Annotated in this window: 47 protein-coding genes (1 of these 47 running past the window's edge); 25 read left to right on the top strand and 22 right to left on the bottom strand. The window is 67.7% G+C overall.

The features are described from left to right. The 5 genes from ACYYG1_RS10615 to ACYYG1_RS10595 all read left to right on the top strand — a co-directional run. A protein-coding gene (locus ACYYG1_RS10615) for an NAD(P) transhydrogenase subunit alpha part 2 (protein WP_461210283.1) crosses the window boundary here: on the top strand, window positions 1–60 show its end. It extends 231 nt beyond the left edge of the window; the window shows 60 of its 291 coding nt (coding positions 232–291); its start codon lies beyond the left edge, outside the window; it ends in the stop codon at window positions 58–60. Beyond that, window positions 57–1457: an NAD(P)(+) transhydrogenase (Re/Si-specific) subunit beta gene (locus tag ACYYG1_RS10610; protein WP_461210282.1), complete on the top strand. Its 1401-nt coding sequence runs from the start codon at window positions 57–59 to the stop codon at window positions 1455–1457. Before ACYYG1_RS10615 ends, ACYYG1_RS10610 begins: the two co-directional genes overlap by 4 nt. A gap of 664 nt (window positions 1458–2121) precedes the next feature. Continuing rightward, window positions 2122–3312: a quaternary amine ABC transporter ATP-binding protein gene (locus ACYYG1_RS10605; protein ID WP_461210281.1), complete on the top strand. Its 1191-nt coding sequence runs from the start codon at window positions 2122–2124 to the stop codon at window positions 3310–3312. A gap of 3 nt (window positions 3313–3315) precedes the next feature. Beyond that, complete coding sequence (locus ACYYG1_RS10600; RefSeq protein WP_461210280.1) at window positions 3316–4149, top strand: ABC transporter permease; 834 nt, start codon at window positions 3316–3318, stop codon at window positions 4147–4149. 43 nt (window positions 4150–4192) lie between these two features. Further along, complete coding sequence (locus tag ACYYG1_RS10595) at window positions 4193–5044, top strand: glycine betaine ABC transporter substrate-binding protein (RefSeq protein WP_461210279.1); 852 nt, start codon at window positions 4193–4195, stop codon at window positions 5042–5044. Between the two features lie 75 nt (window positions 5045–5119). Here ACYYG1_RS10595 and ACYYG1_RS10590 read toward each other — a convergent pair whose 3' ends face one another. From ACYYG1_RS10590 to ACYYG1_RS10530, 13 genes are all read right to left on the bottom strand, one after another. Continuing rightward, a complete protein-coding gene (locus ACYYG1_RS10590) occupies window positions 5120–6928 on the bottom strand; it encodes a DAK2 domain-containing protein (protein WP_461210278.1) in 1809 nt (602 codons plus the stop codon). A gap of 180 nt (window positions 6929–7108) precedes the next feature. Next, the gene (locus tag ACYYG1_RS10585; RefSeq protein WP_461210277.1) at window positions 7109–9328 is read right to left on the bottom strand and encodes a diguanylate cyclase domain-containing protein; all 2220 of its coding nucleotides are present in this window, start codon (window positions 9326–9328) and stop codon (window positions 7109–7111) included. A 175-nt stretch (window positions 9329–9503) separates the two neighbouring features. Beyond that, window positions 9504–10679, bottom strand: coding sequence for a DNA polymerase IV (locus ACYYG1_RS10580; RefSeq protein WP_461210276.1), 1176 nt, complete (start codon window positions 10677–10679; stop codon window positions 9504–9506). Between the two features lie 59 nt (window positions 10680–10738). Then, complete coding sequence (locus ACYYG1_RS10575) at window positions 10739–11362, bottom strand: TetR/AcrR family transcriptional regulator (RefSeq protein ID WP_461210275.1); 624 nt, start codon at window positions 11360–11362, stop codon at window positions 10739–10741. After that, a complete protein-coding gene (locus ACYYG1_RS10570) occupies window positions 11359–11958 on the bottom strand; it encodes a class I SAM-dependent methyltransferase (protein ID WP_461210274.1) in 600 nt (199 codons plus the stop codon). Before ACYYG1_RS10570 ends, ACYYG1_RS10575 begins: the two co-directional genes overlap by 4 nt. Before the next feature lie 166 nt (window positions 11959–12124). Next, window positions 12125–12670, bottom strand: a complete 546-nt coding sequence (locus ACYYG1_RS10565; RefSeq protein WP_461210273.1) for an OmpH family outer membrane protein — start codon at window positions 12668–12670, stop codon at window positions 12125–12127. Window positions 12671–12764: 94 nt separating this feature from the next. Then, window positions 12765–14753, bottom strand: coding sequence for a TRAP transporter permease (locus tag ACYYG1_RS10560; protein ID WP_461210272.1), 1989 nt, complete (start codon window positions 14751–14753; stop codon window positions 12765–12767). 70 nt (window positions 14754–14823) lie between these two features. Next, window positions 14824–15813, bottom strand: coding sequence for a TAXI family TRAP transporter solute-binding subunit (locus ACYYG1_RS10555; protein ID WP_461210271.1), 990 nt, complete (start codon window positions 15811–15813; stop codon window positions 14824–14826). 423 nt (window positions 15814–16236) lie between these two features. Next, window positions 16237–17901: a gamma-glutamyltransferase family protein gene (locus ACYYG1_RS10550; protein WP_461210270.1), complete on the bottom strand. Its 1665-nt coding sequence runs from the start codon at window positions 17899–17901 to the stop codon at window positions 16237–16239. Window positions 17902–18247: 346 nt separating this feature from the next. After that, a complete protein-coding gene (locus ACYYG1_RS10545; RefSeq protein WP_461210269.1) occupies window positions 18248–18577 on the bottom strand; it encodes a TraR/DksA family transcriptional regulator in 330 nt (109 codons plus the stop codon). A gap of 105 nt (window positions 18578–18682) precedes the next feature. Beyond that, window positions 18683–21313 (bottom strand): [protein-PII] uridylyltransferase, encoded by a 2631-nt coding sequence (glnD, locus tag ACYYG1_RS10540; RefSeq protein WP_461210268.1) that lies wholly within the window; start codon window positions 21311–21313, stop codon window positions 18683–18685. A 101-nt stretch (window positions 21314–21414) separates the two neighbouring features. After that, window positions 21415–21753, bottom strand: coding sequence for a P-II family nitrogen regulator (locus tag ACYYG1_RS10535; RefSeq protein ID WP_461210267.1), 339 nt, complete (start codon window positions 21751–21753; stop codon window positions 21415–21417). 69 nt (window positions 21754–21822) lie between these two features. Further along, the gene (locus ACYYG1_RS10530) at window positions 21823–23031 is read right to left on the bottom strand and encodes an ammonium transporter (protein ID WP_461210266.1); all 1209 of its coding nucleotides are present in this window, start codon (window positions 23029–23031) and stop codon (window positions 21823–21825) included. Between the two features lie 289 nt (window positions 23032–23320). Between ACYYG1_RS10530 and gpt the strand changes: the two genes are divergently transcribed. The 8 genes from gpt to ACYYG1_RS10490 all read left to right on the top strand — a co-directional run bounded on the left by gpt (window position 23321) and on the right by ACYYG1_RS10490 (window position 31172). After that, window positions 23321–23821 (top strand): xanthine phosphoribosyltransferase, encoded by a 501-nt coding sequence (gpt, locus tag ACYYG1_RS10525; protein WP_461210265.1) that lies wholly within the window; start codon window positions 23321–23323, stop codon window positions 23819–23821. A 94-nt stretch (window positions 23822–23915) separates the two neighbouring features. After that, entirely contained in the window at window positions 23916–25076 is a 1161-nt protein-coding gene (locus ACYYG1_RS10520) for a BMP family ABC transporter substrate-binding protein (protein ID WP_461210264.1), read from the top strand. 12 nt (window positions 25077–25088) lie between these two features. Then, a complete protein-coding gene (locus ACYYG1_RS10515) occupies window positions 25089–26150 on the top strand; it encodes an ABC transporter permease (RefSeq protein WP_461210263.1) in 1062 nt (353 codons plus the stop codon). A 4-nt stretch (window positions 26151–26154) separates the two neighbouring features. Beyond that, a complete protein-coding gene (locus ACYYG1_RS10510) occupies window positions 26155–27084 on the top strand; it encodes an ABC transporter permease (RefSeq protein ID WP_461210262.1) in 930 nt (309 codons plus the stop codon). Between the two features lie 2 nt (window positions 27085–27086). After that, window positions 27087–28619: an ABC transporter ATP-binding protein gene (locus tag ACYYG1_RS10505; protein WP_461210261.1), complete on the top strand. Its 1533-nt coding sequence runs from the start codon at window positions 27087–27089 to the stop codon at window positions 28617–28619. A 175-nt stretch (window positions 28620–28794) separates the two neighbouring features. Further along, window positions 28795–29535, top strand: coding sequence for a basic amino acid ABC transporter substrate-binding protein (locus ACYYG1_RS10500; protein ID WP_461210260.1), 741 nt, complete (start codon window positions 28795–28797; stop codon window positions 29533–29535). Between the two features lie 73 nt (window positions 29536–29608). After that, window positions 29609–30445, top strand: coding sequence for an amino acid ABC transporter permease (locus ACYYG1_RS10495; protein ID WP_461210259.1), 837 nt, complete (start codon window positions 29609–29611; stop codon window positions 30443–30445). After that, complete coding sequence (locus ACYYG1_RS10490) at window positions 30432–31172, top strand: amino acid ABC transporter ATP-binding protein (RefSeq protein WP_461210258.1); 741 nt, start codon at window positions 30432–30434, stop codon at window positions 31170–31172. Before ACYYG1_RS10495 ends, ACYYG1_RS10490 begins: the two co-directional genes overlap by 14 nt. A gap of 1013 nt (window positions 31173–32185) precedes the next feature. On the opposite strand, the gene ACYYG1_RS10485 is transcribed toward ACYYG1_RS10490, so the two are convergent. Next, entirely contained in the window at window positions 32186–33829 is a 1644-nt protein-coding gene (locus ACYYG1_RS10485; protein ID WP_461210257.1) for a PAS domain-containing protein, read from the bottom strand. Between the two features lie 176 nt (window positions 33830–34005). Between ACYYG1_RS10485 and ACYYG1_RS10480 the strand changes: the two genes are divergently transcribed. Next, entirely contained in the window at window positions 34006–35349 is a 1344-nt protein-coding gene (locus tag ACYYG1_RS10480; protein WP_461210256.1) for an OmpP1/FadL family transporter, read from the top strand. 77 nt (window positions 35350–35426) lie between these two features. Here the strand turns inward: ACYYG1_RS10480 and ACYYG1_RS10475 are convergent, their stop codons facing one another. The 7 genes from ACYYG1_RS10475 to ACYYG1_RS10445 all read right to left on the bottom strand — a co-directional run bounded on the left by ACYYG1_RS10475 (window position 35427) and on the right by ACYYG1_RS10445 (window position 45378). Beyond that, window positions 35427–36665 (bottom strand): glycosyltransferase, encoded by a 1239-nt coding sequence (locus ACYYG1_RS10475; protein WP_461210255.1) that lies wholly within the window; start codon window positions 36663–36665, stop codon window positions 35427–35429. A 2-nt stretch (window positions 36666–36667) separates the two neighbouring features. After that, a complete protein-coding gene (locus tag ACYYG1_RS10470; RefSeq protein ID WP_461210254.1) occupies window positions 36668–38026 on the bottom strand; it encodes an HlyD family type I secretion periplasmic adaptor subunit in 1359 nt (452 codons plus the stop codon). Then, the gene (locus ACYYG1_RS10465) at window positions 38019–39707 is read right to left on the bottom strand and encodes an ATP-binding cassette domain-containing protein (RefSeq protein WP_461210253.1); all 1689 of its coding nucleotides are present in this window, start codon (window positions 39705–39707) and stop codon (window positions 38019–38021) included. The genes ACYYG1_RS10470 and ACYYG1_RS10465 overlap by 8 nt, the downstream gene beginning before the upstream one ends. Then, on the bottom strand, window positions 39704–41362 hold the full coding sequence (locus ACYYG1_RS10460; RefSeq protein ID WP_461210252.1) for an ATP-binding cassette domain-containing protein: 1659 nt from the start codon (window positions 41360–41362) through the stop codon (window positions 39704–39706). The genes ACYYG1_RS10465 and ACYYG1_RS10460 overlap by 4 nt, the downstream gene beginning before the upstream one ends. Window positions 41363–41611: 249 nt before the next feature. After that, window positions 41612–42910: a TolC family protein gene (locus ACYYG1_RS10455; RefSeq protein WP_461210251.1), complete on the bottom strand. Its 1299-nt coding sequence runs from the start codon at window positions 42908–42910 to the stop codon at window positions 41612–41614. A 136-nt stretch (window positions 42911–43046) separates the two neighbouring features. Next, window positions 43047–44009 (bottom strand): glucokinase, encoded by a 963-nt coding sequence (locus ACYYG1_RS10450; protein WP_461210250.1) that lies wholly within the window; start codon window positions 44007–44009, stop codon window positions 43047–43049. Window positions 44010–44226: 217 nt separating this feature from the next. Further along, window positions 44227–45378: a transporter substrate-binding domain-containing protein gene (locus ACYYG1_RS10445; protein WP_461210249.1), complete on the bottom strand. Its 1152-nt coding sequence runs from the start codon at window positions 45376–45378 to the stop codon at window positions 44227–44229. A gap of 225 nt (window positions 45379–45603) precedes the next feature. Between ACYYG1_RS10445 and ACYYG1_RS10440 the strand changes: the two genes are divergently transcribed. From ACYYG1_RS10440 to ACYYG1_RS10395, 10 genes are all read left to right on the top strand, one after another. Further along, window positions 45604–46584, top strand: coding sequence for a Smr/MutS family protein (locus tag ACYYG1_RS10440; protein WP_461210248.1), 981 nt, complete (start codon window positions 45604–45606; stop codon window positions 46582–46584). A gap of 30 nt (window positions 46585–46614) precedes the next feature. After that, window positions 46615–47358, top strand: a complete 744-nt coding sequence (locus ACYYG1_RS10435; RefSeq protein WP_461210247.1) for a sulfite exporter TauE/SafE family protein — start codon at window positions 46615–46617, stop codon at window positions 47356–47358. After that, window positions 47355–47582 (top strand): DUF2905 domain-containing protein, encoded by a 228-nt coding sequence (locus ACYYG1_RS10430; RefSeq protein ID WP_461210246.1) that lies wholly within the window; start codon window positions 47355–47357, stop codon window positions 47580–47582. Before ACYYG1_RS10435 ends, ACYYG1_RS10430 begins: the two co-directional genes overlap by 4 nt. A gap of 107 nt (window positions 47583–47689) precedes the next feature. Next, on the top strand, window positions 47690–48223 hold the full coding sequence (locus ACYYG1_RS10425) for a bacterioferritin (protein WP_461210245.1): 534 nt from the start codon (window positions 47690–47692) through the stop codon (window positions 48221–48223). Between the two features lie 271 nt (window positions 48224–48494). After that, window positions 48495–49265, top strand: coding sequence for an SAM-dependent methyltransferase (locus tag ACYYG1_RS10420; protein WP_461210244.1), 771 nt, complete (start codon window positions 48495–48497; stop codon window positions 49263–49265). 501 nt (window positions 49266–49766) lie between these two features. Then, complete coding sequence (locus ACYYG1_RS10415) at window positions 49767–50753, top strand: TRAP transporter substrate-binding protein (protein WP_461210243.1); 987 nt, start codon at window positions 49767–49769, stop codon at window positions 50751–50753. Between the two features lie 108 nt (window positions 50754–50861). After that, complete coding sequence (locus ACYYG1_RS10410; RefSeq protein ID WP_461210242.1) at window positions 50862–51938, top strand: isocitrate/isopropylmalate dehydrogenase family protein; 1077 nt, start codon at window positions 50862–50864, stop codon at window positions 51936–51938. A gap of 48 nt (window positions 51939–51986) precedes the next feature. Next, the gene (locus tag ACYYG1_RS10405; protein ID WP_461210241.1) at window positions 51987–52454 is read left to right on the top strand and encodes a TRAP transporter small permease; all 468 of its coding nucleotides are present in this window, start codon (window positions 51987–51989) and stop codon (window positions 52452–52454) included. Between the two features lie 33 nt (window positions 52455–52487). Next, on the top strand, window positions 52488–53750 hold the full coding sequence (locus tag ACYYG1_RS10400) for a TRAP transporter large permease (RefSeq protein WP_461210240.1): 1263 nt from the start codon (window positions 52488–52490) through the stop codon (window positions 53748–53750). A gap of 29 nt (window positions 53751–53779) precedes the next feature. Further along, a complete protein-coding gene (locus tag ACYYG1_RS10395) occupies window positions 53780–54769 on the top strand; it encodes an asparaginase (protein WP_461210239.1) in 990 nt (329 codons plus the stop codon). A 141-nt stretch (window positions 54770–54910) separates the two neighbouring features. On the opposite strand, the gene ACYYG1_RS10390 is transcribed toward ACYYG1_RS10395, so the two are convergent. Beyond that, entirely contained in the window at window positions 54911–55633 is a 723-nt protein-coding gene (locus ACYYG1_RS10390) for a FadR/GntR family transcriptional regulator (RefSeq protein WP_461210238.1), read from the bottom strand. A gap of 328 nt (window positions 55634–55961) precedes the next feature. Between ACYYG1_RS10390 and ACYYG1_RS10385 the strand changes: the two genes are divergently transcribed. Continuing rightward, on the top strand, window positions 55962–56927 hold the full coding sequence (locus tag ACYYG1_RS10385; protein WP_461210237.1) for a DMT family transporter: 966 nt from the start codon (window positions 55962–55964) through the stop codon (window positions 56925–56927). Window positions 56928–57239 lie beyond the last annotated feature (312 nt).

The raw sequence follows: 57239 nt of genomic DNA, 5'->3' as shown, positions 1-57239 counted from the left end.
GGCTTCATGGTCACCCACCGCATGCTGCACATGTTCAGGAAAAAGGACCAACGCTCATGAACGTGAATTTCATCAACCTCGCCTATCTGGTGGCCTCGGTCCTGTTCATCATGGGCATCAAGGGCCTGACCAGCCCGCGCACGGCCGTGCGCGGCAACCTGCTCTCGGCCCTGGCCATGCTCGTGGCCGTGGCCGCGACCCTGGTGGACAGGCACGTGCTGACCTTCGAATACATCATCGCGGGCGTGGCCGTGGGCTCCATCATCGGCGCGATCCTGGCCGCCAAGATCGAGATGACGGCCATGCCGCAGCTGGTGGCCGTGTTCAACGGCTTCGGCGGCGGCGCGTCCGTGCTGGTGGCCGGCGCGGCCTACCTGGAGGCCATGGGCGCGGGCCCGGCGCAGGCCGGGGGCGACTACCAGATGCTCATCGCCACGGCGGCCTCGGGCATCATCGGCAGCGTGACCTTCTTCGGCAGCTTCATCGCCTTCGCCAAGCTCCAGCGCCTGTTCCTGGAAGGGGCCTGCTCGTTTTCCGGGCAGCGGGCGGTGAACCTGCTCGTGGCCCTGGGCACCCTGGCCCTGGGCGCGGCCATGGTGATCATGCCCGAGCGCACGGACCTCTACTGGTGGATGACGGCCGCCTCCGCCGTGCTCGGGTTGCTCCTGACCATGGCCATCGGCGGCGCGGACATGCCCGTGGTCATCGCGCTCCTCAACTCCTATTCCGGCATCGCGGCCTCGGCCACGGGATTCGTGCTCGGCAACAACGTGCTGATCATCTCCGGCTCCCTGGTGGGGGCCTCGGGCGTGATCCTGACCAAGATCATGTGCAAGGCCATGAACCGCTCCCTGGCCAACGTGCTCTTCGGCGGGGCCATGGGGCCCAGCGAGGCCACGGCCAGCGCCGACGACGTGTACGCGGGCAAGGTCAAGGCCACCTCGGGCGAGGAAGTGGCCATGCTCCTGGACGGGGCGCGGCGCGTGGTGGTGGTGCCCGGCTACGGCATGGCCGTGGCCCAGGCCCAGCACGCCGTGCGCGACCTGATGAACCTGCTGGAGAAGCGCGGCTCCCAGGTGGAATTCGCCATCCACCCCGTGGCCGGGCGCATGCCCGGGCACATGAACGTGCTCCTGGCCGAGGCCGAAGTGCCCTACGAGAAGCTCCGGGAGATGGACTCCATCAACCCGGAGATGGGGCAGGTGGACCTGGCCCTGGTGCTGGGCGCCAACGACGTGGTCAACCCTCTGGCCAAGACCGACCCCAGCAGCCCCATCGCGGGCATGCCCATCATTGATGTGGACAAATGCCGCACCGTGGTGGTCATCAAGCGCAGCCTGTCCCCGGGCTTCGCCAAGATCCCCAACCCCCTGTTCGCGGCGGACAACACGCTGATGTACTTCGAGGACGGCAAAAAGGCCGTGCAGGAGATCGCCGAGGCGGTCAAGGAACTCTAGAAACCCTCGCCATCCGCGCTCAAGCCCCCGCCCGCCGCGCCGGACGGGGGCTTTTTCGTGCCGCGGGCCGGGGCGGCGGCGGCGCATGCGGCAGCATGATGAAGCATGAGGGACCTTGATCGACCTTGATCGAGTATCGGACCGCTGAGGACACATGACTCCTGCTTGCTCTGTCTATCCACATCTAATCTGCATTAAACAAGCATTTTCCAACCTCTTGACACAGACAGCTATCCATACTAACAATACCGATTGACCGAAAAGGCGGATTGAACCACAGCCGCCGACAATGGGCACATCCTGGCCTGCCAATCAAAAGAAAGCTGCATCACTTCGCACATTCTTGATCAGCAGTACAACAGTCTGACAGTTGTTACATATACGCTAATAGAGCTTTTCATTACATAATTTTACAGCGACAAATACAGTATTGCTTCGCAACAAGAACACACACATGTCCGACCATGCCTCCGGCGCACGTACGCCGGACCGCTTATACCGATCCTCCGGCCCGCGCCTGCCGCGCGGCCTGAGGGGCAGGTATCCCCTGCCCCGTTTCGCCTAGGCCGCCCCGCAGCAGCCGTCATTTCCCTTTGCCCTGTTTGTTCCCGACGGCCGCTCGCAGAGCGGACCGTATTCATCCTACCGACTCCGTGGAGACGCAATGCCGAAAATAGTTGTCGAAAACCTGTACAAGATATTCGGGACGGCCCCGAAAAAAGCCCTGGCCCTGCTCGAGCAGGGAACCAGCAAGGAAGAGATCCTCAAGAAGACCGGCCAGAGCGTGGGCGTGAACAACGCCAGCTTCGACGTCGGGGAAGGCGAGATCGTCGTGGTCATGGGCCTGTCCGGCAGCGGCAAGTCCACCCTGGTGCGCTGCATCAACCGCCTCATCGAGCCCACGGCCGGACGCGTGGTGGTGGACGGGGTGGACGTTCGCGAGCTGGACATCCAGGAACTGCGCCAGCTGCGCCAGGAAAAACTGGGCATGGTCTTCCAGAACTTCGCCCTCTTCCCCCACCGCACGGTGCTGAGGAACACGGAATACGGCCTGGAGATCCAGGGCGTGGACCAGGACCAGCGCCGCGAAAAGGCCATGAACGCCCTGGAGCTGGTGGGGCTCAAGGGCTGGGAGGAGGCCCACCCCCGCCAACTCTCCGGCGGCATGCAGCAGCGCGTGGGCCTGGCCCGGGCCCTGGCCCTGGACCCGGACATCCTGCTCATGGACGAGGCCTTCTCGGCCCTGGACCCGCTGATTCGCCGCGACATGCAGGACGAGCTCATCAACCTCCAGGACGAGATGAAGAAGACCATTCTGTTCATCAGCCACGACCTGGACGAGGCCCTGAAGCTCGGCGGGCGCATCGTGCTCATGAAGGACGGGGAAATCGTCCAGGTGGGCACGCCCGAGGAGATCCTGACCAACCCGGCCGACGACTACGTGGCCCGCTTCGTGGAGGACGTGGACATCACCAAGGTGCTCACCGCGGAGATGGTCATGAAGAAATCCGAGGCCGTGGCCTATCTGGGGGCGGACGGCCCGCGCTCGGCCCTGCGCAAGATGCGCAGCAACGCCATCGGCTCCCTGTACGTGCTGGACAACCACGGCAAGCTGCAGGGGCTGGTCACGGTGGAGGACTGCGCGGACCTCATCAAGCGCGGCTCCACGGACCTGGAAAGCGTCATGACCCGCCAGACCGACGCCGTGGCCCCGGACACCCCGGCCGCGGAACTCATCCAACTCATACACGACCGGTCCATCCCCCTGCCCGTGGTCACGGAAACGGGCAAGCTCAAGGGCGTGGTGGTTCGCGGCTCGCTTCTCGGCGCCATCGCGGAAAGAGGAGGCAACTAGACCATGACCATACCGCAATTCCCCCTGGGAGAAATCATCGAGGCCTCCATCGACTTCCTGGTGGAGCACTTTTCCTTCGCCACCAAGGCCTTCTCCGCGGTCCTGGGCCACGCCCTGGACGTCCTGGAAACGGGCCTGATGCTGCTGCCGCCCTGGGCCTTCATCCTCATCGCGGCGGCCCTGGCCTGGAAGCTGACCCGCAAGAGCCGGGGCGTGACCATCCTCACGCTCTTCGGCCTGGGCCTGATCTGGAACCTGGGCCTGTGGCAGGCCACGGTGAGCACCATCGCCCTGGTCATCGTCTCGACCCTCACGGCCATCATCCTGGGCGTTCCCGTGGGCATCCTCTCGGCCATGAGCCGAGGCGTGTACCGCGTGGTCATGCCCGTCCTGGACGTGATGCAGACCATGCCCGCCTTCGTCTACCTGATCCCGGCCATCCCCTTCTTCGGCCTGGGCAAGGTGGCGGCCATCTTCTCCACGGTGATCTTCGCCATGCCCCCGGCCATCCGCCTGACCTGCCTGGGCATCCGCCAGGTGCCTCTGGAGCTGGTGGAATGCGCCGAATCCTTCGGCTCCAACCGCTGGCAGCGCCTCGTCAAGCTGGAGCTGCCCCTGGCCGCGCCCACCATCATGGCCGGGGTCAACCAGACCGTGATGCTGGCCCTGTCCATGGTGGTCATCGCCGCCATGATCGGGGCCAAGGGCCTGGGCGGCGAGGTCTGGAAGGCCATCCAGCGCCTGCAGATGGGCAACGGCTTCGAGGCGGGCATCGGCATCGTCATCGTGGCCGTGATTCTGGACCGGGTGCTGCAGAAGGTGGGCAACCGCAACTAGCCGACAAAAGTACTGAAGATAACAGAAACGCACTGGAGGAAACATGCACAAGAAGATTCTGACCGCGCTGTTGGCCGCCCTGATGGTGGCCGCGTTCTGCGTCCCCGCCTTCGCGGGCAAGGGCAAGGTCCGTCTGGCCTACGTGGAATGGTCCTGCGCCACGGCCAGCACCAACCTGGCCCAGGCCGTACTGCAGGAGAAACTGGGCTACGAAGTGGAGATCCTCCCCGTGGCCGCCGCCGCCATGTGGCAGGCCGTGGGCACCGGCGACGTGGACGGCATGGTCACCGCCTGGCTGCCCGTGACCCACGCGGACTATTTCGCCAAGTTCAAGGACAAGGTGGAGAACCTCGGCCCCATCACCGGCGGCGCAAAGCTGGGCTGGGCCGTGCCCGCCTACGTCAAGGCCGAGTCCATCGCCGACCTGAACAAGTACGCCGACAAGTTCGACGGCAGGATCATCGGCATCGACCCGGGCTCCGGGCTGATGCGCCTGTCCGAGAAGGCCGTGAAGGCCTACGGCCTGAAGCTGGAGCTCATGGAGGGCAGCGGCGCAACCATGACCGCCGCCCTGGCCAACGCCGAGAAGAACAACGAGTGGGTGGTGGTCACGGCCTGGTCGCCGCACTGGATGTTCGGCAAGTGGGACCTCAAATACCTGAAGGACCCCAAGGGCACCCTGGGCGGCGAGGAGCACATCGACACCATCGTGCGCAAGGACCTCCAGAAGGACCTGCCCGAGGTCTACAACTTCCTGGACAAGTTCCACTACGAGAGCGTGAAGCAGTTCCAGACGCTCATGGCCTGGAACCAGGAAAAGAACGCCGATCCCTACGAGAACGCCAAGCGCTTCATCAAGGAGAACCCGCAACTGGTGGACTCCTGGCTGAAGTAGCCCCGATTTCGAACAAATGAAAAGGCCCCCGCCGGAAGCGTCCGGCGGGGGCCTTTGTCGTGTCGGACAATGGGGCTAGTCGCCCAGGACCGCGATGGCCGCCGCGCCCAGGCCGGAATAGCAGCCGAGCACGGGCGAGGCCTCCAGCACGAACTTGGGCTCCGCGCCGAACTCGTCCCAGATGAGCTTGCGGTAGCGCTGGGCCGTTTCCTCGGCGGCCACGTGGGCCACGGCGAAGCGCAGGTTCTGGTGCTCGCGCGCGTAGGCCCGGACCTCGTGCATCAGCTTGCGCTCGGCCAGGCGGCTGCCCAGGGCCTTGCCCACCACCCGGGCCTTGCCCTGGCGGTCGAAGGTCAAAACGGGCTTCACGCACAGGGCCTTGGCGATGAGGCCCTCCTTGCGGCTCACGCGCCCGCCGCGCACGGCGAAATCCAGGGTGTCCAGGCTGACGAAGATGCGCACCCGCTCGATGGCCTCGCGGGCCACCTCGGCCACCTCCTCGGCGCTCATGCCCAGACCGGCGGCCAGGGCGGCTTCGCGCACCACCAGTCCCTGGGCCACGGTGAGGGTGCTGCTGTCCAGCACGGTGACGCGCTCGTCGTCCACCTGACGGCCGATGTTGGCCGCGGCCTGGTACGTGCCGCTGGAGCCGCCCGTCAGATGGATGGAAACCACGGAATCGAACTGCCCGAGCATCTCGTCGTAGAGGCTCTTGAAATGCATGGGCGCGGGCTGGGAGGTCTTGGCGCTCCCGCACACGCGCAGGCGGTCGTTGAACTCCGCCGGACTGATGTCCACCTTGTCCAGGTATTCCTCGCCGTCCAGGGTCAGGGTCAGGGGCGCCACGCGGATGCCGTGCTGGGCCAGGAACTCCTCGGGCAGGTCGCAGCAGGAGTCCGTGACGATGCCCACCTTCTGGCGGGCCTGGGCCACGATGTCCCGGTGCTGCTTGAGCATGTCGTCCACCTTGCGGCGGGAGACCTCGCCGTGGGCCCCGGCGATGCGGAAGACCCCCTCGGGCTCGTTGGTGTGCACGTGCACCCGGGCCACGGTGTCCGTGCCCGCCACGATGAGGCTGTCGCCCATGCTCTCCAACTCGGCGCGCAGGGCGTCGCGGTCGATGGCCGCGCCGTGGAGCAGGCATTCGGTGCAAAAACGGAAGGTCAGTTCCTCCACGGCCACCCGCTCCTGGATCCTGCCCGAGGGGCCCTTGCGGCCGATCATGCGCTTCTCGGCCTTGCGGTCCAGGCGGCCGCGCTCCACGAAGTCCACGATGCCGTCCAGCAGGAACACGAAGCCCTGGGCTCCGGCGTCCACCACGCCAGCGGCCTTGAGGGAGGCCAGCTTGTCCGTGGTCTCCTTCAGGGACTGCCTGGCGCGGCCCAGGGAGTCATGCAGCAGTTCGGGGAAGTCGCGGTACTTTTCGCAGTTGTCGCCCAGGTGCTGGGCCCAATCGGTGATCACCGTGAGGATGGTGCCCTCTTTGGGGCTGGACATGGCCTCCAGGGCCCGCTGGGAGGCGCGGGTCATGGCCTCGGCGAACTGCCTGGGCGTGACGCGGACCATGTCCTTCACGCCCTCGGCGAAGCCGCAGAAGAACTGGGCCAGGATCACGCCGGAGTTGCCCCGCGCGCCGAGGAGCGCGGCCTCGGCGATGACCCGGCTCATGGAATCGATGGACGAATCCAGGGCCTCGGCGGAGCCGTCCACGATGGAGCGCATGGTCCCGGCCATGTTGCTGCCGGTGTCGCCGTCGGGAACGGGAAAGACGTTGATCTCGTCCAAGTATTCGTAATTGTCGATGAGCCGCTGGGCGGCGGCGAACAGGATGCGCTTGTAACGTATCCCATCGATATATTGGATTCTATTGGATTCTGGCGCCATGGGTTCACTCCATGTCCGGCGGGTGGATTACTGGCGCGAGGCAGGCCGGTGGTGGTGCATACCCCATTTTGAAGGCCCTGGCAAACACCGACACGCCGCTGTAACACGACGGACAATTTCAGGCCTAAGAAAGGAGAATGGAGGGGGGGGCGACGCCCCCCGGCGGGCCGGGCGGACGCCCTACCCCTCGTAGAGCACGAACTGCCTGTCCCGGTCGCCCTTGCCCCGGTACATGGCCGCGTCGGCGCTGACCAGCACGGTTTCCGCGTCGTCCCCGTGGTCCGGGTACACGCCGACCCCGATGCTCACGCCCACCTCGGCGGTCTCGCCGCCGAACACGAAGGGCTCGGCCATGGCCTGCTGAATCTTGTCCGCCACCACGGCGATCTCGTCCAGGCCGCCGAACTCCGGCACCACGGCCACGAACTCGTCGCCCCCGATGCGCGCCAGGGTGTCGGAGCGGCGCATGCAGGACTTGAGCCGCCTGGCCACCTCCGCCAGCACCAGGTCACCGTAGGCGTGGCCCCGGGTGTCGTTGACCATCTTGAAGTCGTTGAGGTCCAGGTAGAGCACCGCGCATTTAGTCCCGGTCCTGTCGGCCCGGGCGATGGCCTGGTCCAGGCGGTCGCGGAATAGGCGACGGTTGGGCAGCTCCGTCAGGGGATCGTGCAGGGCCAGGCGGCGGTGCTCCTGCTCGCTGACGCGGCGCTCGGTGATGTCGGCCATGGAGATGGCGAAGGACCCCCGCTCCCAGCTGAACCCGCGCACCAGGAGCCACTGCTTGCGCGGGAGGTAATACATCTCCCTGCTCCGGGTGCGGCCGGTGCGGGCCACGGTGCCGAAGTAGTCTATCCACTTCAGCATCTGGTCCTTGTACTCGGCGAAGAGGTCCATGGCCGTCCTGCCCACCACGGCGTCGCGCGACAGGCCCAGGAGCTTTTCGGCCGCGGGGTTCATGTCCAGGACCTGGAAATCCTCGGGACGGCCCCTGTCGCCGGACGTGATGCGGCAGTAGACCACCCCCTCCTGCATGGACACGAACAGGGAGCGGTAGCGGCGCTCGGACACCTGGATGCGGTCCTCCTGGAAACGCCTGACGCGCAGGGTGGAAAAGAACCCGAGCAGAAACACCGAGGCCAGAAGAGACATGCGCAGGGGCTCCATGCGGGCCCCCTGCACCATGCGCAGCCAGTCCCGGGCCCGCACGTCCAGGGTCAGGGCCGCGCGCACGGGCCTCGAAACCCCGTCCCCCAACAGCGGCACATGCACCGTGGCCCCGCTGCCGTATGGACCCCGGTACGGCCCGGTCATCATGGGTTTGCCCGTGTTGCGGAAGATGTCCAGGTCCAGCCGCCCCAGGGAGCCGGAGAACACGGACCCCGGGGGCTGCCAGCGCGGGGAGTCGGGTTCGGCGGCCACCACCCCGGTCACGGCGCCCCGTTCGGTAATGCCGTAGATGGCGGCGTGGGCCAGCCCCGTGTCCAGGCGCATGACCGCGCGCAGGCTGCGGCCCAGGGCCTGGAACGCGGGATCGGCCTGGTCCCGCGCCTCGAAACGCAGATGCTGGAGAAGCTCCCTGTCCAGGGCGGCGGCCACCAAGGAGGCGCGGCGCGTAAGCTCCCGCCACTGCCTGGCGTCCTCCTGGCTTCCGGCCCGCCCGGCCAACAGGCCACCGACGACGAGCACCAGGGCCAACAGAGACGGCAGCCAAAGCACGGACACGGCGCGGTTCACGCGGGAGGCCGGCAGCCCGGAGGTGAACAGCGCCCAGCACAGCAGGGCCAGGACCCCGGCCAGGACCGCGCGCGCCAGGGCCAGACCGTGCGCCCCGGTCGCGACGCCCACAAGGGGCAGAGCCGACAGCACCTGCGCGGGCAGAGCCGACGCGGCCCAGACCGCGCCGGAAACGCCCAGGCAGAGGGCCGCCCCCATGCGCAGGACCCGCCGGTCGCCCAGGAACCCGCCCCGGCCGAACAGGGCCCGGGCGGCCAGCAGGCAGGAGAACAGGGAGAACAGGGCCACGGTCCAGCGCTCGGGTTCACGGGGATGCAGGCCCAGGACCAGGACGTGCAGGGTTCCGAGAAACAGGAAGGTCGCGACCTCCCGCTGCGCGGGCCCCTTGCCCGGGGCCGAGCGCGCCCAGAACTCCGTCAGGCACAGTGCGGCCAGCAGATAGGACAGGATTTGCAGGGCGCCGGGGGCCATGCCGTCGGGCAGGATCAACGGACGCGGCCCCAGGCCGCAGGCCAGCCCGGCCAGCAGCCCGAACCAGCCCAGCCACGACGTGGGCAGCCTGTCGGCCACAGGTCCGGAAGCCGTGAACCCGATGGCCGCGAGCCAAAAAAACATCACCGCGCCCACGCAGGAGGCGCAGTCGATGAACCCTGCTGATACCGGCATGTCCAAACCCGGGGTTTGGCCGCTTGTCACGCGGCGTAATAGCTTTCCCTCAATTCGGGTAATACTGTTTTTTCGTAAAAAAGCAACCACTTGATTAGCGTTTAGCACCAGGGGGTTCAAGCCGTTGAAAACAAGGGGGATAGCCACGGCGGTCAGGGACCGGGGCTGCGCCGCGTCATTTTTTCCGCTTCAGGCCGAAGACCATGCCGCGCTCCACGGCCCGGCCGCCGAACTTGTCGCGGATGGCGTCCAGGGCCGCGTCCAGGCGTTCCCGGCCCGGCCCGGAGTAGTCCTCCGGCTCCTGGAGCAGGGACATCTGGCGCTGCGCGGCCCCGAACTGGGACACGCCCACGCCGATGAGCCGCACCCGGCGCTCCAGGCGCAGGGCATCCAGGAGGTCCCGGGCGGTCTCGAAGACCACCTGCGTGGAGTCCGTGGGATCCTCCAGGCTGTGGCTGCGCGTGATGCCCTTGAAGTCCTCGTACTTGATCTTCAGGGTCACGGTGCGGCCCTTGAGGCCGCTCCCGCGCAGGTCGCGGCCTACCCGCTCGGCCTGGGCCATGAGCCAGCGCGTGAGTTCGGCCTTGTCCGCCGTGTCCGTGTCCAGGGTGACCTCGGCGCTGCTGCTCTTGGGCGCGCCGTGGGGTTCCACGGGCCTGGGGTCCAGCCCGGCGGCCCGGTCGTAGAGCACGCCCCCGCGCTCGCCCAGGCGGCGCTCCCAGAAATCCCGGGGCCGCGAGAGCATATCCCCGGCCGCGCGCACCCCAAGGCGGCGCAGGGTTTCGGCGGCCTTGGGCCCCACCCCGGGGATGCCGCCCACGGGCAACTGGTCCAGGAAGGCCCGCACCTCGTGGGGCCTGATGATGGCCACGCCGTCGGGCTTGTTCAGATCCGAGGCTATCTTGGCCAGGAACTTCAAGGGCGCGAGCCCCACGGAGCAGGTCAGCCCCGTGGCCTCGCGCACGCCAGCGCGGACCCTCTCGGCGGCTTCCAGGGGCGAGCCCAGGATGCGCCCGGTGCCGGTGAGGTCCACGTAGGCCTCGTCCACGCTGGTCTGCTCCACCTGGGGCGAGACGGAGCGGATGACCGCCATGACCCGGGCCGAGACCTCCTGGTAGCGGGCCATGCGCACGGGCACCAGCACCAGGTCCGGACACAGCCTGCGGGCCCGGGTGAGCGGCATGGCCGAGCGCACGCCAAAGGCCCGGGCCTCGTAGGACGCGGCCGAGACCACGCCCCGCTGCCCGCCGCCCACGGCCACGGGGCGGCCCCTGAGGTCCGGGTCGTCCATCTGCTCCACGGACGCGTAGAAGGCGTCCATGTCCACGTGCATGATCCAGCGCTCGGCCATGACCGAGCAATGACACCGCGCACGCGCCGGGTCAACGGCGCTGGACAAACCAGGAGCGGCTAGTCGGCGGGCCCCAGCAGATACGTCCCGAGCATGTCCGTGCAGGCTGCGGTGAGCCGTTCCTCGCCCAGGGGATGCTCGTGGACCACGGCCAGGTGGGCGACCTCCTCGATGACCATGTGGATCAAGGCCACGGCCGCGTCAAAATCTCGGACCCTGAATTCACTGCTCACGGGGGCGAGGAACTCCCTGAGCCTGGCAGTGACCTTTTCCTCCCGCCGCCTGCCCACCTCGGCCACATCGGGGTCCGTGAGCTGCATGGCCAGGACCTCGCGGTGGAAGCGGCGCTGCCCCTGGTGGGCGCGCACCGCGAAGGCCACCATGCTCTCCAGCATCTGGCGCGCGGGCAGTCCCTCGCGGCGCATGTCCTCTCCCAGGCCGAAGATGGCGGCCATCATCTCCTCTTCCATGTGCAGGCACACGGCCATGAACGCGGCCTTCTTGTCCCGGAAATAGCGGTAGAAGGAGCCCGTGGCCGCGCCCGCCCGGCTCGCGATGTCCTTGGCCGTGGTCTTGTGGAAGCCCTGTTCGCTGAACAATTCCCTGGCGGCCAGGAGCAGGCGGCGTTGTTTCTCGTCCCCGCGCTTCTGGCGGGGCTCGTAGACCCCGTTGCGCCAGATCACGCGCCCTCCCCGGCAGCGGCCAGGATCGCCTGCCGCCTGCGCATGGCCGAGGGCGTGGCGGAACGCAGGACAAAGCCCTGGGCCTGGGCGCGGTCCAACTCGGCCTGAAAACGCGCCGCGCGCACATGCCCGGCCGGCTCGATGACGTACAGCAGACCTCCGGGGGCCAGGATCCGATGCAGCTCGGCCAACACCGTATCCATGTCCGGCATCTCGTGCAGCACGTTGCCGAGCACGGCCAGATCCGCCCGGAAATCCCCGGGCAGGGCCAGGCTGCTCCCGTCCGGGCACAGGTGTGTCTCGATCCTCCCGCCCAGCCCGGCCTTGGCCGCGCGGGACAGGGTCTTCTCCAGCATGCGCTGTCCCACGTCCACGGCCAGCACGCGCCCGCCCTCGCCCACCAGCCGGGCCAGGGCCAGGGTGTAATGGCCGAATCCGCAGCCCACGTCCAGGGCGGTCATGCCCGGCCGCACCAGGGGCGCGAGATGCTTGTCCGCAGGCTCCAAAAACCTGCGCAGGGGGTTGTCGATGAGGTGGCAGACCCACGCGGGGCAGGTCTTCCCATGGGTGGGCTTCAAGGGGGTCTCATTGTTCATGGTTCACTCCTTGCCCGGTTTTCGGCCAGCCAGCCAAAACATGAACTAAAGCTCACCTTTCAGTCAATAAAAAAGTGAACTCAAGTTCACTTTTAATAACTCCTTGAAATACAAAGCGCCCGCGCGGCGAACCGCACGGGCGCTGTCCGTACTCGGCGAATCGAGGCTATTCGGCCTTCTTGTCCCCGGCCGGAGCGGCTTCCTCGGCCTTGGGGGCCTCGGCCGGAGCGGCCTCGGGGGCCTTGACCTCGGGCAGGGCCAGGTCGATGGCGGCGGTGTCCATGGCCTTGATCACCGCGGCGGTGATGTCCGCGGAGTCGTCCATGGAGAGCACGTCCTCCCTGGACAGGACCAGGGACACGCCGTTCTTCTCGCGGTACTCCTTGACCACCTTGGTGAAGGCGTCGTTGAGCAGCCCGGCGATGCGGGTCTGCTCGCCCATGAGATCGTTCTGCATGACCGTATAGCGCTCCTGGAACTTAGCGGAGGCTTCCTTGTCCTCGCCGCCCTTGGCCGCGGCCTGCAGGGCCGTGAGTTCGGCGCGCATGGCCTCGCTCTTGGCCTTGAGGTATTCCCCGCCCTTCTTGCACACCTCGCAGGCCTTGAAGACCTCGGAGGGATCGATGACGGCGATCTTGGCCCCGCCCTGCTGCTGGCAGGCGGCCAGGAGCAGCGTTGCAGCCAGGGCCGCAAGGATCAGTCTGAATTTCATTGCTCATAGCTCCAACGTTGATGGTGATGATTCCGGCGTCCGCAAGGGACGCGCGCGCCCACTCATACCCCGGGCGAAGGCGCAACGCAAGAAGCTAGCGGTGCGGCCCGGCCTCTCCGGAAACCGAGAGCGTCGCGAAGTCCACTCGGCACTCGCCCTCCCCGGCCTCGGGCTCGGGCAGGGCGCGCGCCGCGCGCCGCCCCAGGACGGTGAGCCCCGCCAGCCCGGCCGCGCCCAGGCCGTGTGTGGCGAACTCCGGCCACATGAGCAGCGCGGCGCAGCCGAAATAGGCCAGGCGCAGGGGCCAGGAGAGCAGGCGGTGGCAGAAGCCCTCGAAGAACGCGGCGAAGCAGAACAGGGCCGCCGTGCCCGTGAGGGCGGACTCGGCCACGTGCCACAGGGGCCCCTCGAAGAGGATGGGCGTGTAGCAGAACAGCAGGGGGATGAGATACAGGCCCTTGGCAAGCTTCCAGGACTGCAGGCCCGTCTCCAGGGACCCGGCCCCGGATATGCCCGCCGCGCTGTAGGCCGCCAGGCACACGGGCGGGGTCACGTTGGCGTCCTGGGAGTACCAGAAGATGAGCATGTGCGCCGACAGGAGGCTGACCCCGAGCATCTGCATGGCCGGGGCGGCCAAGACGGCCAGCACGATGTAGGAGGCGGTCACGGGCAGGCCCATGCCCAGCACCAGGGAGGCCAGGGCCACGAGCACGATGGTGGCCAACAGGCTGCCCCCGGAGATGTCCGTGATGAGCATGGAGAACTTGATGCCCATGCCCACCATGAGCACCACGCCGATGACGATGCCCGAGCAGAGCAGGATGACCCCGGTGGTGACCATGTTGCGGCCGCCGAGCGACAGGGCGTCCAGGATGTCCCTCCCGCTCATGCGCGTCCTGGGGTTCAGCCAGCTGGCGGCCACGATGGCCACGATGCCGCCGCAGGCCGCAAAGGTCGGGGTGTAGCCCAGCATGAGCAGGCCCACCAGCGCGGCCACGGGGATGAAGAAGTTCCAGCCCTCCTTGAGCACCTGGCCCAGGCGCGGGATGTCCTCGGCGCGCATGGGTTTGAGGCCCCGCCTGCGCGCGCGCAGGTGGATGAAGAAGGCCACGGACAGGAAATACATGATGGCCGGGATGAAGGCCACGCCCACGATCTTGAGGTACGAGATCTGGGTCCACTGGCTCATGATGAACGCGCCCGCGCCCATGATGGGCGGCATGAGCTGGCCGCCCGTGGAGGCGGCGGCCTCCACGCCCCCGGCGAAGCGCGGGGAGAAGCCGATGCACTTCATCATGGGGATGGTGATGGAGCCCGTGCCCACGGTGTTGGCCACGGCGCTGCCCGACACCGAGCCCATGATGCCGCTGGCGAACACGGCCATCTTGGCCGGGCCGCCCACGCTGCGGCCCATGAGGGCCAGGGCCAGGCGGATGATGAACTCCCCGGCCCCGGACTTGAGCAGGAAGGCCGCGAAGAGCACGAACAGGAACACGAAGGTGGAGCTGATGGTGGCGATGGTGCCGAAGATGCCGTCGGGCGCGAAGTACATGCGGTAGAGCATGCGCTCCGGGGTCACGCCCGGGAAATGCCACAGCCCGCCGAGCAGCCGCCCCCCGCCCAGGCCGTAGGCCAGGAAGATCACGGCCAGCACCGGGATGAGCAGGCCCGTGGTGCGGCGGGTGATCTCCAGCATGAGCACGATGGCCAGGCCCGCCGCCACCAGGTCCATGAACACGGGCACCTCGTTGCGCGCGTGCAGGGCGTCCTCGAAGAGCACCAGATACAGGGCCACGGCCATGGCCAGGGCGGCGAGGCCCCAGTCCACGGGCATGGTGGCCCGGGGGTGCCTGCGCGACAGGGGGTAGATCACGAAGCCGAGCAGCAGCATGAACCCGAAATGCAGGGCGTTGCGCTGGATCTCGGGCATCACGCCCACGGTGTTCACCCAGAGGTGGAACAGGGAGCAGGCCACCCCGGCCCAGTATACGAAGGCCGCGGGCCCGCCCGCGAGGGTGCGCTTCACGGCCAGGGTCTCCCCGGCCAAGTCCTTGGTCACCGCGCAGTCGGTCTGGGTCTGCATCCCTGTTTCGCCTCTGGTCTTGGGGTTGTGCCGGCGGGGGCGCGCGGGGCGCCCCCGCTCCCGCGGATCGCTACTTGATGATGCCGGCCTCGCGGTAGAACCTCGCCGCGCCCGGGTGCAGGGGCGCGGGCAGGCCCATGGTGGCCCGCGTGAGGCTCATGGCCTTGGTGGCCTTATGGATGTTGTGCAGGAACGGCAGGTTCCCGTAGATGGTCTTGGTGATCTTGTAGACCGTCTCCTCGGGCAGGTCCGCCCGGCAGGCCAGGAAGTTGGGCTGGGAGATGGTGTTGATGTCCTTGGTCTGGCCCGGGTAGACGCCCGCGGGGATGACCCGGCGGTTCCAGATGGGATATTTCTTCTGGATGGCGGCCAGCTGCTCGTCCGTGAAGTCCAGGACCACGGCCTTGTCCTGGCCGAGCTGGGCGTAGAGCATGGTGATGGCCGCGGCCGGGGGCCCGGCCGGGATGTTGGCGCCCACGATGCGGTTGTCCATCATGGCCTGGGCCGAGGGCGTGTAGGCCAGGTATTCGAGGGTCATCTCCTTTTCCGGGTCCATGCCCAGGGCCGCGAAGATGGTCCTGCCCGAGCCTTCGGTGCCCGAGCCGCGCTTGCCGATGGAGAATTTCTCGCCCAGGTTGTGCAGGTCGGAGACGTCGCCCTTTTTCACGTACTTGGTGAGCAGGGCGAAGTGCTCGACGTTCTCCCAGAGCATGGTCACGGAGCAGAAGTCCTTGAAGGCCTTGCCCTCGTAGGGGCCCTCGCCGTTGTAGGCGTTCTGGCCGAAGAGCGCCTGGAGGATGGCCAGGTCGCACTCCTTGTTCTTGAGCATCTGGACGTTCTCGCCGGAGCCGGCGGAGTTGATGGCCGTGGCCGTGATCTTGTCGTCCTTGGCCAGCTTGATGCTGAGGAGCGTGCCGATGGCGACGCCCACCGGATAGTAGGTCCCGCCCGTGGTGGCGGTGGCGATGATCAGGTTCTGATCATCGGCCCTGGACTCCACAGAGCCAAACGTCACGCACAGCGTGCACACCATGAACACGATCAGCAGTCGCTTCAGCATTGCCTCCTCCGGCGTTGAGGGTAAAGCAAGTAACAGGCGCACTTCACCCAGGCACTTCACAAAAAAGTGCAAGCAAAGCCGCAACACTTTAGACAATAATGAGAAGCCGATCCATACCGCATCCCACCCGTGTCGGCAACACTTATGCGCGGAAAGAAGGCGAAACACCCGCAAAGAAAACGGGACAGCGGGGATTAGGCAAAGCGATAGCCCGGGGGCAAAACGGCGCAACGGATTCGCGCCCGACGGATCACTCCGAAGTGCGCTCGCGCCCCTGCGGACGCCGCATACCCGGCAAACTGTTCCGGGGCGTGCGGATGCAAGGCGCAAGAGCAATGCGAGGCCGACGCGTATCCAGATACGCGAGGGTTCGCATCGCTCGCAGCAACGCGGCAGACGCGCGTTCCGGGACGGTTTGCCGCGCTAGAAACCATGGGGGTAGGCGTCACCACGCGGGTCACCCCCCCCCATGAGCCAGCCCGTGTCCGGATCGCGCAGGATGATCTGGCCCCTGCCGAACAGGAAGCGCTCCCAGCCGCGCACGGCGGCCGTCCTGTGGCCCATGGCCCCCAGGGCCTTGACCAGGGCCGGGTCGAACCCCCCCTCCAGGGCCACGGGGTCGTCGGGGCTCCCGGCGGGCAGGCAGAAGCGCAGCCGGTCCAGGGCGGCCTGGGGATTCAGGCCGTCGTCGGCCAGGGCGCAGAGCACCTGCACGTGGCCCTGGGGCTGCATGAACCCGCCCATGACCCCGAAGGGGCCGTACAGGGAGCCGTCCGCGCGCAGGGCCAGGCCCGGGATGATGGTGTGGTAGGAACGCTTGCCCGGCCCCAGGGCGTTGGGGTGGGCGGGGTCCATGGAGAAGTTGTCCGCGCGGTTCTGCAGGGAGAAGCCCAGGCCCCGGGGCGTGATGCCCGTGCCGAAGCTCTTGTACACGCTGTTGACCATGGAGCAGGCGTTGCCCATGGGGTCCACCACGCAGAAGTAGACCGTGTCCGAGGAGGCCGGCGGGTGGCCGTGGGGCACGTCGGCCATGGCCCGCGCCGGGTCCACCAGGGCGGCGCGGCCGCGCAGATAGGCGGGGTCCAGCAGGGCCAGGGGAGAAAGGTCCATGCACGCGGGGTCGGCGATGTAGCGATGGGCGTCGGCGAAGCCCAGGCGCAGGGCCTCGATCTGCAGGTGCAGGCTCTCGGCCGTGGGCATGGCACCGGGCCCCTCGTAGCCCAGGGCGTCCAGCACGCCCAGGGCCAGCAGCGCGGCCAGCCCCTGGCCGTTGGGCGCGCACTCGAAGACGCGCAAGCCGCGATAGGCAATGCTCACGGGCTCGTCGAAGGTGGTGGCGTGCGCGGCCATGTCCTCGGCCGTGAGCACGCCGCCGGCTTCCTGCACGGCCCGGGCCACGGCCCGGGCGATGTCGCCCCGGTAGAACAGGTCCGCCGCGTCCTGCGGGCCGCCCGCGCAGGCCAGGGCCTCCAGGGTCCGGGCCAGGTCCTCGTTCCTGGCCACCTCGCCGGGCCTGGGCGCGCGCCCGCCGGGCAACAGGGCCTTGCCGCCCGGGGCCTGGGCCAGCACGCCGTCCTCGTTCTCGGCCCACAGCCGCGCGGCCACCGGGCCCACGGCGAAGCCCTCGCGCGCGTGGCGCACGGCGGGCTCCAGGACCCCGGTGAGGGGCAGCTCGCCGAAGCGCTCCACCAGGGAGCACCAAGCCCCCACCCCGCCGGGCACGGTCACGGACAGGGCCGAGCGTTCGGGCAGGGCCGCGAGCCCCCGCGAGCGCAGCAGATCGAAATCCAGGGCGCGGGGGGAGCGGCCCGAACCGTTGATCCCGTGCACCGTGCCGGTTTCGGCCTCGTAGTACAGGGCGAAGGCGTCGCCCCCGGGGCCGGTGCTGGCGGGCTCGGTCACGGCCAGGACCGCGGCCATGGCCACGGCCGCGTCGGCGGCGGTGCCGCCCCTGCGCAGCATGGACAGCCCGGCCTCCACGGCCAGGGGCTGGGTGGCGGCGGCCATGGCGCGGGGGAAGAACACCGGGCTGCGGCGGGAGGAAAAGGAGAACTCGGGAGCGGAGAACGAATGGGGCTGGGCGGGCATGGGGGCTCCTTTGGGAAATCCGTGAATGACGTCCCCGGAATACCCCATCCGGCCCCGGCCAGGCAAGGACACAGAACGCGCGCCAGCTGGCGCGCGGGTTAAAAATGGCCCGCCTCGGAATCAGAGGGGGAGAACGGGCCAGCAGACCGTTCAAAAATAGCGCTTCGCTGAGCTGCAAGGCGCAAGGAAAATACAAGACCGACGACCGACTAGCTGTTAGGCGAGTCTTCGAGCCTTACAGATATCGAGAGCAGAGCTGTACTCCCGCGCTTACGCTACGCGAGGTTTTGGATTTTCCGCAGCAGCGTAGCGACGCAGCAGATCGCTGTTTTTCGACGGTCTGCTGCTAGGCTGCGCGCTCCACACTCTCCTGGCAGGCAATGCAATACACGGCCAGGGGGTTGGCCTTGAGCCTGGGCAGGCCGATGTACTCGCCGCATTCCCGGCAGAACCCGTAGTCCGGGTCCCTGAGCCGGGCCAGGGCCTCGCGCACTTCGCCCACCAAGCGGCTCTCGCGCTCGCGCATGACCATGTTCAGGTGCATTTCGCTGATCATGGACGCGTATTCGTTGTCGTCCGGGCAGGTTCCGGCCTGGATGGATAGTTCCCGGGATTCCAGGAACTGCAGCCGTTCTTCAAGGGTTACGCGGATTTCGAGCTTGTCGTCCGAAGTCATACGGGACCTCCTTGCTGCGTTTGCCGTGTTCTACTCCCCACGGGTTACGGCAGCATGAAGGAACGTCGACGGATCGGAGAAATCGCGACGGGCCGAGGCGGGTCCTCAGGACTGGGCCAGGCAGTGCTCCAGGGCCTCGCGCACCTCGCGCACGCGGTCGGCGCCGGAGATCTTGCCGCCCTCCTCCTCGCGCACGTAGAACACGTCGGCCACCTGGTCGCCGTAGGTGGCGATCTTGGCCAGCTGGATGCGCAGGCCCAGGTTCAGAACGGCCTTGGCGATGTCGCAGACCAGACCGATGCGGTCGGGCGCGGTGATCTCGATGAGGGAATAGAAGTCCGAGGCCTCGTTGTGCACCATGACCTCGGGCGCGTTGTCCAGGGACCGGCGCACCAGGGGCGAACGGCGCTTCTCGGACAGGCGGTAGGTCAGGGACAGCCTGCCGCTCATGGCGTTGCGCACGCCCGCGGCCACCCGGGCCTCGAACACGCCGGGGGGCAGGTGCCCGGGCAGGTCCGAGACCATGAACACGTCCACGCGCGTGCCCTCGCGCCACAGGAAGCACTCGGCGGACACGATGTTGATGCCGTGCAGGGCCAGGACCCCGGCCACGGTGGAGAACAGCCGCGCGTCGTCCATGGAGGCCACGGTGATCTCGTGGGCCCCGCTCTCCGGGGCCTCGCGGGACTCCACCACCACCACGCCCGCGCCGCCGCGCCCGCCCGGGCGGGTGCGCCGGGCCTCGTCCACGGCCTCGCGCAGGCGCAGGACCATGTCCACGTGGCGCAGGATGTTTTCCGGCTGGTGGGACAGCAGATAGCGCGAGGGCATCTGGTCCAGGCAGTCCTCCACGGCCTGCTCCAGGGGGCCGCCCTGGGCGGCCCGGCGCAGGGCCTGGCGGGTGTCGTCCATGGCGCGCACCGCGTCGGCCGAGGCCAGGCGGCCCCGGCGCAGCATGCGCAAAATCTTGCCGTACAGGTCCCAGACCAGGCTGGCGGTCCATGCGGACCAGGCCCCCGGGCCCGTGCCCCCGGCGTCGGCCCAGGTCAGGAGCATGAGCAGGTCCAGCCTGCGGCGGGAACCGATCTTTCCGGCGCAGCGGGCCACCACGGACTCGTCGTTCAAATCCCTGCGCGTGGCTGTCTCGAAGAGCACCAGATGCTCGCGCACCAGGAAGGCCGCTTCCTCCAGGCCGTCCCCGTCCCAGCCCCAGCGGCCGAGGATATCCCGGGCCAAAACCTCGCCCTTTTCCGCGTGCCCGCCGCCCAGGCCCTTGCCCACGTCGTGCAGGAACGCCCCGGCCAGGAGCGGCCGCGTGTCCTCGACGTCGGCCAGCAGGGCCGCGAAGCGCCGGTCCCCGCCCTGGGCGGGTTCCGCCACGCGGCGCAGGACCTCCACGGTGTGCCAGCCCACGGGGTGCACGTGGTAGGTGTCGAACTGCACCGTGTCCTGGACTCGGCCGAATTCGGGCACAAAGGCCCCCAGGAACCCGCATTCCAGCATCTGCTCCAGGGTCGCGGCGGCGCGGTCGGAGGCCAGGATGCCCATGAACCGGCTCGCGGCCTCGGGCGAGGCCGCCAGGTGCCCGCCCACCAGATGCAGGTGCGCGGACACGAAGCCCCGCGCCTCCCAGCGCAGGGGCAGGCCCGTCTTGGCCGAGCAGGTGAAGATGTCCAAAAGGACCATGGGGTCGTCGGGATAGCCCCGGGGCAGGTCGAAGGCCAGGCCCCGCCCCCGGCGGACGACGCCCGGCGAAAGGTCCTCGTCCGGGCCGCAGGACGGGCCCCCGCGATCCTCGCAGATGCCGTCCACAAAGGAGGCGTGCAGGGCCTTGAGCCCGGCCATCTCGCGATGCAGCCGCGCCAGGAAGCGCTCCACGGCCATGGAGCCGCCCTGGTCCTCGAAGCCCAGGGCCTCGGCTATGGCCCGCTGGTGGGAGAGGTGCAGGCGGTCGTTGCGGCGGCCGGCCTCGGCGTGCAGCAGGGTGCGCACCTGCAGCAGGAAGCGCACGTTGTCCTTGAGCACGTGGGCCTGGGCCTCGGTGAGGCACCCGGCCCGCAGCAGTTCGTCCGGGCCCGAGGCCCCGTAATGGGCCTTGCCCAGCCAGAGAATTTGGTGGTAGTCGCGCAGCCCGCCGATGCCCCGCTTGAGGTCCGCCTCAAGGAGCGAGCTGGCGTCGCCGAAGCGCTCCAGGCGCTCGCGGCTGGCGTCCTGCAGCCACTTGGTGAAGGGGGCCTTTTTCTTGGCCACGACCTTGATGCGAAAGGATTCCTCCAAAGTCTTGAACACGGCGGGGTTGCCGTCCACCAGGCGGGCGTCCAGCAGGCAGGCCAGGACGCGGAAGTCCTTGCGCGCCAGGGAGAGATTTTCCTTGATGCTGCGGAACCCGTGGCCCAGGTCGCAGCCCAGGTCCCAGAGGGGGAAGAACAGGGATTGGGCCAGGTCCAGGGCCCGGGCCGGGATGCGCCGCTCGTAGACCAAGAGGATGTCCACGTCGGAGCGCAGGCAGAGCTCCCGGCGGCCGTAGCCGCCCACGGCCACCACTGCGAAGGGGCTTTCCTCGGGCGCGCCTTCTTCCCGGGGCCAGATTTCCCGCAGCCTGTCACGGAAATACTGGTCGAAGATCCCGCTCAGGCGGCGGCAGAATTCGTCCCCGGGAACGGCGGCAGCCTGGGCCGCCAGAGCGTCGCGCTCCCTGGCCAGAATCTGTGCCGCCTTGGACCCCTCCTGCCCCATGCCTGTTCCCCTGGGCCGCGAGCGACCCGTTTTGCGGAAGCGGCCCCGCCCGCCGCAGAGGCGGGCGGGGCCATCGCCCATAACTTGCTACGTAATCCCGGCTAGATGGCCTCGTCACCAGTTTCGCCGGTACGGATACGAACCACTTCTTCGATGGTGGAGACGAATATCTTGCCGTCGCCGATCTGGTTGGTCCTGGCGGCGTCGCTGATGGTGCGCACCACCTCGGCGGCCATGTCCTCGGCCACCACCACCTCGATCTTGACCTTGGGCACGAAATCCACCTGGTACTCGGCGCCCCGGTAGACCTCCTTGTGCCCGCGCTGGCGGCCGAAGCCGCGCACGTCGGTCACGGTCATTCCCTGGATGCCCAGTTCCGTCAGCGCGGACTTGACCTCGTCCAGCTTGAACGGCCTGAGTATGACCTCTATCTTCTTCATTCTCGCGAACTCCTTCTCGTGTATATGCACTTTGCCCAGCCGCTGACAAGCGGCAAACCTCGCGCGGCCTTAGAACTGGTAGCCCGCCTCGCTGTGCTGCGTGACGTCCAGGCCCCGGACCTCCGACTCCGTGTCCACGCGCAGGCCCATGAGGGCGTCCACGACCTTGAACAGGATGTAGGAAACCACGAAGCAGTATCCCCAGGTGGCCAACACGGACACGAACTGGATCCAAAGCTGCCCCGGGTTGCCGTAGAACAGGCCGTTGACCCCGCCCACGGCCTCGGAGGCGAAGAGGCCCGTGGCCAGCGCGCCCCAGGTGCCGCCCAGGCCGTGGATGCCCACCACGTCCAGGGAATCGTCGTACTTGAAGACGTTCTTCAGGAGCACGCCCCCGTAGCACACGGCGCCGCCCACCAGGCCGATGACCAGCGCGCCCATGGGCGTGACGAATCCGGCTCCGGGGGTGATGGCCACCAGGCCGGCCACGGCGCCCGAGGCCGCGCCCAGGGTGGTGGCCTTGCCGTGGTGCATCTTCTCCACCACCAGCCAGCCGATGAGGGCCGCGGCCGCGGCCACGTGGGTGGTGACGAAGGCGTTGGCGGCCGCCCCGTCGGCGGCCAGTGCGCTGCCCGCATTGAACCCGAACCAGCCGAACCAGAGGATGGCCGCGCCGGTCAGGGTCATGGGCAGGTTGTGGGGAATGAAGGCCTCGGAGCCGAAGCCGTGGCGGCGGCCGAGCACCAGGGCCGCGGCCAGGGCCGCCGCGCCGGAGCTCATGTGCACCACCGCGCCGCCCGCGAAGTCAAGGGCGCCCATCTCGCCCATCCAGCCGCCGCCCCAGACCCAGTGGCACATGGGGCTGTAGACGAAGACGAGCCAGAGCACGGAAAAAAGCACGAAGGGCCCGAACTTGATGCGCTCGGCGAAGGCCCCGGTGATCAGCGCCGGGGTGATGACCGCGAACATGCACTGGAAGATCATGAACAGGAGATGCGGCAGGTTCTCGGTGGGGCCGCCGGGGTCCATGCCCACTCCCGACAGGAACAGGTAGTCCAGCCCACCGATGACCCCGCTCACGTCGGTGCCGAAGGCCAGGGAGTAACCAACCACCACCCAGACCACCGTGGCCACGCCAAGAAGCACCATGCTGTGCATCGCCGTGCCCAGCACGTTCTTGGCCCGGGCCATGCCGGCGTAGAACAGGGCCAGCCCCGGGGTCATGAACATGACCAGGGCGGCGCAAACCAGGATGAAAGCCGTATCGGCTGCGTTCATGCGAACCCTCCACACGCTATTATTTTACAAAAATGGAGTACAATATAGGCATGTAATTTACGTTTTTGTAATACCTACAATTTTAGAGAATGCGCCATGGCACCTCCAACTCGCTGATTACTCTGCAAAAACGTGGAACCACACCCAGTCCGGGACCGGACGGATGGAAATCCAAGCAAGACCGGGGCCAAGAGAACCCGCCGCCCCTGTGACACAGGGGGAAAAAGAGGCTTGCCTTACATCCCTTTTTGCATCACATTCCCAGTTTCTTCACATTGGGGACCATTGCATGAGCACCGACCACCACTACCAAAAGACCTACCCCGTGTCCTGGGAGCAGCTGCACAGGGACTCCAAGGCCCTGGCTTGGCGGCTGGTGGAACTCGGCCCCTTCGCGGGCATCGTGGCCGTCACGCGCGGGGGGCTCGTGCCCGCGGCGGTCATCGCCCGGGAGCTGGATATCCATACCATAGAGACGGTCTGCGTCACGAGCTACGACTGGAAGAAGCAAGGCTCCTCCTCGGTGCTCAAGAACGCCGACCTAGCCGGAAACGGCGAGGGCTGGCTGGTGGTGGACGATCTGGTGGACACGGGCGGCACGGCGTCGCTGCTGCGCGCGATGCTGCCGGGCGCGCACTTCGCCACGGTCTACGCCAAGCCCAAGGGACGCCCCCTTGTGGACACCTTCGTCACCGAAGTCAGCCAGGACACCTGGATACTCTTTCCCTGGGACGCGGAATCGCGCTTCGTGGAGCCGCTGGCCAGGATCAAGGAAAACGGGGACGCCTAGGTCCCCCCTCACGCAAACATCGCCGGACGCCCCTTGCCCATTGTCGAGGTGCTGGGGTAAGTCTGGAGGAAACTTTTCATTCCGGAGGAGGATCATGCGCAAGGCTTTGTTGTTGGCGTTGGCGGTCGCTCTGTTGACCCTGCCCCTGCTCGGCGGTTGCGGCAGCGAGGAAAAGCCCGCTCCCAAGGCCGAAAAGGCCGAGCCCCAGGCCGCTCCGGCCGCCAAGGCCGAGACGGCCCCCGCCCCGGCTCCGGCCACGGGCGAGGAGACCAAGGTCGGCTTCATCTACGTGGCCCCGGTGGGCGACGCGGGTTGGTCCTTCGCCCACGACAAGGCCCGCCAGGAAGTGGAGGCCATGCCCGGCGTGACCACCTCCTACGTGGAGAGCGTGCCCGAGGGCGCGGACGCCGAGCGCGTGATCCTGAACATGGCCCGCAAGGGCTTCAAGGTCATCTTCGCCACCAGCTACGGCTACATGGATCCCATGTTCAAGGTGGCGGCGGACTTCCCGGACGTGGCCTTCATGCACTGCTCGGGCTACAAGACGGCCGCCAACATGAGCGCCTACTTCGGCCGCATGTACGAGGCCCGCTACCTCTCCGGCATGGTGGCCGGGGCCATGAGCAAGTCCGGCAAGCTGGGCTACGTGGCCGCCTTCCCCATCCCGGAGGTCATCCGCGGGGCCAACGCCTACGCCCTGGGCGCCCAGGCCGTGAACCCCAAGGCCGAGGTGCGCGTGGTCTGGACCAAAACCTGGTATGACCCGGCCAAGGAAAAGGAAGCCGCCAAGAGCCTGTTGGACGTGGGCTGCGACATCATCGCCCAGCACCAGGATTCCCCGGGCCCGCAGGAGGCCGCCGCCGAGCGCGGCGTCTACTCCGTGGGCTACAACACGGACATGACCTCCTTCGCCCCCAAGGCCCACCTCACCGCCCCCATCTGGAACTGGGCCCCGTTCTACAAGAACGCGGTGACCAAGATCCTTGCGGGCACGTGGCAGCACGGCTCCTTCTGGCCCGGGCTGGCCGAGGGCATCGTGGACCTCGCCCCCTACGGCGACATGGTTCCCCAGGACGTGCGCGGCAAGGTCGAGGCCAAGAAGAAGGAAATCATCGAAGGCAAGTACAAGGTCTTCACCGGTCCGGTCTTCGCCCAGGACGGCAAGCAGAAGGTCGCCGACGGCATGGTGGCCGACGACGAGGCCCTGCTGGGCATGACCTGGTTCGTCAAGGGTGTCGTGGGCACCACCGAATAGCGCGGAAACGGCATGTTCGGACTCAAAGCAGTCAACAGGCAGGAGCCCCCGGGTTGGGGCTCCTGCCTCGTTTTTCCGGCGGCCCTGGTGCTCTCCATGGGCCTGTCCTGCCTGCTCCTGGCCGTGCAGGGCAAGCCGCCGCTGGCGGCCATGGGCCTGATCTTCAGCGGGGCCTTCGGCGCGGGGCACGCCGTGGTGGACACACTGCTCAAGTCCGTGCCCATCTTCCTCTGCTCCCTGGGCGTGGCCGTGGCCTTCCGCATGCAGGTCTGGAACATCGGGGCCGAGGGCCAGTTCGCCCTGGGCGCGGTGGGCGCCACCTGGGCCGCCCTGACCTTCCCGGACCTGCCCGCCTGGGCGCTGTTGCCGCTGATGTTCGCGGCCGCGGCCGTGCTGGGCGCGGTCTGGGCCATGATCCCAGCCTGGCTCAAGCTCAGGCTCTCCATCAACGAGATCATCACCACGCTGATGTTCAACTACATCGGCATCCTGATCCTGGAATACCTGGTCTACGGGCCCTGGAAGGACCCTTCCAGCTTCGGCTTCCCAATGACCAAGCCCTTTTCCCCGGCCGCCCTGGTGCCCGCCTTCCCGGGCACGCGCCTGCACTGGGGGCTGGCGGTCTGCGCGCTGTGCGCCCTGGGGCTGTGGGTCTTTTTGAACCGCACCCGCCTGGGCTTCGAGCTCAAGGCCAGCGGCGAGAGCCTGGACGCAGCGCGCTACGCGCGCATGCCCTACGGCTTCCTGGTCATGCTGGTCATGGGCCTGTGCGGAGCCCTGGCCGGGTGGGCCGGGCTCATGGAGGTCTCGGCCGTCACCGGGCGGCTGCAGCCCAGCCTGGTGGTGGGCTACGGCTACACGGCCATCGTGGTGGCCTGGCTGGCGCGGCTGTCCCCGGCGCGCATCGCCCTGGCCTCCATCTTCCTGGCGGCCCTGCGCGTGGGCGTGGAGAACCTGCAGATCGAGATGCAGGTGCCCGCGGCCTTCGGCGGCATCATGGAGGGGCTGATCCTGCTCACGGTGCTGGCCGGGCAGTTCGTGAACAACTACCGCTTCAAGCGGTCCGGGAGCTAAGGCCATGCACGGCGAACTTCTCATCCCGCTCCTGGCCGCGGCCGTGCAGTCCGGCACGCCCATCCTCTTCGCCACCCTGGGCGAGATGTTCACCGAGCGCGCGGGGGTCCTCAACCTGGGCGTGGAGGGCATGATGATCGTGGGCGCCCTGGCCGCCTTCCTGGTCAGCAAGGCCACGGGCTCGCCCTGGCTGGGCCTCGCGGCCGCGGGCTGCGCCGGCGCGGCCCTGGGCGCGCTGCACGGCGTGGTCTGCCTGCACTTCCTGGGCAACCAGACCGTCTCGGGCCTGGCCCTGACCATCCTCGGCGTGGGCCTGGCAGACTACCTGGGCACGCCCTACATCGGGCTCCAGGCCCCGGGATTCTTCCCCTTCGCCCTGCCCGGCCTGTCCGCCCTGCCCGTTGTGGGCGACATCTTCTTCAGGCAGGACGCCCTGGTCTACCTTTCCTACGTCACACCCGTCCTTTTCTGGCTGCTCTGGAACAGGACCCGCACGGGCCTGGCGCTCACCGCCGCCGGCGAGCATCCCGAGGCGGCCTCGGCCGCCGGGCTCGATCCCGTGCGCCTGCGCTGGCTGGGCATCCTGGCGGGCGGCTTCCTGGTGGGCCTGGGCGGGGCCTACCTGTCCCTGGCCTACACCCACCTCTGGACCAACGGCATGACCGCCGGGCGCGGCTGGATCGCCGTGGCCCTGGTGATCTTCGCCTTCTGGCGGCCCGGGCGCGCGGTGTTCGGGGCCTATCTCTTCGGCGGGGTCATGGCCTTCCAGCTGCGGCTGCAGGCCGCGGGCACCAACGTGCCCTCGTCCTTCCTGCTCATGCTGCCCTACGCGCTCACCGTGGCCGCCCTGCTGTTCTCGGCCCTGCGCGGCCGGGGCGGCAGCTCCAGCGCGGCCCCGGCGGCCCTGGGCCTGAACATCGAGCCCAAGGAATGACCATGCGCCACGCGACAGACGCCGCCGCGCCGCCCCTGGTCAGCCTGGACGGCATCAGCAAGGCCTTCGGCCCGGTGCAGGCCAACCTGGACATCCACCTGGACATCCACGCGGGCCGGGTGCTGGCGCTGCTCGGCGAAAACGGGGCGGGCAAGTCCACCCTCATGAGCATGCTCTCGGGCGTGTTCCCGCCGGACAGCGGGCGCATCCTGCTCTCCGGGGTCGAGACCCGCTTCGCCAGCCCGCGCGACGCCATCGCGGCGGGCATCGGCATGGTCTACCAGCACTTCAAGCTGGTGAACTCCATGACCGTGGCCCAGAACATGCTGCTGGGCCAGGAACAGGGCTTTTTCGTCTCGCCCCGGGACCAGGAGCGGCGGACCGCCGAGTTGGCCGAGAACTACGGCCTGGCCATCGACCCCTCGGCCCGCGTCCGCGACCTGTCCATGGGCGAACGCCAGCGCGTGGAAATCCTGAAGCTCCTGGCCCGGGACTCGCGGGTGCTGATCTTCGACGAGCCCACGGCCGTGCTGACCCCCGGGGAGACCGAGCAGCTGTTCGCGGCGTTTCGGCGCATGACGGACATGGGCAAGGCCGTGGTCTTCATCAGCCACAAGCTGGGCGAGGTCTTGGAAGTGGCCGACACCGTGGCCATCCTGCTCAAGGGCGAGGACCTGGGCACCGTGGACCGCAAGGACCTCGGGACCAAGGAGGAGCTGGCCACGCGCATGGTGGGCCACGAGGTGCGCCTGGCCATCGACAAGGCCCCGGCCAACCCGGGCAAGGCCGTGCTGGAGATCAGGAACCTTTCGGGCGGCGGCCTCGCGGGCCTGGACCTGACCCTGCGCCGGGGCGAGATCGTGGCCGTGGTGGGCGTGGCCGGCAACGGCCAGAAGGCCCTGGTGGAGACGGTCACGGGCATGCGGCGGCCCGAGGCCGGGAGCGTGGCCCTGCTGGACAAGGACTGGAAAGCCTTCTACGCGGCCCCGTCCTGGAAGAATTCCATCGCCCACATCCCCGAGGACCGCCTCGGCGTGGCCACCTGCCCGCACCTGGACCTCACGGACAACGTGCTCCTGACCACGCGCCGGGGCTTCGCCTCGGGCCCGTTCTTGCAGAAGGAGCGCGCCCTGGGCGTGACGCGAGGCATCCTGCGCCGCTACCACGTGGCCGCGCCCGGGCCCGAGGCCCTGGCCGCCAACCTCTCGGGGGGCAACCTCCAGAAGCTGGTCCTGGGGCGCGAGTTCTACCGCAAGCCGCAGATCATCGTGGCCGAACAGCCCAGCCAGGGCCTGGACGTGGCCGCCACCGAGGAGGTCTGGCACCGCTTGGTCAACGCCCGGCTCAACGCCGGGGTGCTCCTGGTCACGGGCGACCTCAACGAGGCCCTGCAGCTGGCCGACCGCATCGCGGTCATGTTCCGGGGCCGGTTCATGGACGTGTTCGAGGCCTCGGACCAGGAAAAAGTGGCTGGCATCGGCCTGCTCATGGCCGGGCTGGTCCCCGGAGCCGAGGCGGGCGAGCCCCGGCGCTGACGGGGCGCCCGGGGTTCGGGCGGGTCCGGGGCTTGTCAGGACCGGCGGATGTGAGGTATCCGGGTCATTTGGGGATTCTGGCATCACGACATGGAGGGGGACCGCGCAGTCCCGGTCTGATGTGACGGCTGTTTTCGAACCCGGGCGAGCCGCCCGAACCTTGGAGGAGACGAGCATGTTCAGGAAATTTCTGTTTATTTTCTGCGCCGTGGTCCTGATGGCCTCGGCGGCCCAGGCCAAGACCATCACCTTCGCCGCGGACGCCACCTGGCCGCCCATGGAGATGGTGGACGCCAACAAGCAGATCGTGGGCTTCGCCCCGGACCTCTTGAACGCCATGGCCAAGGCCGAGGGCTTCGACCTGGTCATCAAGAACACCGCCTGGGACGGCATCTTCGCCGGGCTGGCCGCCGGCAAGTACGACGCCATCTCCTCGTCCGTGTCCATCACCGAGAAACGGGCCAAGGTCATGGACTTCTCCGATCCGTATTTCGAGGTCAAGCAGGGCGTGGTGGTGCGTGAGGAATCCGCGGTCAAGGACCCGGCCGACCTCGCGGGCAAGACCATCGGCGCGCAGATCGGCACCACCGGCTACTTCGCCGCCAAGAAGGTCGACGGCGCCACGCCCAAGTCCTACGACGAGGTGGGCCTGGCCATCACCGACCTGAACAACGGCCGCATCGACGCGGTGATCTGCGACGACGCCGTGGCCGCGGACTACGCCCTGACCAACCCCAACTACGCCAACACCCTGAAGCTCGCCTACCTCATCACCCCGGACAAGCCCGAATACCTGGGTTTCGCCGTGCAGCAGGGCGACGCCGAGACCCTCAAGATCATCAACGCCGCCCTGGCCAAGGTAAAGAAGAGCGGTGAATACGACGCCATCTTCGCCAAGTGGTTCGGAAGCAAGTAGCAAGCGACTTCCCCCGGGCGGCGTCCACAAGACGCCGCCCGGTTTGTATGCACCACCGCCAACGGGAAAGATCATGAAATTCCACCTGAAAAAGGACGTCACCATCGAAGTGGGCGACGGAGCGGCCATCCCGCGCAAAAAGGACCGTGGCATCGTGGACGCATGGTGGCTGTCCTTTCTCGGGGCCCTGGCCATCATCGCGTTCCTGTGCGTGTCCGCGCCCGACCCCTACATGGACATCCTCAAGTTCCTGCCCGACGGCATCGTGGTGACCTTCGAGGTCACGGTGCTGTCCATCATCCTGGCCCTGTTCCTGGGCCTGATCACGGGGCTGGGCCGGCTGTCGCGCAACCGGGTCATCAACCTCGTGGCCTCCACCTACGTGGAGGTGGTGCGCGGCATCCCGCTCTTGGTGCAGCTGTTCTACATCTATTTCGCCCTGGGCAGCGTGTTCCGCAACCTGCCGGAGACCAACGCGTTCTTCATCTTCCTGCGCAACATGCCGCCCCTGGTGGCCGCGGTCACGGCCATGGGCATCTGCTACGGCGCGTACATGGGCGAGGTCTTCCGCGCGGGCATCGAGTCCATCGACAAGGGCCAGACCGAGGCCGCCCGGTCGCTGGGCTTCAACCGCACCCAGACCATGTTCATGGTCGTTCTGCCCCAGGCCTGGCGCACCATCCTGCCGCCCGTGGGCAACGAATTCATCGCCCTGCTCAAGGACTCGTCCCTGGTCTCCATCCTGGCCGTGGCCGACATCCTGCGCCGGGGCCGCGAGTTCGCCAGCGAATCCTTCTATTATTTCGAGGCCTACACCATGGTGGCCCTGGTCTACCTGGTGATAACCCTGATTCTGTCCAAAGCCGTGGGCAACATGGAACACAGGTTGAACTATTATGAGCGCGATTGATCCCATCATCCAGATCAAGAACGTCTACAAGTTCTTCGGCCGCCTCACGGCGCTGAACGACGTGTCCCTGGACGTGGCCACCGGCGAGAAGGTCGTTATCCTCGGGCCCAGCGGATCGGGCAAGTCCACGCTGCTGCGGTCCATCAACCGCCTGGAGGAGATCGACCGGGGCACCATCGTGGTGGACGGCCTGGACGTCCACGCCCCGGAGAACGACATCAACGCCATCCGCCAGGAACTGGGCATGGTCTTCCAGAGCTTCAACCTCTTCCCGCACAAGACCGTGCTGGAAAACCTGACCATGGCCCCCAAGAAGCTGAAGAAGGTCCCGGACAAGGAAGCCAGGGAAACGGCCATGCGCCTGCTCACCAAGGTGGGCATCCCGGACAAGGCCGGGGTCTATCCGGCCATGCTCTCGGGCGGCCAGCAGCAGCGCGTGGCCATCGCCCGGGCGCTCGCCATGCAGCCCAAGATCATGCTCTTCGACGAACCCACCAGCGCCCTGGACCCGGAGATGATCGGCGAGGTCCTGGACGTCATGACCACCCTGGCCCGCGACGGCATGACCATGGTGGTGGTGACCCACGAGATGGGCTTCGCCCGCGAGGTGGCGGACCGCGTGGTGTTCATGGACGCGGGACAGGTGGTGGAAGTGGGCACGCCGGAGCACTTCTTCACCAACCCCGAGCACCAGCGCACCAAGCTGTTCATGGATCAGATTCTGTAGCGCGGGTTATTCCGACGCAAAAGGGACGCCCGACGGGCGTCCCTTTTTTTGTGGCCAGGGCAAACGGCGTTGCACGATGATACGGTGGCGGTCATGGCCGTGCTGTTTGTCGTGGTGCAAAACCAACGGTGCCCTCCCTCCCCTCCCGCCGCGTTCCCTCGCGGGTAGGGCGTTGGTTTGTCGGGAATGAGGGAAGGGATGTGACGCGGCCGCGCCCCACGCGGGTGCGGGGGGCTTCGCTTCGGGGGTTGCCACCCAGGTCGCTGCGCCCCCCGCACCCGCGTGGGGCGCGGAGACATCGCGGTGGTGCTGTCCCTCAATGATTCGCCCCCTCGTGTCTCGGCACAGGTGATGCCGCCCCGTCGCACGAGCCCGGCTCCGCTTCGCTGATTTCCATCACAGCCGCTGCGCCGGGCAGCGCGCCGGGGCTTAGGGAGTCCCTGAAAGTGGAGCGCAAGAAGCGCTACCTTCCGGGGCCGGGAGTCACGGCACGATCAATACGATAATTTGTGGCCAAGAGCCGTGGCGTCGGGCAATGCCCAATGATCCTGCCCCTCATCCGCTCAACGTCCAAGCTCATCAACCGACTTCAGCGGCACACACCCATACCCACCCCGAAAATCGGGACCGTAAAGCGAATTCCCGGGCGTACCGTGTAGCCCGAGGAATTACGCAGGGACCGCCTGCGCCCTCGTCGTCATGACTCTGCGGCCATTCTCTTCCAGCAACGCGTCTCTCGGACGCACAAAACCACCCCCTGCATCGGGGCGATAGGGGCGACGCGGAGGCGTATCGCGTAGCCCCGCCAAAGCCCCTGCCCCGCCGACATGCATGGCTTTCATGGGAGGACACGCCTTGGCGATGCCCAAAAGTATCATTGGCCCGGTAACGCCTCCGCTCCCAAAGGGGGGCAGGGGCGTCCAGAGGGGCCTGGGGGGCTCGCCCCCCGGCCCCTTTGGCACCTTGGTTCAAAAGCCCCAGCTTTTGGACCAAGGTGTCTTACAAAAACCACCCTACTCTCCGCGCCTCTCCACCCCAAGCCCCGTAAACAACCAATCCATCGACCACCCCGTATCCCGCCCCACCGCCACCAGCCAATCCGCCGGCACCCGCTGCTGGCTCTTCGCATTCGACACCGACGCCGGCGAGACATTCAAGAACGCCGCCAGTTCCCGGAACGTCCGCGACCCCGTGGCCCTTTTCAGGCGCTCCAGCACCAGCTCCGCGCGGCGCAACTGCTGGGCGCGACCCATGTCCCGGGCCACCACGTACATGCGCGGCTCGTTGAAGAACTCGTCGTTGAAATGCGCGGTAAAGCCGACCACGGAATACCGGCCGCGCTCGTTGCGCACGCGGCATTCCATGCGCTGGGGCCCGCGCCCGGCCAGGACCATGCGCATGACCCGCTGGGCCCGGGGGATGTCCTCGGGGTGCAGCACGTCCAGGATGCCCGTGAGCTCGAAGGCGTCCCCGTCCCGGGTGCCGCTGTTGCCCAGCACCGAGGGCGTGAAGCTGGCCTCGTTGCGCCGGATGAGCCGGCCCTGGGCGTCGATGACCAGCACCGCGTCCTGCTCGTCCTCGGCGATGGAGCGCATGAACACGGTCTCGCGCTCGGCCTGGCGGGTGATGTCCCGGCAGACGCCCAACAGCCCCACCACCTCGCGGCCCGACTCGTCGAAGATGGGGCGGCGGATGATGCGCAGCCAGCCGGGCGCGCCCGAAAAATGCGGGGCCATGGGGGTCTCGCTTTCGCGGCCGTCCTCGAACACGCGGATGGCCGAGCGGATCAGGGCCCGGGCCGTGGCCGGAGGGAAGAGGTCGTTCTCCGTGGCGCCCAGCACGTCGGCCCGGCGCAGGCGGAAGGCGCGGGCGTAGCTCTCGTTCACCGCGGCCAGGCGGTGGTCGCGGCCCGAGACCCAGGCGATGTCCGGCAGGGCGTCCACGATGGGCCCGAACCTACGGGCCAGGTCCGAGGCCAGGGGCTCCTGGCGGGCCTTGAAGTAGCCGCCGTAGGCCCAGACCCCGCCGTTCCCGTCGGCGAGCGCCCGGGCCGTGAAGGCCAGGGGCACGGGGGTCCCGTCCCGGCTGCTCAGGGTCACCACCCCGCGCTCGATGCACCCGTTCTCGCCCAGGTCGCGCAGGATGCGGCGACGCTCCTCCCCGTCGTAGTAGAAGTCCGCCACGGTCATGCCCAGGACCTCCTCGCGCGAGTAGCCGCACAGTGCGCAGACCTTCTCGCTGATGTCCTCGGGCGCGCCGTCCGGGCGGATGGTGAAGCCCATGGCCTCGCCCGGCCCGCCCACGGGGTCCAGGGGGCGACCCATGGCCACGATGAGGGACCCGGCCCCGTCCGTGGCCACGACCTCCATGCCCCGCCAGAGCACCTGGCGCACGCCCCGGCCGTCGGCCGTGCGCACGGTGATGGCCTTGTCGCGCATGGGCGGGCCCTGCTGGGCCTCGGCCATGGCGCTGCGCACCCAGCGGGCCGCGTCGGCCTGCATGCCGTCGTAGATGCTGCCCGCCTCCGCCCCGGGCTTGAGGCCGTGCCTGCGCCGCCAGACCGCGTTGGCGTAGAGGATGCGGCCCGAGGGCTCGATGAGCAGCCCGTACTCGTTGGTGCGCTCCAGGCGCTGGGCGTAGAAGGTGAAATTATCCATGGCCCCTCCGTACATCTGGAATGTGGCGAAGCTGTCACAAAATTCATCAAATGTGAACCGCAGACGCGCGCCATTCACAAATCATTTAGGAAATTCAGGCTGTCAGGCCTTGCACGCCGCGACGCTTGGGCTATAGTCCGGCGACTTTTCATCCCGACCCCAGAACGGAGAAGCCCATGCGCCCTGGCACGTCCTGTTTGCAGCCCTGTTTCGCGGTTCCGGCCCTTGTCCTGGCCCTGTTCCTGATCCTGGCCTCGGCCGACACCGGCCACGCCGCCGGATACGGCATCTATGAATGGAGCGCCCGGGCCAACGCCATGGGCGGGGCCTTCGCGGCCAAGGCCGACGATCCCTCGGCCGTGGCCTTCAACCCCGCGGGCATCACCCAGCTGCCCGGCACCCAGGCCATGGTGGGCATGACCGCCATCGCCCCCAACACCTCGGTGCGCCAGACGGGCGTGGGCGGCGGCGAGGGCCGCGGCGTGGACACGGTATGGTCCATCCCCCACGGCTACATCACCCGCCAGATGACGGACAGCGTGTGGCTGGGCGCGGGCCTCTACTCCCGTGTGGGCCTGGGCACCGACTACCAGGACGACGAGACCTTCTTCGGCCGCTACAACTGCTCCTACGCGGGCATCAAGTGCACATCCATCGCCGGGGCCCTGGCCTACAAGCTCACGGACAGCCTGTCCGTGGCCGTGGCTCCGGAGATCATCCTCATGGATTTCTCCTACAACAAGTACACGGACGCCAACTTCGCGGCGCCGAACCCGGCCACCACCGACACGGACATCAAACAAAAGCTCCACGCCCAGGGCTGGGCCCCAGGCTACACCGTGGCCCTGCACTGGCAGCCCGACCCGGCCCTGGCCGTCGGCCTGGTGTACAAGGGCGAGACCCGGCTCACGGTCAACGGCTGGGCCGACTTCAACCGCTCCAGCGCGGCCGACGCCAGGCTGGCCCTGCTCAAGACCGTGCCCGCCGCCGCGGCCACGGCCACGCTGCTGGACGCGGGCCTGCGCGACACCGGGGTCAAGGGCACCGAGCCCATCCCGGCCCTGGCCACGGCCGGGATCATGATCCGGCCCCTGGACGACCTGACCCTGGAGTTCGACCTCACGCGCACCTTCTGGAGTTCCTACCGCAGCCTGACCTTCGAGTACGACAACGTCCTGGGCTCCCGGAAGTCGGACAAGAAATGGCACGACACCTGGCGCTGGATGGTGGGCCTGGAATGGGACGCCGCGTCCTGGCTGGCGCTCAGGGCCGGGTACGTGTACGACGATTCGCCCATCCCCGACGACCATGTGGACTACGCCGTGCCCGCCAACGACCGCCAAATCGTCTCCCTGGGCGCGGGGCTGAAGGGCGGGGCCTGGACCCTGGACCTGTCCTATTCCTACCTCTGGGTCACGGACCGCCAGGTCGCGGCCCGCACCAGCGAGTACGTGTACACCTCCACCTTCGAGGACGGGCACTCCCACATGCTGGGCATGGCCCTGGGCTACAGCTTCTAGCGGGCCGCCGCATCCGACATCAAAAGGCCCCCGCGCACGGCGTGCGCGGGGGCCTTCGCAATTTCCGGCCGGGCCGCTCAGGCCCGGGACGCGGTGCGCCACAACAGCGCCAGATGCCTGGGCAGCAGCGACTTCAGGTCGTAGCGCTCCACCGCCGTGCGGCGGGCTGCCGCGCCCAGGCTGGCGGCCAGGGCCCTGTCGTTCAGGAGCGTACGGACCCTGTCCGCCAGGGCGCGAACGTCGTGGAAGTCGAAGAGCAGCGCGTTCTCCCCGTGGGTCGCGGCCTCGCGCACGGGCGAGGTGTCCGAGGCCGCCAGGGGGCAGCCGCAGGCCATGGCCTCGATGAAGGACCAGGACAGCACGAAGGGCCGCGTGAGATAGACGTGCGCGTGCGTGGCCCGGAGCAGGTCCCGGTACAGCCCGTAGGGCAGGGAGCCCACGAAATGCAGGCGGTCCGTGTCCAGGTCCAGTGTCTCCAGCATGAACTGCTTCCAGGTCTTGCCGTCGGTCCGGCACGGGCCGTAGCAGACGCGGTCGTTGCCCGCCACCACCACGTGCAGCCCGGGGCGCTCCTTGAGCAGGATCTCCGCGGCCTTCATGAACTGCGGGAAGCCCCGGTAGGGCTCCATGCCGCGCCCGGCGAAGGTGACGACCTCCTCGGCCTTGGTCAGGTCCAGGCCGGGCAGGGCCAGGCCGCGCCGCGCCGCGCCCGTCCCGTTGGGCGGGGAGAAGAAGTCCATGTCCACCCCGTCGTGCAGCACGGCGATCTTGTCCCGGAAGTTTTCGGGGAACTGGGAGCGCTGCCAATGGGTGGGCGACAGCCCCTGGTCGCATTCCCAGAGGTCGTTGAAAATGGTGGAGTTGCGCGTGCGCGAGAGCGACGGCGGCTCGTACTGCCCGGGGGCCTGGGGCGGCGATGCGAAGTGCGAGTCCTCGCCCCGGGGGTCGTAGAACCATTCGAAATAGCACATCAGGGGCGCGTCGGGCCAGATGTCGCGCAGGTACATGCTCGCGCCCCAGCCCGAGTTGGCGTAGATCACGTCGGGCGTGAAGCCCCGCTCCTTGAGGCCGTAAGCCACGCGGTGCATGGCCTCGCCCTGGAGCACGGCCTCATGGAAGGGTTCCGCCAGCCTGTGGGTCTTGAGGTCCTTGCCCCCGTTCGGGGTGAACAGGACCTTGCTGACCCCGGGGATGGTCCATTCGTGGCGCGGGTTCTTGGTGGCGAAGACCACCACGTTGCCCGCGTCGCGCCCCAGGGCCGCGGCCACGTGCCTGAGTTGCGCCGGGAAATTGGGATGGATGAGCAGTACGCGCATGGTCAACGCTCCTGCAGGGCCTGGCCCAGGGAACCGACGAAGGGGTCCAGGAGGTATTCCAGCACGGTGCGCCGCCCCGTATGGATGTAGGCCATGACCAGCATGCCCGGGATGAGCTTGTACTCGAAGTCCCCGTGGCGGAAGGAATCGGCCTGGGTCTCGATGCGCACGGAATAGTAGGTCGCGCCCTCGGGCGTGGTGAAGGTGTCCGGGCTGACGTGCATCACGCGGCCGTCCAGCTTGCCGAAGCGCGTCGCGTCGCTGGAGGCCAGCCTGACCACGGCCTTCTGGCCCTCCTGCACGTAGCCGATGTCCGAGATGGGCAGGTGCGCCTCCACTACCAGCCTGTCCGAGGACGGCACCACGTCCACGATGATGTCCCCGGCCCGCACCACGCCGCCGATGGTCACGAAGTAGAGCTTCTTGACCACCCCGTCCACGGGCGATCGGATCACCGTGCGCTGCAGGGTGTCCGCATACTTGCGCATGCGCTGGGTGAACTCGTCCAGTTCCTGGCGGCGCTTGAGCAGCTCCTCCTTGGCCTCTTCCCGGAACCGGGTCTCGATGCCCTCCAGCTTGCGCTGGGCCTCGGCCAGGGATGAACGCGCGCGCGGCAGGGCCGCGCGGTCCTGCTCTATCTTGTTCAACAGCGAGGACTCCTCGCGCAGGTAGCCCAGATGCTGGAACTCCGTGGTCAGGTTGTCCCGCAACAGTTCGGCGGAGAGCTTGATCTGGTCGCGCACCAGCTTCAGCCCCCTGGAATTGTTACGCAGCCGGGCCTCGATCTCCGTGATGTCCTGGCGGCGCTGGATAATGTTTTCGCGCTGCCCCGCCAGGTCCGTCTCCAGACGGCTGCGGGCCGTGTCGAAGAGGTCCATGCTCTCGCGGACCAGGTCCGGATGCGCGGCCTCGAAGCCCTCGGGGAGTTCGGAGCGTTCCCTGCCCTGGGCCAGGGCCTCCAGCCGGGCCACTTCGGCGGTCAGCGAGGTGATGCGCACCTCCAGCTCCTCCACGCTGGCCCCCTGCAGGGTCCGCTCCAGGACCACCAGGGGCTGCCCGGCGGCCACCGCGTCGCCCTCGCGGACCTTGATCTCGCGGATGATGCCGCCCTCCAGGTGCTGCACGCTCTTGACCTTGGAGCTGGGGATGACCTGGCCCCCGGCCGTGCTCACGATGTCCAGCCTGCCGAAGGCCGCCCAGACGAGCAGCAGCAGCAACAGCGCCCCGGTCAGGCGCACGAACAGGCGAGCCGTGCGCGTGGCCCCGTCCTCCGCGTCCCCGGAGACCAGGTTCGCGATGCAGCTCTCCATCCTGCCCAACAGCCTGGCGGCGTGGTCGCCGCGCGTCTCGGGGTCACGCATGCCTGTGCTCCGCATGGGCCGCGCCCTCGGGGGACGCCGCCGTTGCCACCGCCGGGACGGGCTTGACGTCCAGATCCACGACGATGTGTGGGTTCTCGATAATCCCGGGATCGTGGGACAGCACGATCACCGTGCGTCCCTGGTCCCCGAGGCCGCGGATCAGGGTCCGCACGGCCTCGGCGCCCTCCTCGTCCAGGCCCTCGAAAGGCTCGTCCAGCACGGCCAGACGGACCTCGGTGAGCAGGGCCCGGGCCAGGGCCGCGCGCCGCCTGACTCCCAGGGGCAGATTGCGGCCCAGCCCGCGCACCGGGGTATCCAGGCCCTGGGGCGAGGACGCGGCCCAGGGCGCGAGCCCGGCCTGGCGCACGGCCCGGTCGAGGGCCTCCTCCCCGACGTCGGGGTTGGCCAGCAGGATGTTCTCGCGCAGGGTGCCGGGCAAGAACTCCGGCTCCTGGGGCACGTAGGCCAGCTGCGACCGCCACCAGGGCGGCGCCAGCTGGCGCAGGGTCACGCCGCCCGCGAGGATCTCCCCGCGCGTGGGCTCCAGCAGCCCGGCCACCAGCCGGGCCAGGGTGGTCTTGCCCGCGCCGTTGCCCCCGTGCACCAGCACCAGCCTTCCGGCGGGCACGGACAGGTCGAAGGATTCGAACAGCGGGCCCGTGCCTCCGGGAAAGCCGAAGGACACGTCCCTGAACTCCAGCCGCCCGTCGTACCCGCGCAGGGCCGAGCCCGAGGCGGGCTCCAGGGGCAGGCGGAAAAAGTCCTTGAGGATTCCCCGGGCCTGGGTGGCGCGGGAGACCTGGTCCATGGCGCCCACCAGCATGGCTGCCTGGCGCAGGCCCCGGCCCACCAGGATGTTGGCCACGATGAGGTCCACGAAGGTCAGCGCGCCCAGCACGCATTCCTTGGCTCCCCAGGCGTAGATCAGCACCCGCACCAGCACGGCCAGGATGCTCACGGACACGCCCTGGCGGCCGCGCAGGGCGGCCAGGGTCCGGCGCGGGGTGAGCACGGCCAGCAGCCGTTCGCCCCACGAGTCGCGCAGGAACCCGGCGGCGCCAAAGGCCCGCACCGTGTCCGCACCGTCCAGGGCCATGGCCACCGCGCCCTGGGCCGTGATGGACGCGCGCTGCAGTTCCAGGCCGGCCTTGCGGTTGGCGGCCAGGGAGGCCGCGCCCGCGGCCACGGTCAGGCCCATGCCCGCCAGGCCGATCCAGGCCAGGGACGAACTGAACCAGAACGTCGCCGCCACGAACAACAGGGCGAAGGGCGCGTCCAGGAGCACACAGATGTTCTGCGGGGCGTAGGCCCCCCGCACGGACTGCACGTGGCCGTCCATCTCCTGCAGCACGCCGTCGGGCACGCGCAACAGGGCCATGGTCCGCGCGCGGGTCACCACCCGGTACACCGCCTCGGCCATCTCCCTGTCCGGCGCCTCGGACACCAGCCGGGCCATGAGCAGGCGGGCCTGGCGGAAGCCCACCTGCATGAGCAGGGCGATGAGCATGCCCGTGCTCAAGGTGACAAGGGTGCCGTCGAACCCGGAGTTCACGTACTGGCCCAGGATGAGCATCACGAACAGGGGCGAGGCGAACCCCAACAGGTTCACGAAGAAGGTGGCCCCCAGCATCTGGGCCGTGACCCAGGGCCGGGAGGACAGGCGGCGGAAGAATTCCCTCATGCCGCGCCCTCCCCCGCGCCCTTGCGCAGGACGGCGCCCCCCTTGGCGGACAGGTCCAGAATCCGGGTCGCGCCCTTGACGATGCCCGGGTCTCGGGAAACCACCACGATGCCCCGCCCGTCCCGGGCCATGGCGTTCATGGCCCGGTACACGCAGGCCCGGCCCTCGGCGTCCAGGCCTTCGGTGGGCTCGTCCAAAAGGGCCAGCCGCCCGCCCGAGGCCAGGGCCCGGGCCAGGGCCAGGCGCTTGCGCAGCCCCACGGGCAGGCCGCGCCCGGCGTCGGCCAGCGGGGTCTCCAGGCCCTTTTCCGAAAGGTCCAGGAATTCGCGCAGCCCACAGGCCTCGAGGATGTCCCGGAGCTCCCCGGCATCGATGCCCGGCCGCGCCAGGGTCAGGTTCTCGCGGATGGTCCCGGCCAGGAAGAACGGCTCCTGGGGCATGTACAGGAGCTGCGAGCGCCACCAGCCCCGGTCCAGGGCCCGCAGGTCCGCGCCGCCGGCGGCGATCACGCCGCTCGTGGGGCGCAGGAGCCCGGCCAGGAGCCTGACGAAGGTGGTCTTGCCCGCGCCGTTTCGGCCCTGCACCACCAGGGTCTCGCCCGGGGCCAAGTCCAGGGTCAGCCCGCCGAGGAGCGGCGGCGCGTCCGCGAACGCGAAGCCCACGTCCTTGAGGGCCACCCCCCCCGAGAAATCCTTGGGCGCTTCGCCGCCCGCCTCGCGCGGCAGGGCCAGCAGCCCGTCCAGACGCCCCCGGGCCTCGCGGGCCCGGGTCAGCAGGGCCAGGGCCCGGGTGAAGGCCTCGGTGCGCTGCAGGGCGTAGGTGGCCAGATACCCCGCCCCGATGAGGGCCGCCACGGTGAGCCGCCCTTCCACCACCAGCTTGGCGCCCACGGCGTACACGGCCACGCGCATGAGCACGCCCACGCCCATGGACAGGGATTGGGACAGGCCCCTGGCGTCCTCCAGGCTCCGGCGGAGCCCCACCAGCCGCGCCACCCTGTCGGCCCAGGCCCGGCCGCCGGTCTCGCCGCCCCGAAAGGCGCGCATGGTGTCCGCGGCGCGCGAGGCCGCGCGCACATGGCCCCTGTGGGTCTCGGCCAGGGCGGACAACTCCGCAGCGCCGCGCCCGGCCACGCGCACGGATGCAAGCCCCGAAACCAGGGACAGGCCCACGCCCGCGAGCACCAGAAGGGCCAGCAACGGATGCAGGAACAGGGTCGCGGCCACGAACAGGACCACGAAGGGGGCGTCGGCCAGGGCGCAGAGGTTCACGGCGTCGTAGGCCGACTGGATCTCCTGGTGATCCGCCACCACAGCCCGGGGGCTCCCGGCCTGCGCGGCGTCCAGGGCTCCGGCGTCGGCCAGGACCAGGGCCTCGTGGATTTCCCGGCCCAGCTCCTCGTCCGGCGCCCGCCCGATCTCGTCGGCCAGGACGCCCCTGGCCCGGGACAGGGCCCATTGCAGGGCCAGGGCCGCGAGCACGCCCGCCGTGAGGATGAACAGGGTGCCGTCGAAGCCGTGGGCGATGTAGCGCCTGAGCACGATCATCACGTACAGCGTGTCGGCCAGGGCCAACACGTTGATGCAGGCCGTGGCCAGCACGACCTCCGCGGCGAGAGAGGGAGTCCGCCCGAGGCGGCGAATCAGTTCGTCCATGTGCAGGCAATCCGGATCAGGGCGCGGTTCGCAGGCCGCCCACAAACAGCAATCTGCTTCGCTGCCGCGAAAAATTCAAACCCTCACGCACAGTATGTACGCTTCGGCCTTGAATCTTTCTTGCGCCTTGCAGCTCACTATTTTGAACGACCTGCGTGGCTTGTTTTCCACGGGCCGCAGCAAAAAAACGGCGGACCCGCCGTGCGGGCCCGCCGGGTTCCTTCATGCACGTCTGCGCCGCCCGGGCCGCTATTTGGCGGCGAACAGGTCCAGGTCCAGCCTGCCCATGGCGTGCAGCAGGGTGTAGACTTGGAGCATCTGGTCGATCTCCGCGCCCAGGGCGCCGCTGCGGGCCTGGTTCAGGCCCACCTCGGCCTGCAGCACGTCCAGGAGCGAGCGGTTGCCCAGCTTGCGCTCCTTGCGGGCCAGGCGCAGGAATTCCTCGGAAATGTTGGCCTGGTTGCGATACCATTCGGCCTTGGCGCGGGCGGTGATCAAATTCTGCCAGGCCACGCGCACCTGCTCCTCCACGGTGCGCTCCACATCCTTGACCGAATTCACGGCCGAGGAGCGGTCCCGCTTGGAGGCGCGCAGGGTGGCCTGGTCCCCGCCGCCGTTGAACAGGTTGTAGCTGAACTCCACGCCCAGGCGCTGCTCCCACTTGACGATGCGGTTGCCGCCGTCGTTCTCCTTGCGCCACCATTCCCAGAAGGCGTTGAAGCTGGGGTAGAAGCTCGACTCGGCCATGTCCACCGCGCCCTCGCTGGCCGTGACCAGGTTCTTGGCCACGTGGATGCTGGGGTTGTCGCTCAGGGCTTTGACGATGGCGTCGTCCAGGGTGCCGGGGAGCATGGTGTAGGGCACCTGGGGATAGACCAGGGCGAGGACCGTGTCGTCGTCGGGCAGCTTCCTGAACACGGCGTTGAACCGGCTGCGGGCGTTCTCCAGAAGCCCCTCGTCGACCACGCGCAGGGCCGCGGCCTGGGCCAGCTGGGCCTTGGCCTGCAGCACATCGGAGGACAGGCCCGCGCCCCTCTTGACCAGGGATTCCTCGATGCCCGTCTGCTTCTTGATGTTGTCCTCGGACTGCAGGGCGAAGCCCAGGGTCTTGGCGGCCTTGATGAGCTGCAGGTAGGCGGAGACGCCCTCCAGGATCAGCCCCTGCCGGGCCATGGTCCTGGACGATTCGGCCTGCTGCCAAAGGCCCATGCTGTTCTTGATGGCCCCGTCCGTGGCCCCGAAGTCCCACAGCTGCTGGGTGGCGCGGAACTTCTCGATGTTGCGCTCCATGCTCTTGGAACGCTTCACGTTGCTGGTGGTGGTGTCCTCGCGGGCCACGTCGCCCGTGAGGTCCAGCTTGGGATACCATGCGGTGCGCGAGGCCCGGTAGCGCTCCAGGCCCGCCTCCTCGGTATCCATGGCGCTCTGGAGCCGCTCGTGGCTCGTAAGCATCTCCGGAAGCAATTCGGACAGGGTTTCGGCCCCGGCCGAAGCCGGGATAAGCAGCAGACAAAAGATCGCGACAAGAAAAATTGTTTTAGATTTCACGACATCCCCCCCGGGCTGTTTTTTTGAATGATGCGCAAGCCGATAGTACTCTCCGGAAGCGTTTTCTGTCAACGCGCAAGCTATTTTCTCCGTATGATCTGCCGCAGTTACATCGTCCGGGAAAAACCCCCGCAGGTCAGCCCCGGCGCAGGGCCTGGGCCCCGGCGAAAGCCGCGCCCCACAGGCCGGCGTCCTCGCAAATATTGAGACGCACCGGCATTCTCTCCAAAAGCGGGGCATGGGTTTCCGAAAACCGGAATTCCCGCGCAAAGGCCACGTGGGAGGTCAACTCCCGCACCCGGGCGGCCACGCCGCCGCTGACCACCACCCCGCCCATTGCCAGGTGCTCCAGGGCCGCTTCGCGGCAGGCCCGACCCAGGAACCGCGCCGCCCATTCCAGGACCTCGGGCTCGTCCGCCAGGCGCGCGGCCACCCGGGGCGGGGCCAGCTCCTCCCCCGTGAAAAAGGCGTGCAGCGCGGACAGGCCGCCCCCCGAGACCACCATGTCGCCGATGACCTGCCCACGGCCGGTGCGGGCGCGCACGAACTCCTGGAACGCGAACTCGCGCTCCCCGGAGAACGGGAACAGGCAATGCCCGCCCTCGGTGGACAGGGCCACCCAGCCGCCCCGGCCGTCCGGGGCCAGAACGGCCTTGCCCAGGCCCGTGCCCGGGCCCAGCACCGCCACGTTGCCGTCCGGGTCCGCAGAGCCGGGCAGGACCTCCACGGCCCCGTCCATGGCCGGCGTGCGCACGGCGAAGGCCTGGGCCGCGAAATCGTTGATCAACACATGGCGCGCCATGCCGTATTCGATTCGGGCCTCGGAGAGGTCCACGGACCAGGCGATGTTGGGAGGATCGCAGAAGGTGTTGGCGCGCACGGGCCCGGCCACGGCCAGGGCGGCCATGTCCGCATGGCGCGGATCCAGGCCCGGGGCCTCGGCGGCCAGGGCGGCGAGCAACTCCCCCAGGGAGCCGGCCCCGGCCGAAAACAGCCACACGGGCTGGTCCAGCATGGCGAGCCCCCCGTCCGGGGACAGGGAAAAAGCCGCGAAACGGCCGTGAGTGCCGCCGATGTCCGCGGCCAGGATGCGCTGCATGGCCCCTTTCCCCCTGATTCCTTCCCGCATGCCGCTCAGAATACCACGCTACGGACGCAAAAAACAGTCAACCCGCCGCAAACGCCGACGGCTCGCGGATCGTTCATAAATAGTGAGATGCAAGGCGCAAGGGAAATGCAAGACCGAAGCGTATCCCAATACGCGAGGTTTTGCATTTTCGCAGCAACGAAGCAGATCGCTGTTTTTCAACGATCTGCTAGTCGACTCCGGGCACCCCGGCGGGCAGCGGCAAAAGCCGGGACAGCGACCAGGCCTCGTACTCGCCCTTGTTCAACTCCATGAGGGCCAGCACCCCGCGCCCGAACTCCCAGAGCAGTTCCCGCTCCCTGGCCGAGGGCGGCAGCACCCGACCGGCCGCGTTGACGCGCACCACCGCGCGCACGGCCAGATCCCCGGCGTCCACGGCCTTGGACAGGGCCATCTCCAGGGCCGGGACGCCCTGGCCCAAGGCGCTGTCCACGGACGCGCCCAGGTAGACCAGGCCGCCCCGGGTCAGCACGGCCGCCGCCTCGGGCTTCTGGGAATGCGGGGCGTAGGCCATGGGCAGGTTCTTCATGGCCTTGCCCACGAAGTCCTTCATCTCGGCGCTGCTCAGCTCGGGCACGAACCATTTGCGGTAGATGCGGTCATACTCGCCCGTGGCCATGAGCTCCCGCAGCCGCCTGCCCAGGAGGTCCCTGAGCTGCTTCTCGCCCTTGTAGAGGGCGAAATACACGGGCACGGAGCGCACCACCGGCCCCAAAATCTGGAGGTTCTGCAGGTTCTTGCGGGCGATGATGTCCCGGGCGATCTTCTCGGCACCGAAATAGGCCTGGGCGTCCCCGGCCACCACGGCGTCCAGGGCCTCCTCGCCGGTCTCGTAGAGCTTGATCTTGATGCCCCCGAAGTCCTGCAGCAGGCGCTGGTACAGGGAGTCGCGGATGGCGGCCACGGTCTGGCCCCTGATCTCGCCCACGCTCCTGAACTTGGAGATGCGGTTCACGAAAAAGCGCAGATCCAGGGTCAGGGTGGGCGTGTCCGGGAACAGGAACAGCTGTTCGCGCAGGTCGGTCCTGGTCATGCCCGAGGCCACCTGCACGATGCCGCCGGACAGCTCGGCCTGGGCCCGGCTCCAGTCGCGCGAGGGCTTGTAGTCGATGCCCAGGCCCGTGCCCTTGAGCAGGGCCTCCAGGATCTCCACCTCGAACCCCGTGGGCACGGCGTTGCGCACGTAGGACAGGGGGATGAACTTGCGGTCGAAGGCGAAGATCACCTTGCGGTCCGCGGACGCGGCCGAGGCGCACGCCGGGGCCAGGACCGCCGCCGCGAGCAGGACGGCCGCAAGGCCGGAAAAAATTCGTTGCATCATCGACTCCCCCGTGCTGCGCCCGGGTTGCTGGTTCGGTTGTCGGGCCCGGCGGACCATCCGCCTCCTTCTTCCCTTCGGCCAACGGGCCGGAAATCTTTACTTTGGCGAAATCCGCCGGGGTCCGGTCCCAGCATAGCACCACCGGGCGGAGCCGTGAAGGCCGCCGGCGAGGCCCGGCCTTGACACCGCCCGGGTCGCGCATACTATTTCACCCGGAAGGACACCATGCACGACGAATTCAACAATCCCTTCAAGAAACTCCAGCGCTCCGGGCTGAAGCTGCCCGACGCGGACGAGCGCCCGGGCAGGCCCCGGAAGGCCGCGCCCAAGCCGCCCCCGGAACCGGCCCAGAACCCCTACGGCGACCAGTTCGCCGAGGAGGACGCGCTGTTCCTGCGGGCCATGGGCGAACGGTCCAGGGCCGCGAGCCCGGCCCCGGGCAAGGCGAAGGCAAAGGCCGCCCCCCTGGAGCACCGGCCCTTCGGCGAACTGCTGGAGGAGGACGAGAAGCGGCGCGCCGAGGAAGCCGCGGCCCCGCTCCGGGAAACGGCCCCCGCCAAGCAGGCCCCTCCCCGGCCCGAGGCCCCAACGCCCCCCGCCCCCCTGGACGAGGAGGACGCCGAGGCCTTTTTCTCGGCCATGGACGGGGTCGCGCCCATGGACGGCAAGGGCCGCGACCTGCCCAAGGCGACCGAGCCCCCCGCGCCGCCCAAGGCCAAGGACCCCGACGCCCTGGCCCGGGAGCATCTGCGCGACCTGGTGCGCGGGGACGTGGAATTCCAGCTGGAATTCACCGACGAATACCAGCACGGCCACGTGCTGGGCCTGGACCCCAAGCTGTTCAACAAGCTGCGCGCCGGGGCCTACAGCACCGAGGCCCACCTGGACCTGCACGGCATGACCTCGGACCAGGCGCTGCTGGCCGTGGTGGATTTCGTGCGCGCCTCCTACATCATGGGCAAGCGGCACCTGCTGCTGGTCACGGGCCGGGGCAAGAACTCCCCGGACGGCCGGGGCGTCCTGCGCGACGAGGTGCAGGCCTGGCTGACGCGCGACCCCCTGCGCCGCGTGGTCCTGGCCTTCGTCACGGCCCAGCCCCGGGACGGGGGCGCGGGCGCCCTGTACGTGCTGCTACGCAAATTCAAGAAATCCCTGGGCAAGGTGCAGTGGGACCGGCTGCCCAAGGACTGGTCCGACCTTGTCTAGCGCCCCCCCGCCCATCCCGAGGACCGGGCCGTGACCCTCGTCGTGGCCTGCATCGTGCTGGCCGGCTCCTTCATCCAGAGCGCCGTGGGCTTCGGGTTCACCTTCTTTTCCCTGCCCCTGTGCTCGCTGCTCCTGGACTTTCCCGTGGCCGTGAGCACCCTGGTCATCCTGGGCCAGGTCCTGAACACCGTGGTCCTGTTCCAGCACCGCTGGCACGCGGACTGGCGCGCCAGCGTGCTGCCCATGACCCTGTTCTCCCTGCCCGGCATCCCCGTGGGCGTGTGGCTCTTGTCCTGGCTGGACGTGCGCCTGCTCCAGGGCTGCCTGGGCGCGGTGCTGATCTTCCACTCCCTGTATCAGATGTACGCCCGCCCTACCGCGCGCGCCGTGAACACCGCGGGCAAGGGCCTGGCCGGGTTCATCGGGGGCATCCTGGGCGGGGCGCTGAACTCCCAGGGCCCGCCCATCCTGGTCTACGTGTCCCTACAGCCTTGGACCAAGGATCTGGTCAAGGGCACCATCGCGGCCTTCTTCTTCACCACGGGCCTGGGCGTGCTCGCGGTCCAGGCCGCCGACGGCCTGCTCACCGGCCAGGTGCAGAACCTGACCCTGTGGTGCCTGCCCACGCTGCTGGCCGGAACCTGGGCCGGGAGGCTGGCCTACGTGCGCATGGGCGAGGGCGGCTACCGCAGGCTGTTCCTGGGCCTGATCCTGGCCTTGGGCGTGATGCTTCTGGGCAAATGCGTCCTGGGCTACGCGGGAGGCTGGGCATGAACCCGCAATTCGGCAAAACCCTCGTCATCCTGGGCCTGGCCATCGCCGCCCTGGGCCTGGCCGTGATGTTCTGGGACAAGCTGCCCCTGTCCCGCCTGCCCCTGGGCCGCCTGCCCGGGGACATCACCATCCAGCGCCCGGGCCTGCGCTTCTCCTTTCCCCTGACCACCTGCATCCTGGTCAGCGCCGTGGTCTCCCTGATCCTCTGGCTGCTGCGGAAATAGGCCCGCCCCCGGGGCATTGGTTGACTTGTTCATAAGCGTTCTTAATAGTGGATATTCCATACTCCAAGAACGCGGCCCGCAGGGGCCATAAACCAGAGGAGACGCCAATGCCCAACGACAAGGAGCAGCGCAGGCAGAAGGTCATCGAAGTCCTCAACCAGGCCCGGGCCATGGAGCTCCAGGCCATCACCCAGTACATGAACCAGCACTACGCCCTGGACGACATGGACTACGGCGAGCTGGCCCGGGACATGAAGCTCATCGCCATCGACGAGATGCGCCACGCCGAGCAATTCGCCGAGCGCATCAAGGAGCTGGGCGGCGAGCCCACCACCGACCCGGCGGGCGGCGTGGTCAAGGGCCAGGCCGTGGAGGTCATCTTCACCTTCGATTCCGGCCTGGAGGACGACACCATCGACGCCTACAACCAATTCCTGCAGACCTGTCGGGACATGGGCGACAACGTGAGCGTGAAGCTCTTCGAAGCCATCATCGACGAGGAGCAGGCCCACTTCAACCACTTCGACAACACCAGCGGCCACATCCAGAACCTGGGGGCCACCTACCTCTCCAAGATCGCGGGCACCTCGGCCTCCACGGGCGGAAGCACCAAGGGCTTCGTGCTCCAGGGCGGGGAATAGCGCACGCACGCGACCAGGACCGCAAGGCCGCTCCGGAGACGGGGCGGCCTTTTTGTTGCCCCAACACGCCCGAGCTGCTAGGCATTCCGCACCCATGGCGCGGCGGCATCCGCCCGCCGGACATCAACGAGGGTTGCATGAAAAAGAGAATAGCGGCGTAATCCGTCCGCCGACGGACCAGAGCCGAGCGGACGGAGGACATCCTGTGTGACAGAGGACGGGCGCGTGCGCGCCCCATCCGACACAGTCAAAACCTTACAGGAGCCGTCCAATGACGAACATCGACTATACCAAATCGGCCAGGTACACCGACCTGGACCTGATCTACGCCCAGTGCAGCGGCCCGGGCGGGCTGCGCCTTTCCGACTTCATGGCCCAGAAGATGGGCCTCACGGCCGGGGCGCGCCTCTTGGACGTGGGCTGCAACCGGGGCATCCAGACCTGCTTCCTGGCCAGGGAATACGGCCTGGACATCGTGGGCATCGACCCCTGGGACGACCGCATGGACGGCGAGCCCATGGTCGAGCACGCGCGGCGCAACGCCGAGGCCTGGGGCGTGTCCCGGGCCGTGCTGGCCCAGAAGCTCGGCGTGCCCCACACGGGCTTCGCCGGGCAATCCTTCGACTTCGTGCACTCCACCACCGCCCTGGAAATGGTGCGCGGGCTCGAAGGCGAGGCCGGATACCTGGACTGCCTGCGGGAGATCCACCGCCTCTTGAAACCCGGCGGGGTCTTCGGCCTGGGCGAGCCCATGCACCTCGACGCGCCCCTGCCCGAGGACCTGGAGCCCTACGTGTCCCGCGGCGACTTCCCGTGGAAGGAATGCTTCCGTGACATCCACGCCACAGTGGCCGACGTGGAGCGCGCGGGATTCCAAATCGTGGACAGCGGCTACGCGCCCGACGCCCGGGCCTGGTGGCTGGAGTTCGCCGAACACGATCCCTTCTGCAAGCAGGACCCCGACGGGGACCCCAGGACCCTGGCCGAGGACAACGGGCGCTGGACGAGCTTCGGCTACGTCATCGCGCACAAACCCGAATAGACGCGAATCACCGGCGGCGGGCCTAGGGCCCGCCGCCTTTTTCACATCCCCACCGCCTGCGCGCCCAGCGCCGATGGCCGGCTCCGACGCCTTGCGGTTCCTTCTCTCGGGCGTATCCGGCGGACGCCAATGCATTGCCCTTGCTTCACGCGCGCCCCATTGCAGGGCTGCGCCCAGGCGCCGCCCCCACCCTCCCCCTCTGACGGCAAAATATTTATATTCCATTATTGTTTAAATTTTCGCATTATTTTGTGGGAAATGTTATTTGAGCAGCAGCAACACGCCCTCATTGTAAACAAATTTGTTAATCAGCGTTTTGCAAACATATGATGTCTGCCGACTTACATATTGACGTCTGACCTACCATACCCTAGAGTCTTAAGTACTTCGTCAGAGGTCGGGCACTGGAAACCCCTTGCATTTTGGGGTCTTCCAGTATGCATCAACGGTTCGGAAACGGCGGCACGGAAAGACGCAACCCTTTCAGAGAGGAGTCACCCCATGAGAAAATCCTTCATCACGTTCATTGCCGTTGCCATAATGGCTCTTGGTGTCTGCAAGGGCGCTATGGCGGCCGAGGACTTCGTCATCAAGATGGGCCACACCGGCGCTCCCACCCACCATTATCAGAAGATCTGCACCATGTTCGCCGACGAGGTCGCCAAGAAGACCGGCGGGCACGTCAAGGTCGAGGTCTACCCCGCCGACCAGCTGGGCAAGCAGCTGGAGGCCGTGGAAGGCTGCATGATGGGCACCGTGGACATGGTGCTGACCTCCGACACCGTGCTCTCCAACTGGGTGCCGGACATGGGCATCCTGAACCTGCCCTTCCTGTTCAACGATAACGGCGACGTGCGCAAGGTCCTGGACGACCCCATCGGCGACGAGCTGGCCAAGGAACTCGAGCCCCACGGCGCCGTGGTCATCGGCTGGTGGGAGAACGGCATGCGCTCCATCACCAACAACAAGCGCCCCATCAACAGCCCCGACGACTTGAAGGGCCTCAAGATCCGCGTCCCCGAGGGCGAAGTCTTCGTGGACACCTTCAAGGCCCTGGGCGCCGGCCCGGCCGTGATCTCCTTCGGCGAGCTGTACACCGCCCTGCAGCTGGGCACCGTGGACGGCCAGGAGAACCCCCCGGCCCACATCCTGACCCAGAAGTTCTATGAAGTGCAGAAGTACGTGTCGCGCACCTACCACATCCACCTGTCCTCCCCGCTGATCATGAGCAAGGCCCTGCTCGACAGCATGCCCGAGACCTACCAGAAGGCCATCCTGGACACCGCCAGGGAGATGGGCCCCGTGCACACCAAGATGGTGGACGACCTGGAGAAGGAGCAGTGGAAGCAGGTGGCCGCCAACGGCATGCAGATCCTGGACCCCGACAAGGCCCCCTTCCGCGCCAAGGTCAAGCCCGTGATCGAGAAGTTCAAGAAGAAGCTGAACGGCGCGATCATCGAAAAGATCCAGAAGACACTCGGGAACTAGGGGAACGACTCTCCCGACCTTCCTGGCTTCCCCCACGGGCGAAGGGGGCGGAGTCCGCTCCGTCCCCTCGCCTACCAAGAACAACGAGACACATTGAAAGGACAGTTCATGCTGCACAACATAGCCGTCATCCCCGGGGACGGGGTGGGCAACGAGATCTGCGACGAGGCGGAAAAAATCCTCGCCGCGGCCGCGGACAAATACGGATTCGAGATCAAGACCACGCGCCTGGACTGGGGTTGCGACCACTACCTGAAAAACGGCTGCATGATGCCCGAGGACGGCCTTCAGACCCTCAAGGGCTTCGACACCATCTTCCTGGGCTGCGTGGGCGACGAATCCAAGGTCCCGGACCACATTTCCCTGACCCTGCTCCTGGCCATCCGCAAGGGCTTCAAGCAGTACGTCAACCTCAGGCCCATCAAGCTCTACCCCGGCGTGAAGACGCCTATCGCCACGGCCACCCCAGAGAGCGTGGACTTCATGGTGGTGCGCGAGAACAACGAGGGCGAGTACAGCGGAACCGGGGCCTTCTTCAACATCGACGAGCCCGACGGCTTCGCCATGCAGAACGCCATCTTCTCCCGCCAGGGCTGCGAGCGCGTCATGAACTACGCCTTCGACCTGGCCGAGGAGCGCAAGAAGGCGGGCTACAAGGGCATGGTCACCAACTGCACCAAGTCCAACGCCCTGAACTATTCCATGGTCTTCTGGGACAAGATCTACAACGAGGCGGCCGACGCCCACCCCGGCATCACCAGGGACAAGGCCCTGGTGGACGCCCTGACCATGTGGATGGTCAAGACCCCGGGCTGGTTCGACGTCATCGTCTCCTCCAACCTGTTCGGCGACATCATCACCGACCTGGGCTCCATGCTCCAGGGCGGCATGGGCTTCGCCGCGGGCGGCAACATCAACCCCGAGGGCGACTACCCGTCCATGTTCGAGCCCATCCACGGCTCCGCGCCCAAGTACACGGGCAAGCGCGTGGTCAACCCCATCGCCAGCATCGAGTCCGCGCGCATGCTCCTGGACTTCGCGGGCGAGAAGGAAGCCGCCCAGGGCATCGGCGACGCCGTGGCCAAGGTCCTGGCCAGGGGCGAGGTGCGCACCAAGGACATGGGCGGCACCCACCGCACCGACCAGATGGGCGACGCCGTGCGCGACGCGCTGCTCGAGGATTAATTCAGGACTCCGCGCCCTCCACAGGGGGGCGCGGAGCAAGGAAAAGTCATGAAGATACTTGAACGCCTCAACGAACTGATCCGCAACCTGTCGGCCATCGCCCTGGGGTTCATGACCGTCCTGGTCATCGTGCAGGTCTTCTTCCGCTACGTGCTGAACCACCCGCTGTCCGAGACCCAGGAGCTGTCGATCTACGCCATGGTCTACGTGGTCATGCTCGGCTGCACCATCGCCGTGCGCAACAAGACCCACATCGCCGTGGACGCCCTGGGCGCGCTGTTGCCCGCGCGCATGGCCTGGGCCGTGCGCAAACTCAGCTACAGCGTGATGCTCTTCTTCTTCGTCGTGCTGCTCATCAACGGCTGGAAGCTGACCCTGCGGTCCATGATGCAGATGTCCCCGTCAACGGGCATCCCCCTGGGATACGTGGTCTTCTCCATTCCCCTGTGCGCGGCGGTCTCCATTCTCTACGTCGTCGAGCACATGCTCCGGGACCGCGCCGAAGAAAACGCATAGACCGGGGCCTGCGGCCCCCCATGGGATAGCGACATGGTTTCCATACTTTTCATCTGCTTCTTCCTGTTCGTGGTCATCGGCGTGCCCATCGCCATCTCCCTGGGCGTGGCGTCGCTCACGGCCATCCATTTCTGCAGCCACATCCCGTTCCTGATCCTGCCCCAGAAGGTCTTCAACGGGGTCAACAGCTTCCCGTTCATGGCCATCCCCCTGTTCCTGCTGGCCGGGAACATCATGGCCGAGGCCAAGATCTCGGACAAGCTGGTGGCCCTGGCCTCGCTCATGGTGGGGCGCTTCCCGGGCGGGCTGGCCCACATCACCACGGGCGCGTCGGCGTTCTTCGGGGCCATCTCCGGCTCGGCCCCGGCCACCACGGCGGCCATCGGCTCCATCATGATCCCGTCCATGACCAAGCGGGGCTACAGCAAGTCCTATTCCGCCTCGGTGGTGGCGGCCTCGGGCGCCCTGGGCCTGATCATCCCGCCCAGCCTGACCATGGTGGTCTTCGGCGTCATCGCGGGCGTGTCCATCGGCAACATGTTCATCTGCGGCATCCTGCCGGGCATCCTCATCTCCGTGGCCCTGATCGTCCTCAACTACGTGATCGCCAAGAAGAAAGGCTTCATGCGCGAGGAGACCGTGGGCAGGAGCGGCCGCATGGGCATCGTCAAGGACAGCAGCCTGGCCCTGCTCATGCCCATCATCATCCTGGGCGGCATCTATTCGGGGATGTTCACGGCCACGGAATCCGCCGCCGTGGCCTGCCTCTACGGCGTGATCGTGGGCGGCTTCGTCTACCGGACCCTGAATCTCAAGTCCCTGTACAACATCCTCAAGAACACGGCTGAGAACGCCGCCCTGGTCATGTTCCTCATGGGCACGGCCAACCTCTTCGGCTACATCATCACCGCCGAGCGGGTGCCCCAGCATTTCGCGTCCATGCTCATGGGCTTCTCCGACAGCCAGACCGTGATCATGCTGCTCATCATGGCCATGCTGCTGGTCATCGGCACGTTCCTGGACAACGTGGCCGCCCTGGTGCTCTTCGTGCCCACCATCATGGGCGTGGTCGACGCCATGCACATCAATCCCATCTATTTCGGCGTGTTCACCATCATCGCCCTGTCCGTGGGCCAGTTCACCCCGCCGGTGGGGCTGAACCTGTTCATCGCCTGCAACATAGCCGACGAGCGGTTGGAAAAGGTGGTCAAGGACATCATCCCCTATTTCCTGGTCTACCTGGTGATGCTGGTGCTCTTCGCCTTCGTCCCCAGCCTGCTGACGCTGTTCCTCTAACGTCCCTTTGCGCGGAGTGGAAATACATCATGAAGAAAGTCGTAGTTCTCACCACCGGCGGCACCATCGCCAGCATCAAGAACAAGGCCTCGGGCCTGTACACGTCCGGGGCCATGCCCGGCGAACAGCTCGTGGACCGCGAGCGCCTCGGCCCGGACATGGACGAGAGCCTCGTCATCGAGGCCCGCTCCGTGTTCCAGGTGCCGAGCAACGCCATGGATTGCGACAAGCTCCTGGTGCTGCGCGACAGACTGCGCGAGACCCTGGCCGACCCCGAGGTCTTGGGCGCCGTGGTCACCCACGGCACGGACACCCTGGAGGAATCCTCCTATTTCATGGATCTCGTGCTCGGCGCGGAAAAGCCCGTGGTCTTCACCGGGGCCCAGCGCACCCCCGGCGAGGAAGGCACCGACGCCTACACCAACATCCGCGATTCCATCGTCGCGGCGGCCTGCCCGGCCTGCCGGGGCCTGGGCGTGCTGCTGGTCTTCAACGAAGGGGTCTACTCGGCCAGGCACGTGCGCAAGGTCCACGCCTTCAACATCCACGCCTTCACGTCCCCGGGCCGGGGGCAGCTGGGCTTCGTGGACAAGGGCACATGCTACATCCAGCAGCGCCCCGCGACGCGCGAGCACTACGAGTTGGACGCCGCGCCGCCCCGGGTGGACGTGGTCCGGGCCGGGCTGGGCGCCGACGGGGCCGTGGTGCGCCTTCTGGCGGACGACGGCTCCCGGGGCATCATCCTGGACGGGTTGGGCCGGGGGCATGTGCCCCCCGCGTGGATGGACGACGTGCAGTACGCCCTGGACAAGGGCCTGCCCATGGTGGTCACCAGCGCCTGCGGCGAGGGGTGCGTGCACCCGGTCTACGACTTCGGCGGCGGGGTCAAGGATCTCGTGTCCCGGGGCGTGGTCATGGGCCACGACTATCCCAGCTCCAAGGCGCGCATCAAACTGATGGTGCTCCTGGCCGCCGGCCGGACCGCCCCCGCCGAGATCGACGCGGCCTTCGCCTCCTAGCGGGCCCCCACACTATTCCAGCCTCCTCATGGGCGCAAAGAATCCAGGCCGCTTGCGTGCAGTACGCAAGCGGCCTGGATTCTTTTTTCATAGCGTCCGGCGCGTCCTGGCCGGCCAGAACCCGGCAGAGCCCGGCGGGGCCTACTTGTAGGTCAGGACCGTCTCCCAGCTCGTGGAGCTCACGCGGATGGCCTCGCGCGCCGCGGCTTCGTCCCTGTTCTCAATGGCCGCGAGGATCGCCTTGTGATCCTTGAGGGCCACGTCGGGCAAAGTGCGCATGGACGTCTCTATGGAGGCGTCGAACAATTCCATCATGGTCTCGCCGATGCGGATGACCAGGGGGTTGTGCGTGGAATGCAGCACGGCCAGGTGGAAGGCCAGGTCGTAGTTGGAGTCGTGGACCTTGGAGTTCAGGGCCTGCTCCATGTCGTCCACGGCCTTGCGGATGCGCCTGATGTCCTCGTCGGTGGCGCGCTGGATGGCCATGGCCGTGTACGCGGGCTCGAACATCTTGCGCAGGTCGAGCATGTCCTTGGTCACGCCCTTGGCCAGGATAATCTGGAAGACCATGGAGTTCAGGGCGTCCTCGCTGGGATGCTCGCGGATCCTGGTGCCCTGGCCCCGGCGCACCTCCAGGATGCCCATGGCCTGGAGCATCTTGATGGCCTCGCGCACGCTGGACTTGCCCACGCCCAGGTTGCGGGTCAGCTCCGTCTCCGACGGCAGGTAGTCCCCGGGCTTCAACTCGTCGTTGATGAGCGCCTTCTTGATGCGCTCGATGACCAGAAGGACCACGGAATCCTGCTGCAGGGGAGTGGTCAGGGAATTCCCGGTGAAGGGGGAGGGTTTGCGTGGAAGCGCCATATGGAATCGTGTCCTGGGTTGCGGTGCGGGGTGTCTCGGCCGGTGCGTCGCCCGACCGGTTGCCGCCCGGAAAAGCCAGGGCGGAAGAGAAGCCGAAAAACAACGCCTGTTTTTCATGCAAGCAATCAATATCTTTAACTAAATTATATTACACCCTATCTCCTGTCATGTCAATGATTTTGCCGGGAAGGCCCGTGGTTCCTGGCGCGGCCGGGAAATCCCCCCTCCCCCGGTCCGCCGAGTCGAAAATGGGCGGCGCAAACGCTGGACATCCCCGCCCGGCTGTGCCAATGCCCCGTTCTTACCACTCTGTACAAGAAGGTTCACCGTGCCGACCACAGCTTCCGCGCCGCGCCCCGAGGCGCGCGGCCTCGCCTCGTCCAACGCCATGATCGTGGGCGCGCTCCTGTCCCTGCTGGCCACCCTCATCTGGTCCGGGAACTTCATCATCGCGCGCGGCCTGGGGCAGGCCATCCAGCCCGCCACCCTATCCTTCCTTCGCTGGACCCTGGCCCTGGCCTGCCTGGCGCCCTTCGCGGCCCGCGCGGTGTGGCGCGACCGCCGCGCCCTGGCGCGGCACCTGCCCTACCTGGCCCTGACCTCGCTGTTCGGCGTGACCCTGCTGAACACCTTCATCTACATCGCCGGACGCAGCACCGAGGCCCTGAACTTGGCCCTCATCGCCACGTCCTCGCCCATCATCATGATCCTGCTGGCGCGCGTGTTCCTGGGCGAGGCCATCACCCCGCGCAAGCTCGCGGGCCTGGCCATCGCTGTCGGCGGCGTGCTGCTGATCATCACCCGGGGCGAGCTGGACAGGCTCACCGGCATGGTCTTCGCCCAGGGCGACATCTGGATGCTCATGTCCGCCACCTGTTTCGCGTCCTACTCCACCCTGGTGCGCGCCAAGCCCAAGGAGATCGGCTCCACCTCCTTCCTGGCCGCCGGGTTCGGCATCGGGTTGGTGCTCCTGGCCCCCTGGGCCGGATGGGAGGTCCTGCGCTACGGCCCGCCCGTCTTCACCCCGCAGATCACCTGGTCCGTGCTCTACGTGGGCATCGGGGCGTCGCTTCTGGCCTACATGTTCTGGAACGGGGCCGTGAGCCGCATCGGCTCGGCGGGCGCGGGCATGATCTACTACCTCATCCCCCTGTTCAGCGGACTGGAGGCCTGGGCCCTCCTGGACGAGACCGTGGGCTGGTATCACCTGATGGGCGGGGTCGGGATCATCGGCGGGATCGTCCTGGCCACACGGGTGGTGAAGCCGAAGCTGGTCAGGGAGACGGCGGGGTAGGGACGGACAACCAATTTCACAGCAGACAAGGCGGCGGGCATTATGCCCGCCGCCTTGTCTGCATTTCTGCTCTGCCCACATTGGTTTTGCGCCACGCGGAAAAGTTCGGCTTGCGCAAGACACCTGATTCAAAAGCGGGCGCTTTTGAACCAGGCGCCAAAGGGGCCGGGGGGCGAGCCCCCCAGGCCCCTTGTCTGTTGTCCCTGACCAAACGATAAGGGTGAAATGGCAAAGGGGCCGGGGGGAAGGAGGCTTTCCTTCTCCCCGGTCGTCCCGGCAGACCGTGGCCCCTTGGGCGAAAAGCCCGCTCCA

Source organism: Desulfocurvus sp. DL1XJH-121, assembly GCF_054819825.1.
The sequence above is the reverse complement of the archived record's forward strand: the minus strand, read 5'-3'. Positions and strand labels throughout refer to the sequence as shown.

Excerpts from the sequence above, each read along its gene's own strand:
- ACYYG1_RS10515 (WP_461210263.1), top strand. The coding sequence starts at position 25,089 with ATGTTCGGACTCAAAGCAGTCAACAGGCAGGAGCCCCCGGGTTGGGGC.
- ACYYG1_RS10390 (WP_461210238.1), bottom strand. The coding sequence starts at position 55,633 with ATGGCGCTTCCACGCAAACCCTCCCCCTTCACCGGGAATTCCCTGACC.
- ACYYG1_RS10470 (WP_461210254.1), bottom strand. The coding sequence starts at position 38,026 with ATGCGTGACCCCGAGACGCGCGGCGACCACGCCGCCAGGCTGTTGGGC.
- ACYYG1_RS10395 (WP_461210239.1), top strand. The coding sequence starts at position 53,780 with ATGAAGAAAGTCGTAGTTCTCACCACCGGCGGCACCATCGCCAGCATC.
- ACYYG1_RS10505 (WP_461210261.1), top strand. The coding sequence starts at position 27,087 with ATGCGCCACGCGACAGACGCCGCCGCGCCGCCCCTGGTCAGCCTGGAC.
- ACYYG1_RS10445 (WP_461210249.1), bottom strand. The coding sequence starts at position 45,378 with ATGATGCAACGAATTTTTTCCGGCCTTGCGGCCGTCCTGCTCGCGGCG.
- ACYYG1_RS10425 (WP_461210245.1), top strand. The coding sequence starts at position 47,690 with ATGCCCAACGACAAGGAGCAGCGCAGGCAGAAGGTCATCGAAGTCCTC.
- ACYYG1_RS10465 (WP_461210253.1), bottom strand. The coding sequence starts at position 39,707 with ATGAGGGAATTCTTCCGCCGCCTGTCCTCCCGGCCCTGGGTCACGGCC.
- ACYYG1_RS10520 (WP_461210264.1), top strand. The coding sequence starts at position 23,916 with ATGCGCAAGGCTTTGTTGTTGGCGTTGGCGGTCGCTCTGTTGACCCTG.
- ACYYG1_RS10580 (WP_461210276.1), bottom strand. The coding sequence starts at position 10,679 with ATGGCCGAGCGCTGGATCATGCACGTGGACATGGACGCCTTCTACGCG.
- gpt (WP_461210265.1), top strand. The coding sequence starts at position 23,321 with ATGAGCACCGACCACCACTACCAAAAGACCTACCCCGTGTCCTGGGAG.
- ACYYG1_RS10610 (WP_461210282.1), top strand. The coding sequence starts at position 57 with ATGAACGTGAATTTCATCAACCTCGCCTATCTGGTGGCCTCGGTCCTG.
- ACYYG1_RS10475 (WP_461210255.1), bottom strand. The coding sequence starts at position 36,665 with ATGCGCGTACTGCTCATCCATCCCAATTTCCCGGCGCAACTCAGGCAC.
- ACYYG1_RS10450 (WP_461210250.1), bottom strand. The coding sequence starts at position 44,009 with ATGCAGCGCATCCTGGCCGCGGACATCGGCGGCACTCACGGCCGTTTC.
- ACYYG1_RS10485 (WP_461210257.1), bottom strand. The coding sequence starts at position 33,829 with ATGGATAATTTCACCTTCTACGCCCAGCGCCTGGAGCGCACCAACGAG.
- ACYYG1_RS10510 (WP_461210262.1), top strand. The coding sequence starts at position 26,155 with ATGCACGGCGAACTTCTCATCCCGCTCCTGGCCGCGGCCGTGCAGTCC.
- ACYYG1_RS10595 (WP_461210279.1), top strand. The coding sequence starts at position 4,193 with ATGCACAAGAAGATTCTGACCGCGCTGTTGGCCGCCCTGATGGTGGCC.
- ACYYG1_RS10535 (WP_461210267.1), bottom strand. The coding sequence starts at position 21,753 with ATGAAGAAGATAGAGGTCATACTCAGGCCGTTCAAGCTGGACGAGGTC.
- ACYYG1_RS10460 (WP_461210252.1), bottom strand. The coding sequence starts at position 41,362 with ATGGACGAACTGATTCGCCGCCTCGGGCGGACTCCCTCTCTCGCCGCG.
- ACYYG1_RS10420 (WP_461210244.1), top strand. The coding sequence starts at position 48,495 with ATGACGAACATCGACTATACCAAATCGGCCAGGTACACCGACCTGGAC.
- ACYYG1_RS10570 (WP_461210274.1), bottom strand. The coding sequence starts at position 11,958 with ATGAACAATGAGACCCCCTTGAAGCCCACCCATGGGAAGACCTGCCCC.
- ACYYG1_RS10440 (WP_461210248.1), top strand. The coding sequence starts at position 45,604 with ATGCACGACGAATTCAACAATCCCTTCAAGAAACTCCAGCGCTCCGGG.
- ACYYG1_RS10585 (WP_461210277.1), bottom strand. The coding sequence starts at position 9,328 with ATGCCGGTATCAGCAGGGTTCATCGACTGCGCCTCCTGCGTGGGCGCG.
- ACYYG1_RS10410 (WP_461210242.1), top strand. The coding sequence starts at position 50,862 with ATGCTGCACAACATAGCCGTCATCCCCGGGGACGGGGTGGGCAACGAG.
- ACYYG1_RS10605 (WP_461210281.1), top strand. The coding sequence starts at position 2,122 with ATGCCGAAAATAGTTGTCGAAAACCTGTACAAGATATTCGGGACGGCC.
- ACYYG1_RS10590 (WP_461210278.1), bottom strand. The coding sequence starts at position 6,928 with ATGGCGCCAGAATCCAATAGAATCCAATATATCGATGGGATACGTTAC.
- ACYYG1_RS10405 (WP_461210241.1), top strand. The coding sequence starts at position 51,987 with ATGAAGATACTTGAACGCCTCAACGAACTGATCCGCAACCTGTCGGCC.
- ACYYG1_RS10490 (WP_461210258.1), top strand. The coding sequence starts at position 30,432 with ATGAGCGCGATTGATCCCATCATCCAGATCAAGAACGTCTACAAGTTC.
- ACYYG1_RS10560 (WP_461210272.1), bottom strand. The coding sequence starts at position 14,753 with ATGCAGACCCAGACCGACTGCGCGGTGACCAAGGACTTGGCCGGGGAG.
- ACYYG1_RS10545 (WP_461210269.1), bottom strand. The coding sequence starts at position 18,577 with ATGACTTCGGACGACAAGCTCGAAATCCGCGTAACCCTTGAAGAACGG.
- ACYYG1_RS10565 (WP_461210273.1), bottom strand. The coding sequence starts at position 12,670 with ATGAAATTCAGACTGATCCTTGCGGCCCTGGCTGCAACGCTGCTCCTG.
- ACYYG1_RS10430 (WP_461210246.1), top strand. The coding sequence starts at position 47,355 with ATGAACCCGCAATTCGGCAAAACCCTCGTCATCCTGGGCCTGGCCATC.
- ACYYG1_RS10550 (WP_461210270.1), bottom strand. The coding sequence starts at position 17,901 with ATGCCCGCCCAGCCCCATTCGTTCTCCGCTCCCGAGTTCTCCTTTTCC.
- ACYYG1_RS10500 (WP_461210260.1), top strand. The coding sequence starts at position 28,795 with ATGTTCAGGAAATTTCTGTTTATTTTCTGCGCCGTGGTCCTGATGGCC.
- ACYYG1_RS10600 (WP_461210280.1), top strand. The coding sequence starts at position 3,316 with ATGACCATACCGCAATTCCCCCTGGGAGAAATCATCGAGGCCTCCATC.
- ACYYG1_RS10400 (WP_461210240.1), top strand. The coding sequence starts at position 52,488 with ATGGTTTCCATACTTTTCATCTGCTTCTTCCTGTTCGTGGTCATCGGC.
- ACYYG1_RS10480 (WP_461210256.1), top strand. The coding sequence starts at position 34,006 with ATGCGCCCTGGCACGTCCTGTTTGCAGCCCTGTTTCGCGGTTCCGGCC.
- ACYYG1_RS10530 (WP_461210266.1), bottom strand. The coding sequence starts at position 23,031 with ATGAACGCAGCCGATACGGCTTTCATCCTGGTTTGCGCCGCCCTGGTC.
- ACYYG1_RS10415 (WP_461210243.1), top strand. The coding sequence starts at position 49,767 with ATGAGAAAATCCTTCATCACGTTCATTGCCGTTGCCATAATGGCTCTT.
- ACYYG1_RS10555 (WP_461210271.1), bottom strand. The coding sequence starts at position 15,813 with ATGCTGAAGCGACTGCTGATCGTGTTCATGGTGTGCACGCTGTGCGTG.
- ACYYG1_RS10495 (WP_461210259.1), top strand. The coding sequence starts at position 29,609 with ATGAAATTCCACCTGAAAAAGGACGTCACCATCGAAGTGGGCGACGGA.
- glnD (WP_461210268.1), bottom strand. The coding sequence starts at position 21,313 with ATGGGGCAGGAGGGGTCCAAGGCGGCACAGATTCTGGCCAGGGAGCGC.